This window comes from Streptomyces sp. NPDC002490 (genome assembly GCF_040296045.1).
Taxonomy (GTDB): Bacteria; Actinomycetota; Actinomycetes; order Streptomycetales; family Streptomycetaceae; genus Streptomyces.
The window spans coordinates 1-57671 of record NZ_JBEOWM010000033.1 but is presented as its reverse complement, the minus strand read 5'-3'; the positions used below and the strand labels follow the sequence as shown (position 1 = coordinate 57671).

General features: G+C 74.5%; 44 protein-coding genes and 1 tRNA gene (1 of these 45 running past the window's edge). 24 read left to right on the top strand and 21 right to left on the bottom strand.

The window, feature by feature from the left end:
* Positions 1 to 1256, top strand: the 3' portion of a protein-coding gene (locus ABT092_RS21100; RefSeq protein WP_351246052.1) for an aminotransferase class I/II-fold pyridoxal phosphate-dependent enzyme. 31 nt of this gene lie to the left of the window's left edge; the window shows 1256 of its 1287 coding nt (coding positions 32-1287); its start codon lies off the left edge, out of view; the stop codon is at positions 1254 to 1256.
* A complete protein-coding gene (locus ABT092_RS21095) occupies positions 1253 to 2365 on the top strand; it encodes an MBL fold metallo-hydrolase (RefSeq protein ID WP_351246050.1) in 1113 nt (370 codons plus the stop codon). Before ABT092_RS21100 ends, ABT092_RS21095 begins: the two co-directional genes overlap by 4 nt.
* A gap of 14 nt (positions 2366 to 2379) precedes the next feature.
* On the opposite strand, the gene ABT092_RS21090 is transcribed toward ABT092_RS21095, so the two are convergent.
* Positions 2380 to 3012, bottom strand: coding sequence for a DedA family protein (locus ABT092_RS21090; protein ID WP_351246048.1), 633 nt, complete (start codon positions 3010 to 3012; stop codon positions 2380 to 2382).
* Positions 3009 to 3782 carry an MBL fold metallo-hydrolase gene (locus ABT092_RS21085; protein ID WP_351246046.1) on the bottom strand — a complete coding sequence of 258 codons (774 nt, stop codon included), beginning with the start codon at positions 3780 to 3782 and terminating at the stop codon, positions 3009 to 3011. Before ABT092_RS21085 ends, ABT092_RS21090 begins: the two co-directional genes overlap by 4 nt.
* 83 nt (positions 3783 to 3865) lie before the next feature.
* On the opposite strand from ABT092_RS21085, the gene ABT092_RS21080 reads away from it, so the two are divergent.
* Positions 3866 to 4318 carry a hypothetical protein gene (locus ABT092_RS21080; protein WP_351246044.1) on the top strand — a complete coding sequence of 151 codons (453 nt, stop codon included), beginning with the start codon at positions 3866 to 3868 and terminating at the stop codon, positions 4316 to 4318.
* A 162-nt stretch (positions 4319 to 4480) separates the two neighbouring features.
* Positions 4481 to 6736: a phage holin family protein gene (locus tag ABT092_RS21075; protein ID WP_351246042.1), complete on the top strand. Its 2256-nt coding sequence runs from the start codon at positions 4481 to 4483 to the stop codon at positions 6734 to 6736.
* On the opposite strand, the gene ABT092_RS21070 is transcribed toward ABT092_RS21075, so the two are convergent.
* Complete coding sequence (locus ABT092_RS21070; protein ID WP_351246040.1) at positions 6640 to 7191, bottom strand: hypothetical protein; 552 nt, start codon at positions 7189 to 7191, stop codon at positions 6640 to 6642. The two genes, ABT092_RS21075 and ABT092_RS21070, sit on opposite strands and share 97 nt — an antisense overlap.
* Before the next feature lie 162 nt (positions 7192 to 7353).
* Here ABT092_RS21070 and ABT092_RS21065 point away from each other — a divergent pair, with 162 nt between their 5' ends.
* The 3 genes from ABT092_RS21065 (at position 7354) to ABT092_RS21055 (ending at position 10750) form a co-directional block, all read left to right on the top strand.
* A complete protein-coding gene (locus ABT092_RS21065) occupies positions 7354 to 8415 on the top strand; it encodes an ATP-binding protein (protein WP_351246038.1) in 1062 nt (353 codons plus the stop codon).
* Positions 8412 to 10226: a vWA domain-containing protein gene (locus tag ABT092_RS21060; RefSeq protein ID WP_351246036.1), complete on the top strand. Its 1815-nt coding sequence runs from the start codon at positions 8412 to 8414 to the stop codon at positions 10224 to 10226. The genes ABT092_RS21065 and ABT092_RS21060 overlap by 4 nt, the downstream gene beginning before the upstream one ends.
* Before the next feature lie 98 nt (positions 10227 to 10324).
* Entirely contained in the window at positions 10325 to 10750 is a 426-nt protein-coding gene (locus tag ABT092_RS21055; RefSeq protein WP_351246034.1) for an OsmC family protein, read from the top strand.
* Positions 10751 to 10809: 59 nt separating this feature from the next.
* Here ABT092_RS21055 and ABT092_RS21050 read toward each other — a convergent pair whose 3' ends face one another.
* The 3 genes from ABT092_RS21050 to ABT092_RS21040 form a co-directional block, all read right to left on the bottom strand.
* Positions 10810 to 12438: a flavin-containing monooxygenase gene (locus tag ABT092_RS21050; RefSeq protein ID WP_351246032.1), complete on the bottom strand. Its 1629-nt coding sequence runs from the start codon at positions 12436 to 12438 to the stop codon at positions 10810 to 10812.
* A 154-nt stretch (positions 12439 to 12592) separates the two neighbouring features.
* Positions 12593 to 13069, bottom strand: coding sequence for an ABA4-like family protein (locus tag ABT092_RS21045; protein ID WP_351246030.1), 477 nt, complete (start codon positions 13067 to 13069; stop codon positions 12593 to 12595).
* Positions 13066 to 14037 carry a hypothetical protein gene (locus tag ABT092_RS21040; RefSeq protein ID WP_351246028.1) on the bottom strand — a complete coding sequence of 324 codons (972 nt, stop codon included), beginning with the start codon at positions 14035 to 14037 and terminating at the stop codon, positions 13066 to 13068. The genes ABT092_RS21045 and ABT092_RS21040 overlap by 4 nt, the downstream gene beginning before the upstream one ends.
* Positions 14038 to 14143: 106 nt before the next feature.
* Here ABT092_RS21040 and ABT092_RS21035 point away from each other — a divergent pair, with 106 nt between their 5' ends.
* A complete protein-coding gene (locus ABT092_RS21035; protein ID WP_351246026.1) occupies positions 14144 to 14836 on the top strand; it encodes a MerR family transcriptional regulator in 693 nt (230 codons plus the stop codon).
* Positions 14837 to 14849: 13 nt separating this feature from the next.
* Here ABT092_RS21035 and ABT092_RS21030 read toward each other — a convergent pair whose 3' ends face one another.
* Positions 14850 to 15803 carry a Sco1979 family transcriptional regulator gene (locus tag ABT092_RS21030; RefSeq protein WP_351246025.1) on the bottom strand — a complete coding sequence of 318 codons (954 nt, stop codon included), beginning with the start codon at positions 15801 to 15803 and terminating at the stop codon, positions 14850 to 14852.
* A 228-nt stretch (positions 15804 to 16031) separates the two neighbouring features.
* A complete protein-coding gene (locus ABT092_RS21025; protein ID WP_351246024.1) occupies positions 16032 to 16877 on the bottom strand; it encodes a helix-turn-helix domain-containing protein in 846 nt (281 codons plus the stop codon).
* A 297-nt stretch (positions 16878 to 17174) separates the two neighbouring features.
* On the opposite strand from ABT092_RS21025, the gene ABT092_RS21020 reads away from it, so the two are divergent.
* Positions 17175 to 18083 (top strand): class I SAM-dependent methyltransferase, encoded by a 909-nt coding sequence (locus ABT092_RS21020; RefSeq protein WP_351246023.1) that lies wholly within the window; start codon positions 17175 to 17177, stop codon positions 18081 to 18083.
* Between the two features lie 75 nt (positions 18084 to 18158).
* Here ABT092_RS21020 and ABT092_RS21015 read toward each other — a convergent pair whose 3' ends face one another.
* The 3 genes from ABT092_RS21015 to fdhD form a co-directional block, all read right to left on the bottom strand.
* Positions 18159 to 18995 carry an aldo/keto reductase gene (locus ABT092_RS21015; protein WP_351246021.1) on the bottom strand — a complete coding sequence of 279 codons (837 nt, stop codon included), beginning with the start codon at positions 18993 to 18995 and terminating at the stop codon, positions 18159 to 18161.
* A gap of 114 nt (positions 18996 to 19109) precedes the next feature.
* Positions 19110 to 20942, bottom strand: coding sequence for an AMP-dependent synthetase/ligase (locus tag ABT092_RS21010; protein WP_351246019.1), 1833 nt, complete (start codon positions 20940 to 20942; stop codon positions 19110 to 19112).
* A 276-nt stretch (positions 20943 to 21218) separates the two neighbouring features.
* A complete protein-coding gene (fdhD, locus tag ABT092_RS21005) occupies positions 21219 to 22070 on the bottom strand; it encodes a formate dehydrogenase accessory sulfurtransferase FdhD (RefSeq protein ID WP_351246017.1) in 852 nt (283 codons plus the stop codon).
* Between the two features lie 214 nt (positions 22071 to 22284).
* Between fdhD and ABT092_RS21000 the strand changes: the two genes are divergently transcribed.
* Entirely contained in the window at positions 22285 to 23232 is a 948-nt protein-coding gene (locus ABT092_RS21000; protein ID WP_351246016.1) for a beta-ketoacyl-ACP synthase III, read from the top strand.
* 210 nt (positions 23233 to 23442) lie between these two features.
* A tRNA-Leu gene (locus ABT092_RS20995) sits at positions 23443 to 23530 on the top strand.
* Positions 23531 to 23709: 179 nt separating this feature from the next.
* On the opposite strand, the gene ABT092_RS20990 is transcribed toward ABT092_RS20995, so the two are convergent.
* From ABT092_RS20990 to ABT092_RS20975, 4 genes are all read right to left on the bottom strand, one after another.
* Complete coding sequence (locus ABT092_RS20990) at positions 23710 to 24249, bottom strand: GNAT family N-acetyltransferase (protein ID WP_351246014.1); 540 nt, start codon at positions 24247 to 24249, stop codon at positions 23710 to 23712.
* Positions 24246 to 24938, bottom strand: a complete 693-nt coding sequence (locus ABT092_RS20985; protein WP_351246012.1) for a lasso peptide biosynthesis B2 protein — start codon at positions 24936 to 24938, stop codon at positions 24246 to 24248. The genes ABT092_RS20990 and ABT092_RS20985 overlap by 4 nt, the downstream gene beginning before the upstream one ends.
* Complete coding sequence (locus tag ABT092_RS20980; RefSeq protein WP_351246010.1) at positions 24881 to 26578, bottom strand: albusnodin/ikarugamycin family macrolactam cyclase; 1698 nt, start codon at positions 26576 to 26578, stop codon at positions 24881 to 24883. Before ABT092_RS20980 ends, ABT092_RS20985 begins: the two co-directional genes overlap by 58 nt.
* 69 nt (positions 26579 to 26647) lie before the next feature.
* Positions 26648 to 26959: an albusnodin family lasso peptide gene (locus ABT092_RS20975; protein ID WP_351246008.1), complete on the bottom strand. Its 312-nt coding sequence runs from the start codon at positions 26957 to 26959 to the stop codon at positions 26648 to 26650.
* 155 nt (positions 26960 to 27114) lie between these two features.
* Here ABT092_RS20975 and ABT092_RS20970 point away from each other — a divergent pair, with 155 nt between their 5' ends.
* From ABT092_RS20970 to ABT092_RS20940, 7 genes are all read left to right on the top strand, one after another.
* The gene (locus ABT092_RS20970) at positions 27115 to 28365 is read left to right on the top strand and encodes an NsdA family TPR-like regulatory protein (RefSeq protein ID WP_351246006.1); all 1251 of its coding nucleotides are present in this window, start codon (positions 27115 to 27117) and stop codon (positions 28363 to 28365) included.
* A gap of 14 nt (positions 28366 to 28379) precedes the next feature.
* Positions 28380 to 28739: a hypothetical protein gene (locus ABT092_RS20965; protein WP_351246004.1), complete on the top strand. Its 360-nt coding sequence runs from the start codon at positions 28380 to 28382 to the stop codon at positions 28737 to 28739.
* Positions 28740 to 29297: 558 nt separating this feature from the next.
* Positions 29298 to 30158 (top strand): DUF4132 domain-containing protein, encoded by an 861-nt coding sequence (locus tag ABT092_RS20960; RefSeq protein ID WP_351246002.1) that lies wholly within the window; start codon positions 29298 to 29300, stop codon positions 30156 to 30158.
* Positions 30155 to 35272, top strand: a complete 5118-nt coding sequence (locus ABT092_RS20955) for a hypothetical protein (RefSeq protein ID WP_351246000.1) — start codon at positions 30155 to 30157, stop codon at positions 35270 to 35272. Before ABT092_RS20960 ends, ABT092_RS20955 begins: the two co-directional genes overlap by 4 nt.
* Positions 35269 to 36501: an ATP-binding protein gene (locus ABT092_RS20950; protein ID WP_351245998.1), complete on the top strand. Its 1233-nt coding sequence runs from the start codon at positions 35269 to 35271 to the stop codon at positions 36499 to 36501. Before ABT092_RS20955 ends, ABT092_RS20950 begins: the two co-directional genes overlap by 4 nt.
* Before the next feature lie 3 nt (positions 36502 to 36504).
* The gene (locus ABT092_RS20945) at positions 36505 to 40146 is read left to right on the top strand and encodes a vWA domain-containing protein (protein ID WP_351245996.1); all 3642 of its coding nucleotides are present in this window, start codon (positions 36505 to 36507) and stop codon (positions 40144 to 40146) included.
* Positions 40143 to 41912, top strand: coding sequence for a hypothetical protein (locus tag ABT092_RS20940; RefSeq protein ID WP_351245995.1), 1770 nt, complete (start codon positions 40143 to 40145; stop codon positions 41910 to 41912). Before ABT092_RS20945 ends, ABT092_RS20940 begins: the two co-directional genes overlap by 4 nt.
* Before the next feature lie 185 nt (positions 41913 to 42097).
* Here ABT092_RS20940 and ABT092_RS20935 read toward each other — a convergent pair whose 3' ends face one another.
* On the bottom strand, positions 42098 to 42919 hold the full coding sequence (locus ABT092_RS20935) for a DUF6328 family protein (RefSeq protein WP_351245993.1): 822 nt from the start codon (positions 42917 to 42919) through the stop codon (positions 42098 to 42100).
* A 718-nt stretch (positions 42920 to 43637) separates the two neighbouring features.
* Between ABT092_RS20935 and ABT092_RS20930 the strand changes: the two genes are divergently transcribed.
* From ABT092_RS20930 to ABT092_RS20915, 4 genes are all read left to right on the top strand, one after another.
* Positions 43638 to 44774, top strand: coding sequence for a glycosyltransferase family 4 protein (locus ABT092_RS20930; RefSeq protein WP_351245991.1), 1137 nt, complete (start codon positions 43638 to 43640; stop codon positions 44772 to 44774).
* Positions 44771 to 45616 (top strand): SAM-dependent methyltransferase, encoded by an 846-nt coding sequence (locus ABT092_RS20925; RefSeq protein WP_351245989.1) that lies wholly within the window; start codon positions 44771 to 44773, stop codon positions 45614 to 45616. The genes ABT092_RS20930 and ABT092_RS20925 overlap by 4 nt, the downstream gene beginning before the upstream one ends.
* A 187-nt stretch (positions 45617 to 45803) precedes the next feature.
* Positions 45804 to 49736: a Pls/PosA family non-ribosomal peptide synthetase gene (locus tag ABT092_RS20920; protein ID WP_351245987.1), complete on the top strand. Its 3933-nt coding sequence runs from the start codon at positions 45804 to 45806 to the stop codon at positions 49734 to 49736.
* A gap of 107 nt (positions 49737 to 49843) precedes the next feature.
* On the top strand, positions 49844 to 51103 hold the full coding sequence (locus ABT092_RS20915) for a M1 family metallopeptidase (protein ID WP_351246098.1): 1260 nt from the start codon (positions 49844 to 49846) through the stop codon (positions 51101 to 51103).
* Between the two features lie 40 nt (positions 51104 to 51143).
* Here the strand turns inward: ABT092_RS20915 and ABT092_RS20910 are convergent, their stop codons facing one another.
* Positions 51144 to 51866: a polysaccharide deacetylase family protein gene (locus ABT092_RS20910; protein ID WP_351245985.1), complete on the bottom strand. Its 723-nt coding sequence runs from the start codon at positions 51864 to 51866 to the stop codon at positions 51144 to 51146.
* A gap of 258 nt (positions 51867 to 52124) precedes the next feature.
* Here ABT092_RS20910 and ABT092_RS20905 point away from each other — a divergent pair, with 258 nt between their 5' ends.
* The gene (locus tag ABT092_RS20905; protein ID WP_351245983.1) at positions 52125 to 53558 is read left to right on the top strand and encodes an MFS transporter; all 1434 of its coding nucleotides are present in this window, start codon (positions 52125 to 52127) and stop codon (positions 53556 to 53558) included.
* 8 nt (positions 53559 to 53566) lie between these two features.
* On the opposite strand, the gene ABT092_RS20900 is transcribed toward ABT092_RS20905, so the two are convergent.
* The 4 genes from ABT092_RS20900 to ABT092_RS20885 all read right to left on the bottom strand — a co-directional run bounded on the left by ABT092_RS20900 (position 53567) and on the right by ABT092_RS20885 (position 56406).
* Complete coding sequence (locus tag ABT092_RS20900) at positions 53567 to 53800, bottom strand: hypothetical protein (protein ID WP_351245981.1); 234 nt, start codon at positions 53798 to 53800, stop codon at positions 53567 to 53569.
* Between the two features lie 107 nt (positions 53801 to 53907).
* Positions 53908 to 55095 (bottom strand): MAB_1171c family putative transporter, encoded by a 1188-nt coding sequence (locus ABT092_RS20895; protein WP_351245979.1) that lies wholly within the window; start codon positions 55093 to 55095, stop codon positions 53908 to 53910.
* A 7-nt stretch (positions 55096 to 55102) separates the two neighbouring features.
* Entirely contained in the window at positions 55103 to 55639 is a 537-nt protein-coding gene (locus ABT092_RS20890) for a toxin-antitoxin system, toxin component (RefSeq protein WP_351246096.1), read from the bottom strand.
* 23 nt (positions 55640 to 55662) lie between these two features.
* A complete protein-coding gene (locus ABT092_RS20885) occupies positions 55663 to 56406 on the bottom strand; it encodes a helix-turn-helix transcriptional regulator (RefSeq protein ID WP_351245977.1) in 744 nt (247 codons plus the stop codon).
* A gap of 457 nt (positions 56407 to 56863) precedes the next feature.
* On the opposite strand from ABT092_RS20885, the gene ABT092_RS20880 reads away from it, so the two are divergent.
* Positions 56864 to 57535: an MmyB family transcriptional regulator gene (locus ABT092_RS20880; RefSeq protein ID WP_351245975.1), complete on the top strand. Its 672-nt coding sequence runs from the start codon at positions 56864 to 56866 to the stop codon at positions 57533 to 57535.
* The last annotated feature ends 136 nt before the right edge of the window (positions 57536 to 57671 follow it).

Here is a 57671-nt window from a genome sequence, read left to right as displayed (position 1 = left end):
GCCCGCCCACCGGCCACGGCGCGCTCCGCCACGCCCCGCCCCGGCCCGGCACCGGACGCCCCGAGCCGCCCGGGACCGGCCGGGCCCTGGCCGGGGCCGCGCCCGGCGCCGAACCGCTCGGCGGCGGCCCCGCCCTGCGGGCCGCCGCCTGCGGCTACTGGGCGCGGCGGGGCCTGGCCACCGCCCGGGAACAGGTCGCCGCGGCCCCGGGGGGCGCCCCGCTGCTGCTCGCGCTCGCCGCCGCCCTCGGCGGGGACCTGCTCCTGCCGCGGCCCTGCCCGGCCTGGTGGCTGCCCCAGGCCCCGTTGCTGGGCCGGACCGCGCATCCGGTGGCGACCCCCGCCGAGTGCGGCGGGGTGCCCGACCCGTACGCGCTGTGGGAGACGGTGCGGCGGATCCGGGACGAGGGCGGTGACCCCCGGCTGCTGGTCCTGGCCGTGGTGGACGACCCCACCGGCACCGCGGCCCCGCCCGAACTGCTCCACGAGGCGGTGACGGCCGCCACCGAGGCGGGCCTGCACGTCGTCAGCGACGAGACCTGGCGGGACACCGTCCACCCCGTCCCCGCCGGCCGGGCCCCGGTGCTGGCCGGACCGGCCGGAATGCTGCCCGCGGAGGTGACCGTGCTCACCGACCTGGCCGGAGCGCTGCTGCCCGGCGGCTGGCCGGTGGCCGTGGCCCGGTTCCCGGCCACCGACCGGGGAGCCGTGCTCCACGACGAGGTACTGGACGTCCTCGCCGGCATCGGTGCCGTCCTCGCCGCCCCGGTGGCCGCGGCCGCAGCGCACGCCCTCGCCGAACCCGAGGAGGTGGTCGCCCAGGCCGTCGACGCCGCCCGGGTGCACGGCCGACTGGCCGCCGCCCTGCACGGGGTGCTCCGCACCGCCGGCGCCCTCGCGCTGCCGCCGTGCGGCGGACGGCAGCTGTACGCGGACCTCGGTCCGCTGGGGGAGGCGCTCGCCGCCCGCGGCGTCGGCGACGCCCAGGAGCTGGAGGACCACCTCACCGGGCTGCTGGGCTTCCCGGTCCCCGGCGGCCACCGCTTCGGCGACGACCCCGCCGCGCTCCGGGTCCGCTTGGACACGGCGGCGTTCCTGGGCGCCACCGCCCCCGAGCGGACCGCCTCGCTCACCGCCGCGGACCCGCTGGACGTGCCCGCCGTACGGGACGCGGTGACGATGTTCGCGGCCGTCCTGGACGGCCTCCGCGCCGATGCCCGCCGCGCCGACGCCCAGCGAAGGGAGCGCCCCCGATGACCCGTCACCGCTCCGAGCCCCCGCGCACGGCGACCCCCGGCCCGGGCCGCCCCCCGGCTCCGCCCGGCGCCCACCGGGCCGGTGTCGCCCCGCCGGGCGGGACCACGACGGCGCCGCCCCCGGCCGCCCCCCGGCCCCCGGCCGACGTCCCCGCGTCCACGCCCCGCCGGCTGTGGCCGAAGTCCTTCGCCGATCGGCTCACCTCCCCGCTGCCCGGGCCCGGCGCCCTCGCCCGGCTGGCCCGCGAGGGCGCCCTGCGGCCCCGCCCGGACGGGCTGCGGGACGTCCCCCGACTGCCGTTCGCCCCGGGGCCGCTGCCCCGCGTCGACGCCCGCACCCTCGCCGTCACCTGGGCGGGGCACGCGAGTTGGGTGGTGCGGATCGGCGGACTGACCGTCCTCACCGACCCCGTGTGGTCCCGTCGCATCCTCGGCACCCCCGCCCGGGTCACCCCGGTCGGCGTGGCCTGGGAAGCGCTCCCGCCCGTGGACGCGGTCCTCATCAGCCACAACCACTACGACCACCTGGACGCCCCCACCCTGCGCCGGCTGCCCCGGGACACCCCCGTCCTCGTCCCGGCCGGCCTCGGCCGCTGGTTCCACCGGCGCCGCTTCGAACGGATCACCGAGCTCGACTGGTGGCAGGGCAGCACCCTGGGCGGCGTCCGCTTCGACTTCGTCCCCGCCCACCACTGGTCCAAGCGCACCCTGCTCGACACCTGCCGCAGCCTGTGGGGCGGCTGGGTGCTCACCGACGCCCACGGGCAGCGGCTGTACTTCGCCGGCGACACCGGGTACGGCCACTGGTTCGACCGGATCGGCCGCCGCTACCCGGGCATCGACCTGGCCCTGCTGCCGATCGGCGCCTACGCCCCGCGCTGGTGGCTGAGGGACGTGCACTGCGACCCGGAGGAGGCCGTCCGGGCCGTGCGGGACCTCGGCGCCCGTCGCATGGCCCCCATGCACTGGGGCACCTTCCTGCTCTCCGCCGAACCGGTGCTGGAGCCCCTCCACCGGGTCCGGGCCGCCTGGCGGACCGCCGGACTCGACCGCGCGGACCTGTGGGACCTGCCGGTCGGCGGCTCACGGCTGCTGCCCGCCCCCGCCTGACCGCCCGCCGCCCGTCAGCCCGACGCCCCCGGGGCCCGGTGACCGCGCAGCCGCCGCCACACCGCCGGCACCGCGCTCAGCAGCAGCGTCAGACCCACCGCGGTGGCGACGCCCTCCCAGGGCTCCGCGAACAACGCCCCGCCGAGGATGCCGATCAACTGGTAGGTCACCGCCCAGGCCAGGGCGGCCGGCACGGCGCCCCGGGCGAACCGGTGCACCGGCCACTCGGCCAGCAGACAGGCCAGCATCACCGGAATCCGCCCGGCCGGCACCAGCCGGGACAGCACCAGCACCGCCACCCCGTGGTCCTGGAGCCCCTGCTGGGCCCGGGCCAACCGGTCCGCGGGGGCGTGCGCCCGGATCGCCCCGAGCCAGCGCGAGCCGCCCCGCGACCGGAGCCCCCGCTGCCCCAACCAGTACAGGGTCACGTCCCCGACGAGCGCCGCCAACGAGGCCACCACGAACACCAGGAGCAGGGCGAACGGCGCGGTCTGGTGGAACGCGACCACCGCCGCCGAACTCACCAACGCGCCCGTCGGCACCACCGGCACCAACGCCCCGATCAGCACCAGCAGGAACAGCGACGGATATCCGAGTGCCTGCTGGGTGGACTCGTGCGGCACCGCCGAAGCGGCCAACCAGTTCACCGGCCGACCTCCGGCCGCACGCTCTCGCCGTGCCCCAACAGGTGCACCGCCACGCCCGGCGCCCGTGCCGCGACCGACCGCACGAACTCGTCACCGGGGGAGTGGAACTCGTGCGGGCGCACCCCGTCCATCCCGATCGGCCAGTAGGTGCCGTAGTGCACCGGCACCGCGCTGCGCGGGGCCAGCCGGGCCGCCGCCTCCGCCGCCCGGCCCGCGTCCAGGTGCCCGTGGCCCAGGAACGGGCCCCAGCCGCCGACCGGCAGCAGCGCCACGTCCACCGGCCCCACCTCGGCCGCCATGCCCTCGAACAGCCCGGTGTCCCCCGCGAAGTACGTCCGGGCCTGGCCGCTCACCACGAATCCCAGGGCGGGCGAGCGCCGCGGACCCACCGGCAGCCGCCGCCCGTCGTGCGCCGCGGAGACCGCACGCACCGACAGGTCCCCGTGCACGAGCTCCTCGCCCGGCGCGACCTCGGTGATCCGTGCCCCGGTGAGCCGGCGCAGCGCCGGCACCGCCCGCAGGGCGCCGCGCGGCACCACGACCCGGGTGCCCGAGGGGAGCGCCGCCAACGACGGCACGTGCAGGTGATCGGCGTGCAGATGCGAGACGAGGACCAGGTCGGCCGCCCGCGCGCGCCCCGGTGGCACGGCGCCCCGGCGGCGCCGCAGGTGGGCCAGCCGCCGCGCGAACAGCGGGTCGGTGAGCACCCGGGTCCCCGAATCCTCCACCGTGCAGGTGGCGTGCCCCCACCAGGTGATCTCCACCGGCACCGGTCTTCCTCCTCCACGCGACTCCCCCCGAGCCTACGGGCAGCGGTAGGGTCGACGCCCGAACGATGACGTGAGGGGCTCGCATGGACAGCGACGGCAACGGCGACGGCGGCGTTGACGACGGCGACACGGCCGGCGCGGTACGGGTCGCGGCGATCGCGAGCCTGACCCCGCTGGAGGAACTGGACGCCGACCCGTTCCTGGTGGACTCGCGGAGCCAGTACGCGATGTGCGCCCGCTGGGCCGCCGCACAGGGCTACGTGATCACCCGCGAGCTCCTGGTGCACGCCCTCCGGTTCGACCACCGCGCCCTGTGGACCGACGTCGACGACGGCCAGGTCGACCTGTTCGTGGCGCCCAGCCGCCGGGTGCTGGAGCGCGCCCTGCGCTCCGTGGACGAGTTCACCGCCGAATGCGCCCGGCGCGGGGTGCGGGTGGAGACGGTGGGCTCCGCGGAACCGGCGTACGACGCGGAGATGAAGGCCCGGGTGCACCGCAGGCTGTCGATGCCCACCGCGGGGTACGACGGCCGCTGACCTCCCGCCTCCCCTGCGCCACGGCCCGCTCCGGCGCGTACGGACGTGCGCCCCGGAGCGGACGGCGGGCGCACGGGTGCCCGGGGTGCGCTCCCGACCGGCGACGCCTCCGGGCGCCGGGCGACGTCACCCCGGGGTGTGCGAGGGTGGACGGGGAAGCGGATGCGTGAGGCGGGTGGACGTCGGGTGGCCACGGGACGATGGCGGCGGATCGGCAGTGCCGCATGGCGCTCGGTCACCGTGTGGGCGGTCAGCACGCTCACCATGCTCGTCCTCGCCGGCATCCTGCCCGACTTCCGCCTCCAGTCGGCCGACGGCGACAGCGCCACCCGCATCGCCGTCACCGCAGCCCTCGGCGCCGGAGCGTTCGGCCTGCTCAGCGCACTGGTCTGGCCGCTGCTGGTGCGCGCCCTGCTGCTGGTGCCGGCGTTGGTGCTCGGGCTGCTGGTGTTCTTCCTGAACGGTTCCCTGCTCCTGCTCGCGATGCGCCTCAACCCGGCCGGCCGGGGCGAGGTCGCCCCCGAGACCGCGGTGGTCGTCGCCGCGGTGATGTCCGCCGTGGCCTCGGCGACCGGCGCGGCCCTCGCGGTCCGCGACGACGACGCCTACCGGCGCCGCCTCTCCCGGCTGGCGGCCCGCCGGCGCGCCCGCACCGACAGGTGCCCGGGCACCCCCGGCACCGTGTTCATCCAACTCGACGGCGTGGGCCACGACGTCCTCGTGCACGCCGTCGACCACGGGCTGATGCCCACCGTCGCGGCCTGGCTCGGCGTCCCCGACCCGGCCGACGGGCCCGGGGCCCCGACGGGCACCGCCACCCACGGGCTGATCCCCTGGCGCACCGACTGGTCCAGCCAGACCGGGGCCAGCCAACTCGGCATCCTGCACGGCAGCAACCACGACGTCCCCGCCTTCCGCTGGTACGAGAAGGACACCCGCGAGGTGGTGGTGTGCAACCGCCCCACCAGCGCCGCCGAACTGCAACGGCGCGCCGTCGCACGCACCGGCGGCCCCGGGCTGCTCGCCCTCGACGGGGCCAGCCGGGGCAACCTGTTCAGCGGCGGCGCCGACCAACTCGCCCTGGTGCTCTCGGTCTCCGCCCGACGCGGCCGGGAGAACCGGTCCCGCGCCGGGTACTTCGCGTACTTCAGCGACCCGGCCAACGCGGTCCGCACCGCCCTCTCCTTCGTCGCGGAAGTGTCCCGCGAGATCACCCAGTCCACCCGGTCCCGGCTGCGGCACGACCGCCCGCGGGTGTCCCGCGGCGGCCTCTACCCCCTGGTGCGGGCCTTCGCGACGGTCGTGGAACGCGACGTCGTGGTGGCCGCGGTCCTCGGTGACATGCTCGCCGGCCGCGGCGCCGTCTACGCCGACCTGGTCGCCTACGACGAGGTCGCCCACCACTCCGGCCCCCGCAGCGGCGACACCGAGCGCGTCCTCACCCGGCTGGACCGCTCGCTGGCCCTGCTGGCGGAGGTCGCCGAACACGCACCCCGCCCCTACCGCATCGTGGTCCTCTCCGACCACGGCCAGAGCCCCGGGGAAACGTTCCTCGGCCGCTACGGCCTCAGCCTCGGCAACCTCGTCCGCGCCGGCTGCGGACTACCGGTGCCGCGGCGGGCGCACCGCACCCACAGCGGCGCCGAAGCCCGCGCCGCGGTCCGGGCCGCCCTGCACCGCCCCGTCGAGGAGCCCTCCTCCGTGCCGGACGCCCCGACACCCCGCGCGGAGCCCCTGGTCCTGGCCTCCGGCAACCTCGGCCTGGTGTCCTTCCCCGACGTGCCGCACCGGATGACCCGTCAGGAGATCGACCGCCGCCACCCCGCCCTGCTGTCCACCCTCGCCAATCACCCCGGCATCGGCTTCCTCCTCGTCGCCGACGAGGAGCACGGCGGGGTGGTGCTGGGCCCCCGCGGCCTCGCGGTCCCGCTCACCGAACTCGACCGCACCCCCGGCCCGCTCGCCGACTTCGGTCCGGGCGCCGCCGACGCGGTCCGGCGCACCCACGCCTTCCCGCACGTCGCCGACATCATGGTGAACTCCTGGTACGACCCGCAGAGCGGCGAGGTCCTCGCCTTCGAGGAACAGATCGGCTCGCACGGCGGACTCGGCGGCGACCAGAACCGTCCGTTCCTGCTCCACCCCCTCGACCTGCCCGATCCCCGGACGGACGGCGCGGAACTCGTCGGCGCGGAGCACCTGCACCGGGTGTTCCGCACCTGGCTCGCCGAGACCGAAGGCCCCCAGATACCGCTCACCGCCACCCGTACCGTCCGCACGCCCCCCACCGCCGTCCCCCCGGAGGAGCCCGACCGGGGAGGTCACCCGAGCCGGACGGCCGGCAGCGGCTCCACGTCGAACGGGCGGACGCCCAGGGCCTCCTCGGACCGGGCGCGCACCAGCGGCAGCGCCTCGTAGAGGTCCGCACCGAGGCGGTGCAGGGTGTCGGAGCGGCGCGACTCCCAGACGGGGAACTCCCCCGCGGCGGTGCGCGAGGCGGTCTCCCAGAGCAGCACGTCGCCGTTCTCGCTCCGGGCGAAGACCTCCAGCGAGCCGGGCAGGGCCCAGTGGCCGTCCGGTTCCACCATCCAGTCGAAGCCCTCGCGCTCGCCCTCGCGGTACGCCGCCCGGAAACGCTCCGTGAGCTCCGCGCCACGCCCCTGGCAGCCGTCGGCGTACCCGGCGAGCACCGGCGGAAGGACCAGCCACAGACCGAAGGCGCGCCCCCACCCGGCGCAGCGGACGAACGCGCGGTACGAGGGCGGGAACCCACCACCGTCCGCGAAGCGGTACCCGTCGAGGACGTCGAAGTCGACGTGCCCCAGCGTGGGCGTGCCCCGCACGCGCAGTCCGACCACGGCTCCACCGTCCATGCGGGGAGCCTACCGAGGGCGGCCCGGCCAGGTCCGGTCGGTGGCTTCCGGAGGCCGCGCGAAATGCAGCTGCACCGGCAGGACCCGCCCGGCACACTGGTGGCTCCGGTCGGTGCTCCGCCCGCCGGCCCGCCCCCCGTCCCCACCCGCTGGAGCCGCCGAGTGCAGTCCGCCGTCACCGTCACCCCCTCCCGGATCCCCGAACTGCTGCTGGGCCTCGCGACCGTGCGACCGGTGTTCCTCTGGGGCGCGCCCGGCATCGGAAAGTCCTCCCTGGTACGGCAGTTCGCGGACTCCCTCGGCCTGGAGTGCGTGAGCCTGCTCGGCACCCAGCTCGCCCCCGAGGACCTGATCGGCGTTCCCCAGATCCGTGACGGACGGTCCGTGTTCTGCCCGCCCGAGACCATCGCCCGCGACGAGCCGTACTGCCTCTTCCTCGACGAGCTGAACGCCTCCACGCCCGACGTGCAGAAGGCGTTCTACTCGCTGATCCTCGACCGGCGCATCGGCAGTTACGAACTGCCCGAAGGGTCCCTGGTGATCGGTGCCGGCAACCGGGCCACCGACAACGCGCTCGCCCGCCCGATGGCCTCCGCGCTGCTCAACCGGCTGACCCACGTCCACCTCCGGGCCTCCGCGACCGACTGGCTGACCTGGGCCGCCGGCCACGACATCCACCCCTGGGTCCTCGACCACCTCACCGACCGACCCGACCACCTGTGGTCCACCCCGCCCAAGACCGAGGAGCCGTTCTCCACGCCCCGCTCCTGGCACATGCTCTCCGACGCCCTGCACTCCTTCGGGCCGGGCATCGACGAGGACACCGTGCAGATCGTCGCCCACGGCACGCTCTCCCCGGCGCACGCCGTCGCCTTCTGCGGCTACGTGAAGATCGTGCGGCACGCCTACGGCATCGAGGCCATCATCAAGGGCGACGCCTCCTGGCCCCGCGGCCGGGGCGACCGGGACCTGCTCTACTACCTCGCCGAAGCGTTCCGGGGCCGGCTCATCAAGGAACTGCCCGCCGACCGGGAGCACGTGTCGCCGACGGTCCGCCAGACCGCCTACCGGGCCAAGTCCCTGCTGGTGCAACTCGCGGAGATCTCCGTGGAGGTCGCCCAGACCGTCATCGCCGACGACGCGGCCGGCCAACCGGTACTGCCCGCCTGGTTCCTCATCGAGGCGGTCCGCGACATGCCCCGTCTGGTGGAGGCCCGACGGTGAGCCGCCGCGGCCCGGCCCGCCGGCAACCGAAGACCAGCGACCCGGCTGCCGAGGCGTTCGCCGCCGGGCTGCGCAGCGCCCTCGCCAACCCCGCGCTGGCCGCCCTGGAACCCCGGGTGTGCCGCACCAAGAAGTGCTGCGACTGCCCCCGCGAGGGGCTGTGCCGCATCGACTCCACGGGCGTGCTGCACGTCAACCCCACCCGCCGGGCCGCACCCGACGCCTGGGCCTGGGCGATCGCCCACTGCGTCATCCACCTGGGATTCGGTCACGTCCCGGCGGCGACCGGAGTGCGGATCCAGCCGGACCGGTTCGACACCGCCGCCCGCTGCACCGTGGTCAGCCGCTTCCAGGAGACGTTCCCCTGCGGGCGCGCCCCCGAGGACCTGCCCGCGCACTGGCCCGGCGGCGACGAGGAGCAACTCGCCGCCCGCTGGCGCCGCGACGGTCTGCCGCCCGCCCACGAACGCTGCGGCACCGCAGGCGCTTCCCCCGACCAGATCCTGGTGCCCTGGCCCGAGGAACCGTGCCAGCCGAATCCCCCCGACTGGCGGGAGGCGTTCGCCCGGGAACTCACCCGCGGCGTCTCCCTGGCGATGGACGTGGCCGGCGGACGCCGGACCTCCGCCGACGCCGACGCACCGGCGCTGCACCCCTGGGACCTGGCGCTGAACTGGTTCGTCTCCTCCTACCCCCTGCTCGGCGGGATCGCCGCCGGGATGACCGTCGTCGCCGATGCCGGGGTGGCCCGCAGCCACGACATCGCGATCGCCGCCGTCCATCCGGGGGCGGGCGAGATCTACGTCAACCCCCTCGCCCACCTCACCGAGGAGGAGTGGCGGTTCGTCCTGGCCCACGAGATGCTGCACGCCGCGCTCCGCCACGGCGAACGGCTCGGCGGCCGGGACCCGTACCTCTTCAACGTCGCGGCGGACTACGTCGTCAACGGGTGGCTACACACGATGGACGTCGGCGAGATGCCCGAGGGACTGCTGCACGACGCCGCCCTGGCCGATCTGTCGGTCGAGGAGGTGTACGACCGGATCACGGTCGACCTGCGCCGGATGCGCCGGCTGGGCACCCTGCGCGGCAAGGGGCGCGGCGACATCCTCGGGGAGCCGCCGGCCCGCTCCGCCGGCGTCTACGTCGACCTCGACGAGTTCTACCGCCGCGGCCTGGTCCAGGGCTTCGACCTGCACGGGTACCAGGAACGGGGGCTGTTGCCCGCGGGGCTGGTGGAGGAGATCCGGGCGCTCAGCCACCCGCCGCTGCCCTGGGACGCCCGGTTGGCCCGCTGGTTCGACGCCCAGGTCCCCCGTCCCGAGTCGCTGCGCAGCTTCGCCCGGCCCTCCCGACGACAGGCGTCGACCCCGGACATCCCGCGCGCCGGACGCTGGTTCCCGCCCGAGGAGGTGGCCCGCTGCACCTTCGGCGTGGTCCTGGACACCTCCGGCTCGATGCCGAGGGAACTGCTCGGCAAGGCACTGGGCGCCATCGCCTCCTACGCCGCCGCCCGCGACGTGCCCGCGGCCCGGGTGGTGTTCTGCGACGCCGCCCCCCACGACGCCGGGTACCTCCCCGTCGAGGAGATCGCCGGCCGGGTCCGGGTCACCGGCCGCGGCGGGACCGTGCTCCAGCCCGCGGTCGACCTGCTGGCCCGCGCCGAGGACTTCCCGCCCGGTGCGCCGCTGTTGGTCATCACCGACGGCGACTGCGACGTGCTGCGCATCCGCCGCGAACACGCCTACCTGGTCCCCCAGGGCGCAGGGCTCCCGTTCCACGCCCGGGGGCCGGTGTTCCGGGTGCACTGAGCGGGTGGGCGCGCGCGCCCGCCCCGGAGTGTGATCGGATGGGGGGCGACGGTCCCCGTCGACGGGGACCCGGCCGTACGTCAGGAAAGGGCACTCACGTGGCAACCACGCGCTCCGCGCACACCGTTTGGGAAGGCAACCTCCTCCAGGGCAACGGTGTCGTCACCTTCGACTCCTCCGGCATCGGCGAGCAGCCGGTGTCCTGGCCGTCCCGCGCCGAGCAGGCCAACGGCAAGACCAGCCCCGAGGAACTGATCGCCGCCGCGCACTCCAGCTGCTTCTCGATGGCGCTGTCGCACGGCCTGGCCGGCGCGGGCACCCCGTCGACCAAGCTGGTCACCTCGGCCGACGTGACCTTCCAGCCGGGCGAGGGCATCACCGGCATCCACCTCACCGTCGAGGGCACCGTTCCGGGCGTCGACGAGGAGACCTTCGTCGCCGCCGCCGAGAACGCCAAGGCCAACTGCCCCGTCAGCCAGGCCCTCACCGGCACGACGATCACGCTGTCGGCGAAGCTGGTCTGATCCCGTGGTGGTGCCGTGCCTCCGGTACGGGGCACGGCACCACCCGGGCCCACGGGGGTTCAGGCGAGGGTGAAGCCCGAGTAGCCGTCGCGGGCGACCGCGTCGCAGCGCTCGCGGTAGACGTCGGCTCCGCTGGTGTAGGCGAGGAAGCCGCGGGCCTTCCCGGGGACGTTCGCCCCCGTGTACCAGGACTCCGCGGCCGGGTAGAGGGTGCGGTCCGCGACCTCGGCGGCGTGCCGGACCCAGTCCCGTTCGGCCGCCCCGGTCGCCTCGATCTCGGTCCAGCCGCCGTCCCGCAGGAACCGGACGCAGTCCGTGATCCACTCCACGTGCTGCTCGATGGAGACCGCCATGTTGGTGAGCACCGAGGGGCTGAGCGGCCCGGTCACCGTGAACAGGTTGGGGAATCCGGCCGCGGCGAGCCCCAGATAGGTGAGCGGACCCCGCGCCCACTTCTCGCGCAGGGTCACCCCGTCCCGTCCGACCAGGTCGATGCCGGTCAGGGCGCCCGTCATGGCGTCGAAACCGGTCGCCAGCACCAGGACGTCCGCGGGGAACTCCTCCTCCTCGGTGCGCAGCCCCTTGGCCGTGACCTCCACCAACGGGGTGCGCCGCAGGTCGACCAGGCGCACGTGCGGCTGGTTGAACGTCGTGTAGTAGCCGGTGTCCAGACAGGGCCGCTTGGTGCCGAAGGGGTAGGTGCGCGGCGAGAGCAGTTCGGCGGTGGCCGGGTCGGTGACGGTTGCACGGATCTTGCCGCGGACGAACTCGGCGACTGTCTCGTTCGCCGTCCGGTCCACCAACAGGTCGGTGTACGAGCGCAACAGGGCGCTGAGGACGCCCTCGGACCAGGCGGCCTCGTACCGTTCGACGCGCTCCGCCGCCGACGCCTCCAGCGCCGACCGGGTGGGCATCGGGAGCACCGAGCCGCCCTTGCTGCGGCGCTGTGCGTCCCGGAACGCCGGGTACTCCGCCTTGCGCGCGGTGACCTCGGGTCCGCTCAGCGGCCGGTTGAGGGCGGGGAGTGCGTAGACCGGGGTGCGTTGGAACACGGTCAGGGCGGCGGCCCGGCGGGCGATCAGCGGAATGCACTGCACCCCCGAGGAACCGGTGCCGATGACCGCGACCCGGCGGTCGTCGAGGTCCGCACCGGTGCGCGGCCAGCGCGCGGTGTGGTGCACGGGGCCCGCGAAGGCGTCGAGTCCCGGCACCTCCGGGTCCTTGGGCACGGTGGAACAACCCGAGGCCATGATCAGGAACCGGGTGGTGACCCGCTCGCCGGTGTCCGTCGACACCTCCCACCAGCGGTGGCGCTCGTCGTAGACGGCGCGGGTGACGCGGGTGCCCAGGGTGAGGTGCGGGCGCAGCCCGAACCGGTCGGCCACATGGCGCAGGTAGCGCAGGATCTCGGGCTGGGTGGCGTACCTCTCGGACCAGACCCACTCCTGGTCCAGTTCGGGGGAGAAGGAGTAGGAGTACGTCATCGACTCGATGTCGCACCGGGCCCCGGGGTAGCGGTTCCAGTACCAGGTGCCGCCGACGTCGTCCCCCGCTTCGAACACCCGCGTCCGCAGCCCCAGTTCCCGCAGCCTGAGCAATTGGTACAGCCCGGACATCCCGGCCCCGACGACGACGGCGTCGGTGTGCGGGGCGGGCGCGTCGGGGATGCGGGCTGCGGCGGCGGGCATGGGGGCTCCTGGGCAGGGTGGATCGCCGCGGAACCGCCATTCCGCGCACGGGGACGCGTCGATGCTGCTCCAGTGGTGGCAGGGTGCGCCACCGGCCGGCAGGGAACGGCCGGATTGCCCACCCCGCATTGGCCGGTTCTCGCGTCTTCTCGGGCTAGGTCGCCACGGAGTGCCGGGTCGGCGGCGTGCCGGGGGTTCCGGTCCCGTCCCGTCGCCGGCGGCCGAGCGCCGCTCGCAGGAGCAGGAAGAGCAGGAGGGCGAAGGGCGACAGCAGGATCGTCAGGACCAGCAGCGGGCTGGTCACCAGGGGGTTGAGCCGCAAGCGGCGGGCCTCCAGGAAGATCCACTGTCCGATGAGCAGGTCCCAGGCGATGATCTGGGCCCAGACGGCCCCCGCGCCGCCGGCCAGCGCGGTCAGTCGGTGCATGCCCTCCAGGGTGGGCGAACTGACGAGGGCCCAGAGCTCGGGCCAGGCCGCAAGGGCGAGCGCCGTGTAGACGGCGAGCACCGGCAGCGCGGTCCACGGCGAGGACGCGATCCGCACCGTCACGCTCCAACGGGGGGCGAGGACCATGAGGGCCCAGACGGGCGCGGCGCACCAGAACGCGAGGTCGAAGAGGAGTCCGGTCATGCGGAGGCCGCCTCGTGCCGTTGCGCGGCGGCGGGGTCCGGCGGGGAGCCGGCCCCTGCCCGCAGCGCGACCAGGCCGGCGAGCAGGGTGCCCGCGACCAGGGCGGCACCGAGGGCGAGGGTGACGGCGTCGGGGCGCAGCAGCGGTTGTCCGCGCAGGGCCTGCCAGGTCACCAGGGCCAGCAGCCCCGCGTAGCCGCCCGAAGCGGTGAGCACGAGGCGTACCCGAACCGTCTCCGTGCCGAGCCGGGGCAGGTGCGGGGCGAGTGCGGCGAGGACGAGCAGCAGCAGGGGCAGCAGCTGGAGGGCGTGCATGCCGACGAAGTGGGGGATGCGCAGGTCGCCGCCGGTGGTGGACCACCCGGTGAGCGGCATCGAGGGGCCGCCGTCGGGCACGCCCACGCTGTGCGCGCCGACCACGTCCAACGGGCCGTCGCCCATCGAGGCCCGCTGGGCGGCGGTGGGTTGGGCCATTAGGAATCCCACTCCCGCGCCGGCCAGTGCGATCACCGAGCCGAGGCGCAGCGCCCAGGCGGAGGCGCGGTCGGCGAGCCGGGAACGGAACAGCAGGACGGCGATGACCAGGGCGGCCGTCCACAGCACCGCGACGCTGAGGCCCATGACGTCGTAGAGGGCGGAGTCGAAGGCGGTCTCGTGGTTGAAGTGGCTGCGCCGGCCGCGGAGCACCTGGCCGATGATGAGGACCATTTCGACGGTGCCGGTGAGGGCGATGACCGTGCCGGCCCACCAAGCCGCCCTGCGGGCGCGGGTGACGAGCGAGAGCATCCAGGCCAACGACAGCGCGTACGCCAGCAACGAGACCGAGAACTTGAAGGGCTTGAACCAGATGGGCGAGCCCACCAGGGTGCGGTCGTCGAGGAGCAGGCCCACCGCGGAGAGCAGGCCCGTCGCGACCATCAGGGCGGCGAAGAGCATCAACGGTCGATGCCAGGAACGCCAGGAAGACATGGAGACCCCCGTTCCATTTATGGATAGCAGTACTATCTGCTTTCTGTTGTGCACTATCTAGGATGGGGACCGGTAGACGCAAGGGCGAGGAAGGGCGAGCGGGGTCGTGCGCATCGGCGAGTTGAGCCGCAGCACCGGGGTCCCGGTGCCGACGATCAAGTACTACCTGCGGGAGGGGCTGCTGCCGGCCGGTGAGCTGACCCACCGCAACCAGGCGACCTACGGCGAGTCCCACCAGCACCGACTACGGCTGATCCGGGCCCTGCTGGACGTCGGGGGCCTGCGGGTCGCCGTGATCCGGGAGGTGCTGGCCGCGGTCGACGACTCCGGCCGCTCGCTGCACAGCGTGCTGGGCGCCGCCTCCGACGTGCTGATCCGCCCGACGCCGGCGCAGGGGTCCGCGGAGACGGAGCCCGAGCGGGACGAGGTGCTGACGGCGGCTCGTGCCCGGGCGCTCGAACTGATCGCCCGTCGGGGCTGGCGGGTGCAGCAGACCTGTCCGGGCGTCGAGGCGCTGGCCGTGGCGCTCGCGGCGCTGGACGGGGTGGGACTCGACGGGTTCGCGGTGGTGCTCGACGACTACGCCGAGGCCGCGGAGGCGGTGGCGCGGGCGGACCTCGACTTCGTGTCGGGCCGGCGCACCCTCGACGAGGTGGTGGAGGGCGTCATCGTCGGGACGGTGGTGGGGGAGGCCATGTTCGCCGCACTGCGGCACCTCGCCCAGGTGGACCGTTCGGCCCGGATGCACGGGGCGGGAGCCGCCGGGCCGAGCACGGAGCCGGCGGTCGACGGGGGCTGAACCCGCCCGGGCCCTACCCGGGGTGGTGCCGCGCGGCGCCGGCCTCGCACCGCTCGGCCGCACCGAGCGCCTCGACCGGGAAGGCGTCCTCGTCCTTGACCAGGGACCGGTAGTGGTCGCGGGCGTCCCGCAGGATCTCCCGGGTGCGGTCCGTGGAGGCGGCCTGCGCCGACATGTGGTCGAGGACCTCCAGGTGGTTGGCCACCTCGATGGGGGAGTCCAGGTACAGCGCCCCGGTCAGGAACTCGCAGTAGACCATGTCCGGCAACTCCGGCTGGGTGAACCGGAACAGCGAGAACGGCCCGTACGTCCCCGGATGGGGTCCCTCCGCGAACTCCGCCACCTGGAGCGTGAGCCGGGGCGCGTGGGCGGCGGTGACCAGCCGGTCCATCTGCTCGGCCATCACCTCGGCGCTCGCGACCGGGCGGCGGAGCACCGTCTCGTCCATGATGATCCACAGGTGTGGGGCCTCGGGCTTGGCCAACAGCTGTTGCCGGTCGAGGCGCAGGGCGACGTGGCGCTCCACCTCTTCGGGGTGGGAGTGGCCGATGGTGCCCGCGGTCATCACCTCGCGGGCGTAGCGATCGGTCTGGAGGATGCCCGGCACGAAGTGCGGTTCGTACGACCGGATGAGCCGGGCCTCCGCCTCCAGGCTCACGTACAGGCTGAACCACTCGGGCAGCACGTCGTGGTACCGCTGCCACCACCCCGGCCGGTTGGCGTCCTCGACCAGGGAGAGGAAGGCGTCCGTCTCCTCGGTGGACGCTCCGTACAGCGGCAGCAGGATGTGGACGTACGGCACCTTCAGCGCCACCTCGGCGGTCTCCATCCGCCGGACGGTGGCCGCGGTGACCCGCAGTTCGCCCGCGGCCTGCTCGCGGCTCAGGCCCTTGGCCTCCCGCAGATCCTTCAGCCGCTTGCCGAGGACGACCTGTCCCACGGTCGGCGCGGCACGCCGTTCGCTCATGTCACGCCTCCCCACCTGCCGAACACGTGAGCAGTGTGTCATGTCGCCGCTACGGGGCGGGGCCGCTCCGCCGTTCGCAGAGGAAGTTACGTTCCGGTCACGGGTTCGGTGCGGGGTGGGAACCGGGCGTTAGGGGAAGAGAACCGGCGGCGCCGGAGGCTCCTTCGTGGTGGATGTCACACGGGGTTCCTCGGGCGGCGAGCAGGGGCCCGTGATGGTGACGCTCCGTCAGAATTCCAGTGACCGAAGGTAGTCGGCGGTGCTCCGATCTGCGGGGACGAAGGTCTCGATGGCGAGCTCCGCGACGGTCACGTCCATCGGGGTGTTGAAGGTGGCGATGGACGACACGAACGAGAGCAGGCGGCCCTCGTGCTCCAACTGCATCGGCAGCGCGAAGTACGGTGCCCCGGAGTTCTCCGTCGCCTTCCTACCCGGGTCGAGCACCGGATAGGCCGCGACCTCCTCGTACAGTTCCCGGGCCGCGGGCGAACGGTCGAGCGCGATCTGGCGGGCCATCTGCTCCAGCAGGTGCCCCCGCCACTCGGCCAGGTTCCGGATGCGCCGCGCGAGGCCCTCCGGGTGCAAGGTCAGCCGCATCGCGTTCATCGGCGGGGCCAACAGGTGTTCGGGGACCCCCGCCAGCAGCATCGTGATGCCCCGGTTCGCCGCGACCACCCGGTACGTCCCGTCGACCACCAGCGCCGGATACGGTTCGTAGCCGCGCAGCAACTGTTCCAGGGCCTCGCGCAGCTCGCCCAGCGCCGGGTCGTCCATCGACGTCTCCGGGAACCGGGGCGCATAACCGGCGGCCAACAACAGGGCGTTGCGCTCGCGCACGGGGACGTCCAGGTGATCGGCGAGCCGGAGGATCAACTCCTCGCTGGGACGGGACCGCCCCGTCTCCACGAAGCTGATGTGCCGCGCCGACGAGTCCGCACGCAAGGCCAGTTCGAGCTGGCTGAGCCGCCGTCGCTCGCGCCAGTCGCGCAGCAGCGGTCCGACGCTCCGCGCCCCCTCGGGGAGGGCGGCGCTCCTGCGGGCGGGTCGGTGGACGGCCGCGGCCGGGGTGCTCATGCCCCCGACCGTAATCGACCCGTGCGTCCGGTGTGGAACCCCCGGAGCGCCCGCCGGGCCCCGTCCCGCCGTCGCGCCCCGCACGCGGCGGGAACAACCGGGGTGAAAGGGGGCGAGTCGGTTGCGTCCGGTTCCGGTGCCCCGCCCCGCCTGGCGTGAATCCGCCAGGCGTGACCGTAGGGCGTCGACCGTCCGGTTTGCCGGACCGGCAACGCCACTGGCCCCCGACACCCGGGCCGCGCACCCTGACCGGAGCGGCGCCACCCGGCGCGCCGCCCCGCACACGGAAGGCGACCCATGGCGCACACCCCGCACCAGCACGGCCCGCAGGCCCCCCACGGACACCACCACGGGTCGGGTCAGCACGCCATGGACTGGACCGAGATGGGCCCCTACCTCGAACAGGAGGGCGAAGTGATGGCGCCGCTGTACCGGGACGTCGCCCACTGGCTCGCCGCCTCCCACCCGGCCCCCGGGCGGATCCTCGACGTGGGCAGCGGCCCCGGAGTCGTCTCCTGCCTGCTCGCCGAGGCGTTCCGGGAGGCCGAGGTCACCGCCGTGGACCCCGAGGAGTACCTCCTCGGCCGGGCCGGTGAACGGGCCGCCCGCGCCGGAGTGGCCGACCGGGTCCGCACCCAGCGGGCCGAACTCCCGGACGGACTCGACGCCCTGGACCCCGCCGACCTGGTGTGGCTCGGCAACTCCCTGCACCACGTGGGGGACCAACGGGCCGCGCTCACCGCCGTCGCCCGGCGGGTCGCCCCCGGCGGGGTCGTCGCCCTCCTGGAGGGCGGCCTGCCCACCCGCGTGCTGCCCCGTGACATCGGCTTCGGCCGCCCGGGCCTCCAGGCCCGGATCGACGCCGCCGAACAGGACCGCTTCACGGCGATGCGCACCGAATTGCCCGGCACCGTGCGCGAGACCGAGGACTGGCCCGCCCTGCTGGCCGCGGCCGGGCTGCGACCCACCGGGAGCAAGACCTTCCTGCTGGACCGCACCGCGCCGCTGACCGACCACGAACGCGACTACGTCATCGCCGCCGTCGGCCGCCGCTGGGGGGCGCTCGGCGAGGTCCTCGACCCGGCCGACCTCGCCGCTCTGGACCGGCTCCTCGACCCCGAGGCCGCCGACGGGCTCGCCCGACGCCCCGACGTCTTCCTGCTCACGGCGCGGACCGTGCACACGGCCGTCGCCGACCCGGCCTGAGCGGGGGCCGGAGCCACGGGCCCACCGCGGCTCCGGCCACCCGGGGCGGGTCCGCCGGTCAGGTCACGGTGAAGGTCAGGTCACGTTGAAGCCGGCCGGGTCCGGGCCCAGCCGGTGGTTCTCGTTCAGGGCACTGATCGCGGCGAGGTCCTCGGTGTCCAGTTCGAAGCCGTACACATCGATGTTCTCGACGATCCGGGACGGCGTCACCGACTTCGGGATCACCACGTTCCCCAGCTGGACGTGCCAGCGCAGCACCACCTGCGCCGGCGTGCGCCCGTGCTTCTGCGCGATGGCCACGATCGCCGGCACCTCCAGCAGGCCCTTGCCCTGGCCGAGCGGCGACCACGCCTCCGTCGCGATGCCCTGCTGGGCGTGGAACGCGCGCGCCTCCCGCTGCTGGAGCCGGGGATGCAACTCGATCTGGTTGACGGCCGGGATGATCGACGTGGCCTCGATCAACCGCTCCAGGTGCTCCGGGAGGAAGTTCGACACCCCGATGGACGTGGCGCGCCCCTCCGCGTGGATCTTCTCGAACGCCCGGTAGGTGTCGACCGCCTTGCCCAGCGCCGGCACGGGCCAGTGGATCAGGTACAGGTCCACGCGGTCCAGGCCCAACCGGGCGAGGGAGGCGTCGAAGGCGCGCATCGTGGCGTCGTACCCCTGGTCGCCGTTCCACAGCTTGGTGGTGACGAACAGCTCCTCGCGGGGCAGGCCCGAGGCCGCGAGCGCCCGCCCGGTGCCCGTCTCGTTCTCGTAGATGGCGGCGGTGTCCACGCTGCGGTAGCCGGCCTCCAGGGCCGTGGCCACGGCCCGCTCCGCCTCGGCGTCCGGGACCTGCCAGACGCCGAACCCCAGCTGGGGCATCTCGACGCCGTTGTTCAGGATGACCGGGGGGACCTTGCTGCTCACGGGAATACGATCCTTCGCGTCGTGGGGTCAAGCCGCTGGAGTGCACACGGAGCACACCTCCATCGTGAACGATCGGGTGCGCCCGCGCATTCCGTCCCGCGTGCGACGCGCCCCTCACACCCGGTACAGCGCTGCCACCTCCGTCGCATAGGTCCGCTCGATCTCCTCGCGCCTGAGCTTGCCGGAGGGCGTCAGCAGACCGTGCTCCTCCGTGAACCGGTGCGCGAGGATGCGGAAGGTGCGGATCGACTCGGCCCGGGACACCACGGTGTTCGCGGTGACCACCGCCCGCCGCACCTCCGCCTCCAACTCCGGGTCCCGCACCAACCGGGCCACACCGGGCGCCTCCTGGCCCCGCATGTGCAACCAGTGCGCCACGGCCTCGGCGTCCAGGGTGATCAGCGCCGCCACGTACGGGCGGTCGTTCCCCACCACCAGGCACTGCGCCACCAGCGGATGGCTGCGCACCCGCTCCTCCAACCGGGCCGGGGACACGCTCGTGCCGCCCGAGGTCACCAGGAGGTCCTTCTTCCGGCCCGTGATCGTCAGATGGCCCTCCACGTCGAGCACCCCGAGGTCCCCGGTGGCCAGCCAGCCCTCGTGCAGCACCGCATCGGTGGCCTTCGCGTCGTCCAGGTAGCCGGCGAAGACGTGCGGGCCGTGCAACCAGACCTCACCGTCCGCCGCGATGTGCACGCTCGTGCCGGGGATCGGCGGCCCCACCGTCCCGCAGCGCACCCGCCCGAACTGGTTGCCGGTGGCCGCCCCGGCCGTCTCCGTCAGCCCGTACCCCTCGTACACGGCGATGCCGGCGCCGGTGAAGAACAACCCGAGCGCACGACCCATCGGCGACCCCCCGGACATCGCGCACCGGGCCCGGTCACCCAGCGTCCGACGCAGCCGGGCGTACACCAGCCGGTCGTACATCCGGTGCCGTGCCCGCAGGGTCGCGGACGGGCCGGGGCCGGTACCGAATGCCCGGTCCTCCAGGGCCTCCGCGTACTGCACGGCCGTCTCCACCGCCTTCTCGAAGACGCTTCCCCTACCCTCCCGCTCGGCCTGCCGCCGTGCCGCGTCGAGCACCCGCTCCAACAGGTGCGGCACCACCAGCAACAGCGTCGGCCGGAAGGTGCCCAGCCCCGCTTCCAGGGCCGTGGCGGTCAACTCCGGCTGGTGCCCCAGCCGCAGCTTCCAACGGACCGCCGCGACCTGCGCCGTCCTGGCGAAGACATGGGCCAGGGGGAGGAACAGCAGGGTCGAAGCGGTCTCGCCGCGCCGCGGACGGAAGGCATCGCGCCACCGGTGGTAGAGCGTGTCCGCCTCGAACATCAGGTTCCCGTGGGTGAGCACGCAGCCCCGCGGTCGACCCGTGGCGCCCGAGGTGTACACGACCGTCGCCACCGACCCGGGGCCCACCCGCCCGCGCTCCCGGTGGACCAGTTCCTCCTCGACGTGCCGCCCCGCCTCGGTGAGCTCCCACTGTGCGCCCGCGTCGAGCTGCCACAACCGCCGCAATCCGGGCAAGCGGTCGATCACGGTGGCCACGGTCATCGCGTGGTCCTCGTGCTCCACCACCGCGGCGCTCACCTGCGCCTCGTGCAGCACCCACAGCACCTGCTCCGCCGAGGAGGTCGGATAGACCGGGACCACCTCCGCGCCGAGGGTCCACAGCGCGAAGTCGAACAGCGTCCACTCGTAGCGGGTCCGCGACATGATCGCGACCCGGCTCCCGGCGCGCACCCCCTGCGCGAACAACCCCTTGGCCAGCGCCCACACCTCGTCCCGGAACTCCGCCGCGGTGACGTCGCGCCAGACGCCCGGCGCCACCTCGCGGGCCAGGACGACCCGCCGGGGGTCGAGCCGGGCGTGCTCGTAGACGGTGCCCGCGAGCCCGCCCGCGAGCGACTGCGGGACGTGCGACAACGGTGGGCTGGTGAACTCGCGCAAATGTGCTCCTCGTGCCGGCTCTCCCACGGCGCCGCAGACCGTACCCCACCCGGTCGCGCGGCGGGAGGGGAACGACGAACCCCCGTGGTGGGGGCAACCGGACGACCGTCCGGTTGCCCCCACCACGGGGAACCTCCACCCGGCATCCTCGCCACCGCGCGGCCCGGACACCGCGATCTGCACCGAATCGCCACCGGCTCCGCCGGATCACCACGGCCTCCACGCGGGCCGCCCGTACCGGGCGCGCGGTACCGTCCGGATCCCGCGCCGACCCCCTCAGCGCCCCGCGGCCCCCGGGCCGTCCAGGACCAGCCGGTGGTCGTGGCTGTAGACGTTCATCGACGCCCCGCGCAGGAAGCCGACCAGGGTGACCCCCGTCTCGACCGCGAGGTCCACCGCCAGGGACGAGGGCGCGGAGACCGCGGCGAGCACCGGCACGCCCGCCATCACCGCCTTCTGCACCAACTCGAACGAGGCCCGCCCCGACACCAGCAGCACCCCCCGCGACAAGGGCAGGGCGCCGGACTGCAAGGCCCGCCCCACGACCTTGTCGACGGCGTTGTGCCGCCCCACGTCCTCCTGGACGTCCAGGAGGTCCCCGCCCTCGTCGAACAGGGCCGCCGCGTGCAGACCCCCCGTCCGGTCGAAGACCCGCTGGGCGTCGCGCAACCGCTCCGGCAACGCCGACAGCACCTCGGGCGCCAGTCGCACCGGCGGCTCGTCCGCCACCGGCCACCGCGTCCGCGTCCGCACCGCGTCCAGGCTCGCCTTGCCGCACAGCCCGCAGGACGACGTGGTGTAGACGTTCCGCTCCAGCCGGATGTCCGGCACCGGCACCCCGGGGGCGAGCCGGACGTCCACCACGTTGTACGCGTTGCCGTCGTCGGGGGCGGCGCCCGCGCAGTACGCGATGGTCCGCACCTCGTCCGCGGCGGCGAGCACCCCCTCGCTCACCAGGAACCCGGCGGCGAGCGCGAAGTCCGCGCCCGGGGTGCGCATGGTGATGGCCAGCGCCTTCCCGTTCAGTCGGATCTCCAGCGGCTCCTCGGCGACCAGGCTGTCCGGGCGGTGGTCCGCCCGCCCGTCCCGCACCCGGAGCACCCGTCGGCGCTCGGTGACGCGTCCCATGTGTGTCCGTCCCGATCCTGTCCGTAGCGGCCGGTGGGCGCCGGTGGGCGCACCGGCCGCCCATTCTCGCGCACCACACACTCGGCGGGCCTGGGCGCATGACCGGAGCCAACAACGCCCACGCTCGAATCCTGTCGCTTTAGTCGTCCGCCTACTGACGAGTCGGTCAGCAGACTGGCAAATCCGTGATCTCACCGGAACCCGAGGGGGACCCTTGCACGGCACGCGCATCGCGGCGCTCGGCCACTACCAACCGTCCGGTGTCCTCACCAACGAGGACCTGGCCGGGATGGTGGACACCAGCGACGAGTGGATCACGTCACGAGTCGGCATCCGCACCCGGCACATCGCCGGGCCCGAGGAGCCGGTGGACGAGTTGGCCGCGCACGCCGGAGCCAAGGCCCTGGCCACGGCCGGGATCACCCCTGCGGACATCGACCTGGTGGTGGTCGCCACCTCCACCGCGATCGACCGCTCCCCGAGCACGGCGGCCCGGGTCGCCGCCCGCCTGGGCATGCCCGGCCCGGCGGTCCTCGACCTCAACGTCGTCTGCGCCGGGTTCACCCACGCCCTGGCCACCGCCGACCACACCCTGCGGGCCGGCGCCGCGACCCGGGCACTGGTCATCGGCGCCGACAAGATGACCCAGATCGCCGACTGGACCGACCGCACCACCTGCGTCCTGGTCGGCGACGGGGCCGGCGCCGCCGTGGTGGAGACCTGCGCCCCCGGGGAGGAACCGGGCATCGGGCCGGTGCTGTGGGGCTCGGTCCCGGAGATGGGTCACGCGGTGCGGATCGAGGGCACCCCGCCGGTCTTCGCCCAGGAGGGGCAGAGCGTCTACCGCTGGGCCACCACCCGGCTCCCTCCGCTGGCCCGCCAGGCGTGCGAACGCGCGGGCGTTACCCCCGCGGACCTGGCCGCGGTCGTCCTCCACCAGGCGAACCTGCGGATCATCGAGCCGTTGGCCGAGCGGATCGGCGCGGTGAACGCGGTGGTCGCCCGCGACGTGGTCGACTCCGGCAACACCTCGGCGGCCAGCATCCCGCTGGCCTTCGCCAAGCTCGTCGAACGCGGCGAGATCCCCTCCGGGGCCCCCGTCCTCCTCTTCGGCTTCGGCGGCAACCTGTCCTACGGCGGCCAGGTCGTCCGCTGCCCCTGAGCCCCGCCACCCCCACCGGACGCGCCGCCGGAACCGGGCGGCCCCGCCCCCGCAGAGCTGCCCGTTTCCCGCGCGCGTCACCCTGTGCCAGCGGTTGTCGACGGACCGTCACCCACCCCGCCGGCCTGCGGATACGTGGGTGAAAGGCACTCGGAAACCTTGGTATTGTTGTCCATGTCGCCGCGGGGAAGCCCGCGAAACACCACACCGGTCCGGGTGGCGGAATGGCAGACGCGCTAGCTTGAGGTGCTAGTGCCCTTTATCGGGCGTGGGGGTTCAAGTCCCCCCTCGGACACCAGCAGAGACCTCAGTTGACCTGGGGTTTTTCTGTTTCTCCGGCTGTGGCGTGCCCAAGCACGCGACCAACGGTCGAGCGAATACGGGCACGTCGGAAGAGAGCGCCTGAGACGGGCGCACAGGGGCGTAGCGACGTTGGCCCGGGCCCCGTGGGACAGGCACGCCAGGGCCCGGGGAATATCAACTCGCGGTGACTTCCTCAGCAACCGCGTCCATCAGGAGTTCATCGCAGGGGCGACCGCGCCAGTAGCCGGATTGCCGGAGGCGGCCAGCGGGTTTGAACCCTGCCTTCTCGTACGCGGCGATCCCCGCCGTGTTCGGCTCCAGCACCTTCAGCCAGACCATCCGCAGGGCGGCGTACTCGAACGCCCACCGCAGAGTCAGGGCCGTTGCCTCTGTGGCCAGCCCTTGGCCCCGGGCTTCCGGCGCGAGCAGGATGACGTACTCGGCGGTCCGCACGGCTGAGTCGATCTGGAGCGTCGTGAGACCGACCGGAGTGCGCTCCTCGGCCGTGATCACCTCGAACTGGGGGAAGTCCCGGTTCCGTCCGGCTGCTTCCCATCCGCCGGCGCGGACCTCCCAGGACTGGGGGACCTGCGTCCCGAAGCCCAGGATCGTGCCGGGGTCGTTCTCCCAGCGGTGGTAGTCGGGCAGGTGGTCGCGGTCCGGCATGGCCAGGCTGATGCGCTTGCCCGGAAGCAGGATGTGCGGGTCGGTCATCGATACCTCTTCGACGTTGACTCTGTCCCGTTGATGGGCGAGTAGTCCCCAGTCTGGTCCGGTTCTTCGACAGGCTGGCCGTGAACGTCACAGATCCACGCGTGCATACGAATCGGATCGGTGGCGACGCCGTGCCGCCAGGCTCCTCCACGACCGCCAGCCGCCAGCAGGAGCGCGGCTGTCGTGGACTCCTCCAGGCACGCGACACGGGCGGGGAACAGGGGCGCGGCCCAGCGGACCGACCGGACTGCCAGGCTGACGTGCGCCCGGGTCGGGCGAGGGAGATTGCGGCCCGCTTCCGCCAGTCGTACCAGGCGACCGAAGCACATGCGCCCTCGTCCCAGATGACGCGTGGCGAGGGTGCCCGCGAGAAGCACGCTCGCCGCGATGCGCCACGCCCACGGGGGTGGTGCCGGAGCGTCCAGCCGGGCGGATGACTCACTCGTTCCCCATGAGGTTTCCGAGGGGCGGACCGTGACGGGGGCGGGTGCGTCGCTGTGTTCCAGGCAGTCGAGCCAGCGTGAGAGGGAATCGCCGGTAAGGACCACGGTTGTTCCGGTCTGGTAGTTGACGACTACGCCCGCCGCTTCGGTCAGTGCGGTACGGGTGTGACGGCTCGGAACGGGGACGTTCACGGTCTCTCCTCCCAGCGGACTCGTTCGACCGCGGTGTCGTTGACACGTAGCCATAGCTCGGTGCCGAGCAGTGGTTCGAGTAGTCCCCAGGGAACGTCTACTCCGAGCACGGCGCGTCGGAGAAGCGAGCGGAGGGCTGCCGGGCGTACAAGTCCGAGGTCCGCCAGGTGCCCGTCAGCCAGCTCCAGGACGTTCTCCTGGTTAGCGCGTAGGCCGTGGTGGTGATCCACCGCGAACAGCCCTTTGGCGCCGCGCTGCACGACCTCCCCGGGCAGGAGGCCCACGACCGCATCGGCAAGCAGCGGCTTGTATCGGCGGGCCGACCATCGATCCGAGGCGGGGGCCGACATCACTGCTTCCAGGACCCTGGCATCCGTGTACGGGTTGTGCATCTCGATGCTGTAGGCGGCGGCAAGCTGGTTCTCCGTCGCTGCGGTACGGCCGACGTACCGTGCTTCGGCGAGAAGGTGGCGGTCGGCGTAGCCCAAGCCGTCAACGCCGGTCTCCGGTGAGATGACCGACTCTGCCAGGGCGGTCGCCTGGCGGGTGAACCAGGGCTTCGGGAACGCTGCGCCTACCAGCCGATCGGGCGCGGTCCAGGCCGCTGTCACGGCGGGCCAGGGGCTCGAACGGTAGAGGCGGCCCCACGTCTGAGCATCACGTGCCAGGCGGATCAGACGGCCGGAGCGGGCAAGGTCTGCCAGGTGGACCGGAGGCGGCATGAACAGGGTGTCGCCGCCATCCCCGGTCAGGTGCACGGAGGCCCCCTCCTCCGACAGTAGGGCGAACTCGTGGCAGAGCTGCGCGATGGTCACGGCGGACGGTGCCGGCTCGTCGGTCAGAACCAAGGCGTCCAGGTCGGTGAACGGAAGGTGCTCGCGACCCAGGGCCATGAATCGATGGCGGATAGAAGGGAACGCACGGGCGACGGTGCGCGCGTGGTCCACGTCTCCGCCCGACTCACGGCCCTTGGGATGGAAGGTGACTCCCAGGACTGGCCCGCACTGCGCGGCATGGGCGGCGAGAGTGCTGGAGTCCAGACCACCGGACAGGTCGGAGGAGACTTCCCGCCCGCTCACCCGGAGCAGCACGCCGTTCGACAGGTCGAGCCGCAGCCTGTCCACTGCCTCCGACCAGGTGGAGGAGCTCGGGCGCCAGTACGGCACGGAGAACGGCGCCCCGTCATGTGGAGCCGTCCACCGGTGGCCCGGCGGTATCTGCGCCACCCCGGTCCACGCCGACCGCCCCGGGACGCAAGCGGTCGGGTGGATGAGGTGGGCTGCCAGCCAAGCCGTGTCCGGCCGACTCCCCAGTAGGGAGGCGAGAGCCAAGGAACTGGACGCCCAGACGGGTGCGCCATCGACTTCCGCCACGTACAGGGGGCAGGAGCCTGCCGGGTCGGCCCACAGGGTGAACGATCCCGCGCCGTCGTCCAGGGCAAGGGCGTAGGAGCCGGACCAGGCCGAGGCCGCCGCGTCGAATTCTCGCAAGTCCGTGGAACGGGCCAATAGTTCCAGTTCCGGGTTCGTGGCTCCGCACGGGCCGAACACCGCGAGCTTCCGCCCGCCCTCGCTCTCCGCCCGGCGCACCGCGGTGCCCACGGTCCAAGCGTCCGGCTCCTGCCATGGGGCATCAGCGCCCACGGGTCTCGGGGCCGTGCCATAGGGGGCGAGTGCCCCGCCGAACCAGCGCATGCCGTCACCATCCTTCTGGGAGCGGGAAGGGGCACGGCGGCACCCCCGCAGGAATGCCGCCGCCGGGCGTCAGGCCCCGTAGGGCGAGCGCTTGTTCTCTACGCTGGAGTTGGTGTTGCCTTTCGTCAGGCGAGTCGCGTCCTCCAGGGGCACGACCTCCTCCTCCGGCTCGGTGTCGAGCTGAGAGCGGTTCTCCATGACGTTCACCTCCGTCCGAAATTCGCTGTGTTGAGGCACGGTGACGCCGAGGAGGAACAGAGCCAGGACGTGGTCCAGCCTCCCGGTGGCGGTCAGCGTCGATCCGATGGGGTCGTGCCCTTCCCCTCGATGTCGGTCCCTGGCCCGGTCGGACCCGGGATCGTCGTCGTTCTCCGCTGCCATGTCCGCGCTCCTGCGCAGGTTCACCACCGTGCCCGTTCGCGACAACCCCAAGAAAAACGGAAGGAGTCCAAGCGCTCCACGGCATCAATGCGGCAGTCTTGATGCACCTCCGTGCACGGAGGCGCATCACGTTCAGCTCAAGGGAAGGGGCCGTCGTGGGACTGGCTGAACGGCGCAAGGCCCTGGGCTACAGTCAGGAGAAGTTGGCCGAGTTGCTCGGGGTGGACCGCACCACGGTCGGGCGCTGGGAGAGCGGCAGGACCAAACCCCAGCCACCGCAGCGACGGGGTTTGGCCATCGCCCTCGAAGTCACTCTCGCCGAGCTTGACGCCCTCCTGACGCAGCCACGAGCCAGCCAGGAGACCACGGGGCACCAGTCCAGTGACCATCGAGGTGCGGGAGACCCCGACGAAATGATCCGCCGTGAATTCCTCCGCATCCTCACCGTCAGCGGAGCCCTCACCGCCCTGCCGTTGGAGGAGGCGGAAGCACTCGCTGACGGAGTGCGCAGGGGCGCACCCGCCGACTTCGCGAGGATGAACAGCCACCTGTGGCAGGTTTACCAGCTAGCCCGTTCCAAAGGCTCCGTCCACCCCGTCGTTCGCGATCAGCTCTCGACACTGAACGAAGCCCTGGCCGACACCCGAGGCAACTCCCGCCCCCTCCTCAACGCGGCAGCCGACCTCTTCCAGCTCGCCGGAGAAGTCGCCTTCGATGCCAACCGATACTCCGACGCAGCGGCGTCCTACTCCCTGGCGGCTTCCGTCAGCAAGGACGCCCTGGCCTTCGACCCGTGGGCATGCGCCCTCGTCCGGCACGCCTACGTGGACGTGTACGAACACCGGTACGAGCAGGCGGCGCAGATCCTCGGAGCGGCGGCAAGACTGGCCCGGCGAGGAGACCGCAGCCTCGCCACCCGCCATTGGGTCGCCGCTGTGCAGGCCGAGGCGTACGCCGGCATGGGCGACCTGGCCTCGTGCGAGCGGGCGCTGGACGAGGCCGAGCGGGTGTTGGAGCTGGGCACGGAAAGCACCAACGGGGGCTGGTTGCGCTTCGACGGCACACGGTTGGCCGAGGAACGGGGAGCGCGCTACGTACAGCTCGGCCGCCTCGACCTGGCAGAGGAGACCTTGAAGCAGGCATTGGCCCAGACCGCCCTTGCTTCCGGGCAGTCGTACCGGCGCAGGGGCGCCGTGCTGGCCGACCTCGCCGCCGTCGGGGCGAAGCGGCGTGACCCTGAGCAGGTCGTCGCGTACGGACGGGAAGCCGTCCGATTGGCCCAAGCATCCTCGTCCGGCTACGTCGCCCGTAGACTCCAAGCCCTGTGCGATGAGTTCAGCGCCCTGAGTAGAGACCGCCGGGTAGCGGAGTTGGGGGCGGAGATCGCCGCGTTGAGCACGCCGTGACGAGAGGGGTTGGCATGTCGCAGGTCGAAGGCGCACGAGTGTTCCGGGAAGCCTGGATCGAAGGAGTGCACCGTCACTTCCCGGGGGAGCCGAAGCCCGGGTACGTCACCCCCTGGAAGGAAACGCCGCAGTGGGAGCGTGAGGCCGCAGGTGCCGTCTACGAACAGGTCCGCCAGTTCATCGAGGTCAGCGGTGGTCACACCGCCAAGCTGTCCCGGGAGCAGAAGGGCCGGTTCGTGGCGGTGTGCTGGACGGCGCAGATGTTCAAGCACTTCGAGAACCCCAAGCCGGGGTACGTGGCCGACTGGTCTGACCTTCCGGCATGGCAGCAGGAGACCGACGCCGATATCTTCGAGGTCATCGAGAAGTCCTGATTAGGGCCAGGGCCCGAGGATCGGTCACCTGACCAACGCATGACCAACAGGGACCCCAGAGGGCCCGAAACAGCAGGACCCGAAACAGCAGGAAAGGAACAGGAGAAAAGCCCGCCGAAACCAGCCTGTCGGCGGGCGCCTCCCCAGGTCAGATCAGTTGGTAGCTGATGCCCGAGAGGAGAGTTCGCGTCCCCTCTCGGATCTCGGCAGGGACCCCGGTCGGCCTGGGGGCCTTCGCGTTTCGGGCAGCGGTGCGACCGACCGCGCGATCGGTGTCGGAGCGGGATTCCCGCGCGGATCGGGACGGCGGGGCGGGCCGGTCGGCGCAGCACCGGTCGCCGCCGTCGACGCGACGGCCCCGTAGCGCGCTCCGGGCCGCCCCCGGCGGGCGGCGGCCAACGCGGCGGCGCCGGCCCGACGACCAGGGCGGACCGCTCCGAAGGCGTTGTCACAGGGTGCGCCTAGAGTCTCTTCCACTCGTCACGGCGCGTTGCCGTGGACGGGTCTCATCAACGTGCCGTCGGTCCGGCGGCGTCGAGAACCACAGGGGAACAGCGCATGGGGTGGGTATCGGCGGGTGACTACGAGGTCGCCCTGGAGGCGGGCACGGTGGTCTGCCGCAACGGGAAGGGCCGGCGGTTGAAGTCCGTTCCGGCCAAGCTCAAGGACGATCCGGCGGTCGTCGGGCTTCGGCAACTGACCGAGTGGTTGGAGCGGCACGAGCGCCGGTGCCTGACCGACGTCGAGCAGTGGATGGTGCGTTCGCTGCCCGTCCCCGCGGCCGTCTTGGCCCGGGTCTGGCCCGATCCGGCGTGGCAGGCGGCCCTGCGGGACGCGGTGGTCGTCGGTGCGGACGGCGGGGTCGCCGGGTTCCTGCGCGACGTCGACCCCGAGCGCGGCCTCGGCCTGGTCGACCTGGACGGCGACACGGTCCGCATTACCCCGGACGTCGTCCGCCTGCCCCACCCCGTCCTCCTCGACGACCTCGACGAACTGCGGGAGTTCGCGGTCGAACTGGAGGTGCGCCAGAACGTGGAGCAACTGTTCCGCGAGGTGTGGCGTCGCCCGCCGGGCTTCGCCCCGGACACCACTTCCGTGGAGACCTACGCCGGCGGAGCGTTCAAGGAACTGCGCTTCCTGCACGGCCGCGTCACCCAGCTCGGCTACCGGTCGCGCGGCGGGTACGCGGTCTGCCCGGTCGTCGAGGACGGGGTCACCGTCGAGGCGCGCATCTGGATCGGCGAGCACGACGGATACGACGCCCACGACACCGAGACCGGTCCCCTGGGCTGGACCGACCCCGCGGGGCGCACGCTGACGGCCGCCGAGGTCGGTCCCGTGGCGTGGTCCGAGGGCATGCGCATGGCGGCGGCGCTCTACGCCGGTCGCGACGTGGAGGACGAGGAGCGGGCGGCATGAGCACGACGACGAACACGCACACCCCCACGGACACGGAGTCCGGCTCCGGCCCGGCCGACGCGAGCCGCGTGGCGGCCCTGCTGGACGCGGGCGCGGTGCTCCCCGCCGGCACCAGCGACCGGGACGACGCCGACGCCCTGACCGCCCGCACCTACACCCACACCGCGCTCGGCGACCGCCCCGTGGTCCGACTGGTGCCCGGCACCCTCGGCGAGGCCGAGGACTTGGCGCTGGAGTTCCTGGGACTCGCCCGGTCCGCCGAGGCCCCCGTCGTGGGCCAGGTGCGCCGCGAGACGCTGGGCTTCCCCGCCTGGGCCCTGGTCAACGACCCGGCCAACGGGCACCACGCGCTGGCCCTGGTCAAGGACATCGAGCGGCTGGGCCGGCAGGCCAAGAGCCGCGCCGGCGCGGCCAAGGAGGGCTTCGACGCCCTCGGCACCCGGCTCGGTCGGGCCGTCCCGCACTTCCTCCCCACCTACTACGAGCAGGTGGCGCGCCTCTTCCTGGAGGTCGAGAACACCTCCTACGCCGCGTCCTTCTTCGGCAAGGCCCGCGAGGCCGAGCGGGTGCACGGGCTGGTCGTGGACGAGGACCGGCAGCGGGCCGTCTTCCTGGAGTTCGCCTTCGCCGGGGCCCTGACCGTCAAGGCGCTGCGGCAGTACGTCCGGGACCTGGTGGCCCGGCTCGCACCGGCGGACGCCTGGGCCCAGTTCCGCCGCCTGCTGGTCGAGCGCTGCGCCGCCGGCATGCCGCCGTACGCGGCGCTGCCCCAGGACGTGCGCGCGCTGGTCAAGGAAGCCGGGCTGGACCGCGAGAGGGCCGAACGCGAGCTGGTGGGCGATCTGATCGGCTCGCCGGGCGTGGTCCGCGCCCCCGCCTCGTTCTGGACGGCCTACGGTTCCGCGCTCGTCGCCCTCGCCCGGCAGGACGAGGCCGTGCGCACCCGGCTCCTCGGCTTCTTCCCGGAGAACTTCGGCCAGAGCGGCCAGGACCGGGACGGCGAACGCAGCTGGCTGGCCCTGCTGGCGGAGACCGGCGCCGAGGAGCTGTTGACCGCCCGTCCGGACGCCTCCGACACCGCCGGCGATCCCTCCGTCTCCGCGGCGGAGTGGCTCGGCCGTTGGGAGGCGCACCGCCGGCGCAACCGGGCCATCTGCGGCCGCAGCCCGGAGACCCTCGAACTCGTCGCGCGGATGGCCGACCGGCTGCGCGCCGAGGGACGGCCGGTGGAACTGTTCCAGGGCCGTTGGCGGCGCACCGCGGACCTGGACCTCCTCGACCTCTGCCTGGCCTCGGACGTCCCGGTCGTCGACCCGGGCGAAACGGATGCGGACACGCCCTCGGAGGTCCCGCTCGGCACCTGGCTCACCGACACCGCGCCCGGCGCGCGCGACCTCGCCGCCGTCGCCGGACGGCCGGTCTTCCGTGCCCTGCTGAGCCGGACCGTCGGCGGATTCGGCGGCGGGCGCGCCCAGCAGCTGGGCACCGCCGCGATGGCGGGGCTGGCGGTGCATCCGGTGCTCTCCGGGGTCCTCAGGGAGTGGCTGACCGCCCGGGCCGAGGAGTACGCGAACGCCCGCGGGCTGCCCCGGCTGCGCACCACCTTCAACCGGATCTCGGCGTTCCGTGCGGTGATCGCGGACGTCGCCCCCGAGGCGGTGCGGCTCCTCGCGGAACACGAGGTGGTGCCGCTGCTCGCCGCCACCCTGCGCACCGGCCTCCTCGACGAACTGGGCTGGTCCGCGCTCGACGAGACCTACGCCGAACTGGCCGCCGAGGTCGCCGCCACACGTCAGCGGTCAGGCAGGTCGGAGGGCGTCATCGTCACCGGCGCCTGGCCCGCGCTGATCCTGACCACCCGCGAACGGGCCGTCGTGGTCGGCCCCGAGGGCGTCCTGTTGGAGCACGCCCTGCGGCTGCCCGGCACGGTCGACCGGTGGCGTGCGGTCGCCTTCCGCTACGTCGACGGCGAGTTGCTCGTCATCTGGTGGGAGGACGGCAAGCAGCGCGGCTACTGGTCGCACCGTCCCGCCGAGGTGTTCGCCGTCGGCGGCGAGCAGGTACCCCGCTGGGGCAACTCCGGTGCCTCCGACCAGGTCTGCCTGCCGCTTCCCGGCGGCGGCCGGGCCACCGGCGGCAAGGCCCTGCACGCCGGCGACACCTCGCTGCCGCCGCAGCGCGCCATCATCTCCGACGGCACCGGGCACTGGCGGGCGGGCCGTCAGGGCACCCGACGGGTCTGGCTGGAGTACGACCCGGCCAGCGGCACCCACGGCCGTTCCTCCCTGCCCGCCTTCCTCCGCTCCGGGGTGCAGGACGGCACCCGGCTGCTCACCGAGCACTGCCAGGTGCTGCCCCTCCAACCCGGCCTGGAGACCACGCCGTTCGGCACGGACGGCACGGTCCTCGGCCGCTGGGTCCGCCGCACGGTCACCGAACCGGGCGCACCCGCCCCCGGGGGCGGGCACCGGATCGTCGCGGGCACGCCCGACGGCCACACGGCCGCGCTGCCCGACGGCGGTTCCTCGGTGCCGCTCGGCGCCCTCGCCCTGCCCGGCGGCTCGCGGCCCGTCATGGCCCTCGGCCGGCGCTCCGTCGAAGCGCACCCGGCGGACACCGACGGCGCCGGCGGCAGCCTGTGGTACGTGACCATCGACTCCTCCGGCCAGGGCGCCGCGGCGGGCACCCCCTACGTACCGCCGGTCGCCTACTGGCACGCCCTGCGCCCGAGGGACGAGCGCGGTTCGGCCGCGCTGCGGCAGCTGACGGACTCCCGGGCGGAGGAACTCGTCGAGGTGGTCGCCGCTGCCCTCGCCCGGCACCTGGAGGCGTTCCGGGCCGTCGAGGAGTACACCGGGCCCACCTCGCGGGAGCTGACCGAGGAGGCCGTCGCCAAGGTGCTCCCCGAGGTGTCGGACGCCCGGCTGCGCAGCGGCGTCACCGCGCTGGTGTGCGACGCGGTGCAGCAGGCCACCACGCTCGCCCGGTACCTGGCACCGCCGGAGCCGGTGCGGCCGGTCACCCCCCAGGCCACCGCGCGCACCCAGGGCATGTTCTTCGACCGCGCACCCGAGCACGCCGACGACCTGACCCTCTCGCAGGCCACCGCCTGGGGCTCGGACCGCCCGTACCGCGGCTGGTGGGGCTCCGGGCCGCAGTGGACGCTGGTCCGGCAACTGCTCGCCGTCAACCACGTCCTCGGCGGCGGTCCGGCGTTCGGCCCGCCCGTGCCGGCCAAGGAGCCGTTCACCCCGGTGGACGGCTGGCAGCGGGACGAGTACACCGTCCCCGCCCAGTGCCCGGACTGGACGCGGCTGCTCGACGTGCTGCCCGAACTCGCCTACCGGGCCGCCTCGGCGGCCACCGCCCCGGAGCACCGGGCCGGGCTCCTGGTCCTGCTGGACGTCCTCGCCGAAGGACCGTTGGCCGATCCGGCGGGTACCGTCCGCCGGGTGCGGCTCACCGAGGCGTCCCCCGCCGGTACGCCCGCCGGGAACCGCCGGAAGGCCCCGTCCCGTCTCGGCCAGGTGTTCCGCAACGGGGACCGCACCGTCGTGGTCATCGCCGACGGAGGCTGGAACTCCCGGCAGGAGACCTTGCGCTGGCTGGCCCTGGACCACGACCCCAGCGGCGCCTTCGGACCCGTTGCCGGCTTCGCCCTGGAGGGCGAGCACGTCCACCGGCAGGGCATCGCCGGGGACCGCCTGACCCGGCTCACCGCCCTGGTCCGGGAGCGGGGGCCCGCGCCCTGGCGCCCGGAGGCGGCCGAGGCGTTCCACACGGCCACCGGCATCGGCCCGCTCCAGTCCACCGCCCTGCTGTCGGCCGCCGTCCCCGAATCCGGTGCCGGAACGTTGGCGACGCTCGACGTGAAGGCGCGCGCCTTCGGGGGCGCCCAGGCGCAACTGGACGCCCTGCCCCGAGCCGACCACCAGGCGGTGCAGCGGGCGCTGCTGCCGGCGGACCCGGCCGAGCTGTGGTCCACGGGTCCGCAGGTCGACGCCGCCGTCGAGGTCTGGCGGGAGCGCCTGGGCTCGCTGGTCCGCGTCCCCGAGGAACTGGACCTCGACCTGTCCGGCACCACTGCGGGCGCCGTCGACCTGGTCCTCAACGCGGACTCCCGGACCTGGCTGGGCCGGGGCACCCGGATCGAGGGCGGCACCGGAGGACCGGGGCTGCGAAGGGTGAGCGCGTACGGCTCGCTCTCCTCCGCGCTGACCGCGCTGCGGACCCTCGCCTATGTGCTGCCGTACCGGCACCCCCTGCGGACGGGCCTGGTCACCGGCCTCGCGGCCGTGCGCCGCACCCTCGCCGACCCGGACCTGGTGCTGGACCTCCAACTGGACTGGACCGAGGAGGGCGGCCCGGTCGGTCCCGTGATCCGCGCCGCCCACCAGCTGCCGGAGACCGGGGGCGCGGGGGCCGACGGGCTGGTCCGGGCCGGCGCCGCGCTGCTCCTCGCGTCCGACGAGGGGGGCCGGGAGAAGCTGCTGATCCGCCCGGCCGGCCTGGAGGGCCCCGAGGACCCGGCCTTCGGCCTGGTCGAGGGCACCGTCCAGCGGTACCGGCTGGACGCGGTCCGCGCCCTGCGCGCGTTGCTGGCGAAGGACGCCGACGCCATGGTCTCGGCGGGCGCCCCCGACGGCGCCCCGCACCACCCGGCCCAGGACCCGACCCGTACGGTCCCGGACCTGGTGGCCGAGGCCGCCGCGACGCTCGGCCTGAGCGCCGACGCCGCCTCCCTGTACCTGATGCTGCTCGCCCTGCCCGACCCGACGGACCGCAACTGCGTCCGCTGGACCGGGTGGGGGCCGGCACGGGTCAAGCGGGCCCGGGCGGAACTCGCCGCCACCGACCTCGTGGTGGAGGCCAAGCGCTCCCGCGCCGGCCGCTCCCTGTTCCTGCCCTGCGGCTGGCTGGAACGCGGGGCCCCCGGCCTGCCGCTGGAGACCTGGAAGGAAGGGCTGTACCCGGTGGCGGGGTCCGTCCGGGTCCTGCCCCAGCTCCCGGTGCCCGAGCTGTTCGCCGCGGCGTGGACCCGGGTCCGCAGCGGCGACGCCCCCGCCTTCGAAGAACTGGACACCCGCGCACCCCGGAAGGGCCGCCGCCGATGACGAGCGACACGCACACCACCGTCACCCCCGCCACGGGCGGGGTCCCGGACCCGACGGAGCCCCCCCTCGCCCCCGGCGGCGGGGAGAACCGCCAGGTCGTCCCGCCCGAGGACCGGCACGCCACCGAACTGGCCTTCCTCGCCGCCCACGACCCGGGGCCGCGCCCGCCCGGTTGGCTGCTCACCCCGCGCGCCGTCGTCACCTTCGTGATGGGCAGCGCGGACGAGGCGCTGGGCCTGCCGAAGGGCGCGCGGCCCGGCGCCGGGGTGCCGCGCCGTCTGGTGATCGAGCAGAAGTTCGTCGGCGAACGCGCCCTGGTCGAGCGGTGCGTGGTCACCCTCGCCGGGGAGCGCGGGCTGCTGCTGGTGGGCGAACCCGGCACCGCCAAGTCCCTGCTCTCCGAGCTGCTGTCGGCGGCCGTCTGCGGGACCAGCGCGCTCACCGTGCAGGGCACCGCGGGCACCACCGAGGACCAGCTCAAGTACGGCTGGAACTACGCGCTGCTGCTCGCCCAGGGCCCCACCCCCCAGGCACTGGTGCCCTCCCCGGTGCTCACCGCCATGACCCGGGGCGCCGTCGCCCGCGTCGAAGAGGTCACCCGCTGTCTGCCCGAGGTGCAGGACGCGCTGGTGTCGCTGCTCTCCGAACGGCGGATCGCGGTGCCCGAACTCGCGGGCGGCGAGGGCTCCGCACTGCACGCGGCCCCCGGGTTCACCCTCATCGCCACCGCCAACCTGCGGGACCGGGGCGTCTCGGAGATGTCGGCCGCGCTGAAGCGGCGCTTCAACTTCGAGACCGTGGGCCCGATCGGGGACCTGGACGCCGAGACCGCGCTCGTCCGGCGCCAGTCGCGGGCCGCCGTCGAACGCGCCGGCACCGCCTACCAGGTGGACGATACGGTCCTGGAGGCCCTCGTCACCGCCTTCCGGGACCTGCGCGAGGGCCGCTCCGCGGAGGGCTGGGAGGTCGAGCGCCCCTCCACGGTGATGAGCACCGCGGAGGCCGTCTCCGTCGCCGGTGCGCTCGGCCTGGCCGCCTCCTACTTCCCCGGCGACCGGGACGTGCTCGCGCTGCTCCCCGGCCATCTGCTCGGAGTCGTGCGCAAGGACGACCCCGCCGACGCCGCACGGCTGCTGGGCTACTGGGACGGTCCGGTGCGCAGGCGCGCCGAGCAGGGTTCGGCCACCTGGCGCGCCCTGTGGGAGCTGCGCGCGGTGCTGGAGGGCTGACGGATGAGCCATTCGACCACCCCCGGTCCGGGGCCGGCCACCACTCCGGAGGGCGCGGTGGCCGCCCTCGCGGCCACCGGCCCGGGGCTGCCGTACCTGATCGGGGTGCGCCACCACGCACCCTCGCTCGCCGCCGCCCTCCCGGCCCTGTTGGACGCGGCGGCCCCCGAGGTCCTGCTCGTCGAACTGCCCGCCGACTTCCAACCCTGGTTGGGTTGGCTCGCCCACGAGGAGACCGAGGCCCCGGTCGCGCTGGCCGCGGTCGCCGGGGACGGGACGGGGGCGGCCGGCGAACGGGGGCCCGCCTTCTACCCGTTCGCCGACTTCTCGCCCGAACTGGTCGCCCTGCGGTGGGCGGCCCGCAACGGGGTCCCGGCCGTGGCCTGCGACCTGCCGCTGGCCGACCGGGCCTGGGCGCGGGGCGGGCCGGACGCCGCCCCCGTCCCCGCGCCCCCGCCCACGGCGGGGGAGGCGCACGGGCTCTCCGCGGCCCTCGGGTCCCGGCTCACCGGCCGGGACGGCGACGACCTGTGGGACCGGCTGGTGGAGGCCCCCGCACCCGGTTCGACACCCGAGGCGCTCCGTCGGGCCGCCCTGCTCACCGGCTGGGCGCTCCGGTACGAGGCCGAGGCGCGGGGCGGGGTGGACGGCACGGACCTGGCGCGCGAGGCGTGCATGCGCGGACACCTCTCCGAGGCCCTGGCGAGGGGGCGGCGGCCCGCCGTGGTGGTGGGCGCCTTCCACACCCCGGCACTGCTGCCGCCGGCCTGCGTGCCGGTCCCGCCGGGGCCGGTCGAGGAGGGCCGGGCGGAGCCCGCCGCCGACGGGACGACGTGCACGGTCTCGCTGATCCCGTACACCTACCCGCTCCTCGACTCACGGTCCGGGTACCCGTCCGGCATCCGGGACCCGGAGTGGCAGCACACCGTCCTGGAGGCGGCCGGTGACCCGGCGGCGCTCCACGAGGCGCTGGTCCGCACCGCGGTACGGATCTGCGCGGACCTGCGCGAACACGGCCACCCCTACGGCCCGGCGGACGGCCGGGAGCTCGTCCGGGTCGCCGCGGACCTGGCCCGGCTGCGTGACCTGTCCGCCCCCGGCCGCGGCGAACTCCTGGAGGCCGTGCAGACGGTCCTCGGCCGCGGCGAGACCCACGGCACGGGCCGGGCCGTCGCCCGGACCCTCGAACGCGTACTGGTCGGAGCCCGCACCGGACGGCCCGCCCCCGCCGCTCCGCGCGGCGGACTGGGGCCCGTGGTGGAGGCCGAGACCGCAGCGCTCTCGCTCCCCGGCCCCGGGGATGCGCACGAGAAGGCACCGCGCGATCTCCGGCTCGACCCGGCCCGGTCCGGCCTCGACGGACGGCGTGAACTGCTGCTGCGCAGACTGACGGTGTGCGGCATCCCCTACGCGCAGGAACAGCAGGTGACGGGTGCTGCGGGTGCGGAGGGGCTGACGACCCGTTGGCAGGTGCGGTGGACTCCGGCGACGGCCGCGATGCTCACCGCGGCCGGCGTCCGCGGTGTCACCCCGGCCCAGGCGGCCGAGGGGGTGCTCCGACAACGGCACGCGGCCGAGCGCGCGGCGGGCGGCCCCACGGCCGCCCAGGTCGTGCGGGGCCTGACGGAGGCAGCCGAGTGCGGGCTGCCCGCCCTGTCCGGCGAACGGCTCACGGAACTCGCGGTCGTGCTCCCGGCCGCCGGGACCCTTCCCGAACTCCTCGCCGGGCTCGACCTCCTGGACCGCATCGCGGCAGGCCACCTGCCGGGCTGCCCCGCGAACCCCGGTGCCCCGCCGGTCGATGACGCGCCCCGGGCCCCGGAGGCCACCGCTCCCGCCGGTGCCGTCGAGGTGGCGCACGCGGTGGAGCTCCTGACGGCGGCGGCGGTCCGGCAGGTCGACGGCCTGGCCGGCTCCGACGAGCCGGAGGACGCCCGCGCCCTGCTGGAACTGGCCCAGCGCGCCGACCGGGTGGGCGGCATCCGCCTCGCGGACGCCCTGGTGCGGCTGGTCGCGAACGGCACCCCGCTGATCGCCGCCGCGGCCGGAGCCGTCCGGGTGCTCACCGGCCACGAGGAGGCCGGGGCGTTCGGCGTCCGCATCGCCTCCTGGGTGGACGGAGCCGTGGACGCTGCTTCCCGGGCCGCGCTCACCGCCCGCCTCACCGGAGTGCTGACGGCGGCGGGTCCGCTGCTGACCGTCGGCGTCGGTGCCCTGGACCCGTTGCTGCACCGCGTCGTCGAGGTGGACGACGCCGCGTTCCTGACCCGGCTGCCCGCCCTGCGCGGCGGCTTCGAGACGCTGAGCCCCGCCGCCCGGGAGCGGCTGTTGGACACCGTCGAGGAGCGGCTGGGCGAGCGGGTGGACGGCCCCGACGCCGAGGACCCGGCCGAACTGGCCCGCCGCACGGCGGCCGACCTCGCGGCCCGTGCCCTCCTGGCCGACCTCGGTCTGCCCGTACCGCGCTCGGCACACGAGGACCGGCCGTCGGCGGAGCACCCCGAGGCGCACCCGGCGACGTCCACCGCCGCCCTCGGGCGCACCCTCGCACCCGCCGAACGGTGGCGGCTGGTGCTCGGCCGGCGTCCCGACCGGCTGCCGTCCGGTGCCGCCCGCCTGGCGACCGCCCTGGACGAGCTGTACGGGGCGGGACACGGCGAGGGCTCCCGCGGCGGCACCACCGGCCCGGGCCGTGGTGGTCGCGAGACGTCCTTCCCCGGCGTGCGCGAGTGGTCCGAGGAACTGGCCGCGCTGTTCGGCCCCGGCATCCGCGAGGAGGTCCTCGCCGCCGCTGCCGCGACCGGCCGACCGGACGTCCTCGCCGAGCTCGACCCGGCCGCCGCCACCCCTTCCGTGGAACTGCTCCGGACGGTCCTGCGGTACGCCGGCGGCCTCCCCGAGGCGCGCCTGGCCGAGCTGCGCCCGCTGGTCCGCCGCCTGGTCGACGAACTGACCCGGCAGCTCACCACCCGGCTGCGGCCCGCCCTGACCGGCACCATGCTGGCCCGGCCCACCCGCCGCCCCGGCGGTCGGCTGGACCTGCCGCGCACCGTGCGCGCCAATCTGGCCGCCGCCCGCCGGACGGCCGACGGAACGGTCCGGGTGATACCGGAGAAGCCGGTGTTCCGCAGCCGCGCCCGCCGGTCCGCCGACTGGCGTCTGATCCTGGTCACCGACGTCTCCGGCTCCATGGAGGCGTCCACGATCTGGTCCGCGCTGACCGCGTCCGTGCTGGCCGGGGTGCCGACCCTGAGCACCCACTTCCTGGCCTTCTCCACCGAGGTCATCGACCTCACCGGTCATGTGCACGATCCTCTCGCCCTCCTGCTGGAGGTGAGCGTGGGCGGGGGCACGCACATCGCCGCCGGGCTGCGACACGCGCGCAGCCTCGTCACGGTGCCCGCCCGCACCCTCGTCGTCGTCATCAGCGACTTCGAGGAGGGCGCTCCGCTCGGCGGACTGCTGGCCGAGGTACGGACCCTGGTGGCCACCGGCTGCCACCTCCTCGGGTGCGCCAGCCTCGACGACGAGGGCCGGCCCCGCTACTCGACGGGAACCGCCGGGCAACTCGTCGCCGCCGGCATGCCCGTGGCCGCGCTCAGCCCGCTCGAACTGGCCCGCTGGATAGGGGAGAAGACCGCATGACCACCGCCCCACTGCCCCCGGTCGCGCCGGAGGTCACGGCCACCCTGGTGGAGGCCCTCTCCCCCCGGCTGCGCAAGCGGCTGGACGCGGCGGTCGCCAAGCTCGGCGCCCGGCCGACCCACCGTGACGGGGAGACGGTGACGATCGCGGTCGACGACGAGACCGAACTGCGCCTGCACGCACCGGGCGGTGCGGTGGTGTCGGCGGACGCCATCCGCTGCGGCTGCCTCCTCGCCCCGGCCTGCGTCCACCGTGCCGCCGCCGCCTGTGCCGCTCCCGCGGCGGAGCCCGCCCCCGCTGCGGAACCCGAGCCGGCCCCGCACCCCGGCCGGGACGACCCCGACGCCCTCTCCGTCCTCCCGCCCGAGACCGCGAGCCCGGCCGAGCGCGCCGCGGCCGAGGCCCTGTGGTCGGCGGGTGCCGCGGTGCTGGAGGCCGGGGTCGACGGGGCCGGCGCCGTCGCCCAGGCAGCGCTCCTGCGCGCCGCGCACACCGCACGGCTGCGGTCCCTGCCGCGCCCCGCGGGCGCCGCGCTCTCCGTCGTCACCCTGCTGCGCGCGGCCCGGGCCGGGGACCCGTCCTACCGCACCGCCGACCTCGTCGCTGCTCTGGCCGAACTCCTGGGCACCGCGCACCGGGTGGGGAGGACGTCCGGGCCGGAGCTGGCCGCCGTCCGGGGCCGGGCGCGCCGCCCGTACCGCCCGGACGGCTCGCTGCGCCTGTACGGGCTGTTCACCGAACCCGTGGTCACCGACTCGGGGCACGGAGGCGTCCGCACCTGGGTCGCGGGACCGGACGGTCGGCTCTGGTCGGTCGGTGACGTGGCACCCGGCGGCGCGGGGCGGGCCCTGGGCGTGGCCGACCGTGCCGTGCGCCTCGGGGACAGCGCGCTCACCCACCGGGAGTTGGGCCGGGCCGGCCTGGCCGTTTCGGGGGCGACGGTCTCCCCGGACGGCCGGTTGGGCGCCGGGAAGGGCGTCAAGGCCGTCACCGCCCGGGGCGCGGCGTGGACGGAGCCGCCGCTCGCCGCCCTGTGGGAGACGCCGCCGTCCCGTCAGGTCGTCAGGGCCCTGCGGTCCGCCTCCCGCGATGCGGACCCGGACGGCGCCGGCGACCTGCTCTTCCTGGACGTCGAACTGCTCGGCGCGGTGGGGGAGTCGGGCGGCACCTGTCTGCTCGCGCGGTGTGACGGGGGCGTTCGCGTCCGCCTCGCGGTCGCCGACGACGACCCCGCGTTGGCCCACCGGGACAATCTGATGCTGCTGGCCTCGGCACCGGGGACCCGGCTGCGGATCATCGGGCGCCTGGTGCCCGCCCTCCACCCCAGGCTCACCCTCCTCGCCTGCGCGCACCCCACCGGTCAGGGCACCGTCGACCTCGGGTTCGACCGTCTGCGCCGCGCCGACCTCCCCGTCCCGGGAGCCCGGGTACACCCGGCTCCGCACGAGCCCGAGGGCTCCGGCGGGCAGGCGCCCCTGCACCTTCTGGAGCGCCGCGTCGAGCAGGCGGTTTTGGCGGGCCGCGCCGCCCTCGGCATGCTCGGCGACGTTTCCGCCGAGAGCCACCGCCTCCGCCGGGCGGGCCTTCCCACGGCTGCCGGCCTCCTCACCGCCCTGTGCGCCTCGGCCGCCCGTAGGGCACGCGACCCCTTCGGCCGGCTGTTGCCCGCCGACGCCGACGGCTTCGCGCTCCACTGGCTCTCGGCCGCCCGTTACGCGTCCGCCGTGTCGGAGTCCCTGTGCGTGGCGGCCTGGGAGACGGGATGACCCCGGGCACCGGCGGGGCCTCGGAGGCCCGGGTCCTTCCCCGAACGGGCCCGCACGCACGAACCCCGCCCGGACGCCGTGGAACCGGCGGGGCGGGGGGCGACGGTGAGCCGTTGCGGCTCGTGAGGGGGGTGGCACCGTCCGGACCGGAAGTCAGGTCGGCTCAGGGGCGGTACTCGCGGGTGCTAGGAGCTGCGCCGGTCGCGCAGTCTGGCCCGGAGCGGCATGCAGAACCAGAAGCCGGTCATCCAGAGGAGGATCGCAGCGGAGAGGTAGGCGGCGAAGGTGATGTGCATGACCACGCTGAGCACCAGCAGCACGGAGCAGGTCAGCGCGAGCATCATCAGCACCAGCCCCCACAGGGCGAGCTTGCTGGAGACGTTCACCAGCCGGCGCTTGCGCCGGGGGTCGGTGACCATCCGGTGGAACGGCGCGGGTGCGGTGAGCAGGCCGAAGGAGGCCAGTGCGAGCACCAGCGCGGAGACGTAGATCGCCCGGTCCGAGGTGCCGAACTCGGCGAACCGCGGAGTGACGGAGATGGCCATCAGGAAGCCGAGGAGGAACTGGAGGGCGGTCTGGGCGACCCGGACCTCCTGGAGGATCTCGGCGTACGCCTGGGTGCTGGTCTCGGTGACGGGCGCGGGCTCCGGAGCGGCGGGCGCCGGGACGTTCGCGGCCCCGGGGTGCACCAGCTGGCCGTTGCCCGGTGCCGTGGCGTGCGTCGGGCTGCCGTAGCCGTTCCCGTTCCAGGAGCGCGACCAGTGGTCGGGCTGCGGCGGCACCTCGTCCAACTGCCAGCGCGGTTCGTCCCGGGTGCTGTTGGTAGCGTTCGCCCAGTGGGTCTTCACCGGTTTTCGGAAGGCGAGCGCGCCGCCCGCCGCCGCGCCGCGGATCGTCCCGGGTGAGACGGCGACTCCGCTGCGGCCGCTGCCGATTCTCGGCGCGCTGTCGTCGTTGCCGCCCTCTCGTCTCCTGCTGCGTTTCTTGCTGCTGCTCTTGTCGGACATCTAGCCGAACCTCCCGTTGTCGTGGGGGCCCGAGGCGGTTAACGCCCCTCGCCATGTCTAGTAGTACGTCGATTTGTTCACCTACAGTTCACCTAGAATCTGCTTTGACTTAAAGTAGCCAAAATTTGACTGAACTTTGAACATGGTGAGCGGAACATTCCGTTCCGGAATGAGGCAGGTGTGACAACCGATGCGTTCCGGCCAATACCCGGACGCATGAGGCGGACGTCGCCCGACCCGGGGCCGCGCCCCGGTGCGCGCCGGGTACCGGGGGCCCGGTGCATCGGACGGCCGGCGTTCCCCCCGATGCATCCCGGCCACGCCCGGGCCGCCCGCCCGCCTCGTTGCGGCGGGGACATCACGCCCGCTGAACAAATCCGTGACGGGCCGCGTACCCAAGGTGGAGCCCCGGCAGATGGACCGACATGCCGTAAAAGGGAGGGTCCTTGTTCCGCTTCACCGTCCATGGCCATCCGATGGCCGCCCACCACTCCCGAGGGGCGGGTCCCGATCGTGCCGCGCCCCACGGGTCGTACCGTGCGCCGGCGCGGAAGGGGTGCGGCCCGTGAACGCGCCCCCCGCGCCCGCTTCCGCGCACCGTCCGCCCTCCGCCCGGGGTGCCGCAGGCCGCTGCGGGAGCGCCCCGCAGCCCTCGGCCGAACCGCCCCCCGCCCCCGGCCCGCCACCGGCACCGGCACCGGGCCGGGGGGCTCCGGCCGTGCTCCAGGGGTCCCTCACCCCGGTGGACCTGCGCCCCGCCGATGTGCGCCCGGTGCACTTCGTGATGCCCGGCACGGTGGACGACCCGGACGCGTACAGCGGCGGCGCCACCTACGACCGCCGGGTGGGGCTGGACCTGTCGGGCTTCGGCTGGGTCGTCCGGGCCCACACCCTGCCCGGCGACTGGCCGAAGCCCGATCCCCTGGCCGCCGCCCAGTTGGCGCACCTGCTCGCCGGCCTGCCCGACGACAGCGTCGTCCTCATCGACGGACTGGTGGCCGGCGGGGTCCCCGAGGTCGTCGTCCCGGAGGCCAAGCGGTTGCGGCTCGCGGTGCTGGTGCACCTCCCGTTGGCGGACGGGGCGGGACTCGATCCCGATGCGGTCACCGAACTCGACGCCCTGGAGCGCACCGTGCTGCGCGCCGTCTCCGCGGTCGTCGCCACCAGCGACTGGGCCGCCCAACGGCTGGTCAACCACCACGGCCTGGCCCGGCGTCGGGTGCACGTCGCCGCCCCCGGTGCGGACATCGGGCCCCTGGCCACCGGGACCGACGGCGTCTCGCGCTTACTGTGCGTCGCCGCCGTCACGCCCCGCAAGGGGCAGCACCGGCTGGTCCGGGCCCTGGCGAGCGTGGCGGACCTGCCCTGGAGTTGCGTCTGCGTCGGCAGCCTGGACCGGGACCCCGAGTACGTGGCCAAACTCGCCGCCCTCATCGACCGGCACGGCCTGGGCGACCGGATACGGCTCGCCGGACCGCAGTCGGGTGCGGAACTCCACGCCAGCTACGCCAGCACGGACCTGATGGTGCTGGCCTCGCGCGCCGAGACCTACGGCATGGCGGTGACGGAGGCCCTGGCCCGCGGCATCCCCGTGCTCGTCAACGACGTGGGCGGCCTGCCCGAGGCGGTCGGCAGGGCGCCGGACGGTTCGCTGCCCGGGGTGCTGCTGCCGCCCGACGACCCCGGGGCGCTCGGCGCGGCGGTGCGCCGGTGGTTCGACGAGCACGACGAACGGCAACGGCTGAAGACCGCCGCCCGGTGGCGGCGGACGTCCCTCGACGGCTGGGCCACCACGGCGCGTAGTGTTTCCGGAGTCCTCGAACAACTCCGTCGCGACAGTTGGAGCGCTCTGTGACCCAGTCGGCCGCCGACGCGACCGCATTCACCCCCGAGTGGCTCGCCCTGCGCGAACCCGCCGACGCAGTGGCCCGTTCGGCCGCCCTGCTCGGTTCGCTCGGGGCCTGGCTCGCCCGGCGCCCCGCGCCCGGCGGGCGGCTGGTGGTGCACGACCCGGCCTGCGCGACCGGGGCGATGGCCCGGTGGCTGGCGCCCCGGCTGTCCGGCGCCCAGCACTGGGTGGTGCACGACGCCGACGCCTCCTTCGCCCGGCTGGCCCTGGACCGGATGCCCCCGGCCGCGGCGGACGGCTCCCCGGTGACCGCGGCGTGCCGGGAGGGCGGACTGGCGGAGCTGACGGCGTCCGCCCTCGCCGGGGCGTCGCTGGTGACCTCGTCCACGTCCCTGGACCTCCTCACCGGCGAGGAGGTGGCGGCGCTCGCCGCGGCCTGCGCCGGGGCGGAATGCCCTGCGCTGCTCCCGTTGTCGGCGGTCGGACGGGTGGACCTGCGTCCCGCCCGCCCCGCCGATGCGGAGGTCACCGAGGCGTTCAACGCCGGTCAGCGCAGCCGCGGGTTGCTCGGCCCGGACGCGGTGGCCGTGGCCACCGAGGAGTTCGGTAGCCGTGGCATGGCGGTCTGCACCCATGCCAGCCCCTGGCGGCTCAGGCCCGCCGCCGAACTCACCGGTGCCTGGCTGCGGGGGTGGGTGGGGGGCGCTCAGGCCCAACGGCCCGACCGCGCCTCCGCGTGGGACGACTACCTGACCCACCGCCTGGACGACAGCGTGACCGGCGCGTTGTGGGTCACCGTGCACCACGTGGACATCCTGGCGCTGCCCGCCGGGCGGGCGGCCGGCTGACCGGGTGCGGGTGCCCCCGTTCCCCGGGGGCACCGGGGCGTTCCCTCCGCCGGGTGCCCGCTCGTGGAGAGGTTTCCCCCGCGGCGCCGTAGGCTGATCCCGGCCATTCGGTGCAAACCGGATGTATCGGGCGAGGTCGTGTGTCGACGGTCCGGGCCACCCGGCGGGAACGAGACACGAGGACCCGATGGCAGCCACCACTCCGGCCACCGCCCCCCAGGACGACGGGCGCCTCACGCCCCCCGGCCCCCCGGCCCCGTCACCGTGCACGGTCCGCCCGGTCGGTCCCCTCGCCGTCCTCACCTCCGGTCCGGCCGCCCCGCCCCGCACCCTGATCGACGTGTTCGCCGCCTCGGTACGGCGTCACCCGGACGCACCCGCCCTCGACGACGGCACCACCCGACTGAGCTACCGGGCCCTGGCCGTCGAGGTCGACCGCGTCCGCCACCGCCTCGCCCGGCACGGAGTGCACCCCGGCGACCGGGTGGGCCTGCGCGTCCCCTCCGGCACCAACGACCTGTACGCGGCGGTCCTCGGCGTCCTCGCCGCCGGGGCCGCCTACGTACCGGTCGACGCGGAGGACCCCGAGGGGCACGCCGCCCGGGTCTTCCGTGAGGCCGGAGTCCGCACCGTGATCGGCCCGGGGCACCACCTCCCCGACGTCGCCGTCGACCGCCCGGGACCAGACGACCGCCGCCCCGGCCGGCCGGAACCCGACCACGACGCCTGGGTCATCTTCACCTCCGGCTCGACCGGCACCCCCAAGGGCGTGGCCGTCACCCACCGGGCCGCCGCCGCCTTCGTGGACGCCGAGGCGGCCCTGTTCCTCCGGGAACGCCCCCTCGGCCCCGGCGACCGGGTCATGGCCGGGCTCTCCGTCGCCTTCGACGCCTCCTGCGAGGAGATGTGGCTGGCCTGGCGGCACGGCGCCTGCCTGGTCCCGGCCTCCCGCGACCGGGTGCGCAGCGGCGCCGACCTGGGACCCTGGCTCCTCGCCCGGGGCATCACCGCCGTCTCGACCGTCCCCACCCTCGCCGCCCTGTGGCCACCGGCCGCCCTGGCCCGGGTACGGCTGTTGATCCTCGGCGGGGAGGCGTGCCCCCGGGAACTGGCCCGCCGACTGGCGGCCGAGGGCCGCGAGGTGTGGAACACCTACGGCCCCACCGAAACCACCGTCGTCGCCTGCGCGGCACCGCTCACCGGCACCGGGCCCGTCCGGATCGGCCTGCCGCTGAAGGGGTGGGAACTCGCCGTCGTCGACGAAGCCGAACACCCCGTGCCCCTGGGCGGCACCGGACGACTCGTCATCGGCGGCACCGGCCTCGCCCGCTACCTCGACCCCGTGCAGGACGCCGAACGCTACGCCCCGCTCGACGCCCTCGGCTGGCCCCGCGCCTACCGCAGCGGCGACCTCGTCCGGGCCGACCCGGCCGGCCTGGTCTTCCTCGGCCGCGCCGACGACCAGGTCAAACTCGGGGGCCGTCGGATCGAACTCGGCGAAGTGGACACCGCGCTCACCGCCCTGCCGGGGGTCGCCGCCGCCGCGACGGCGGTGCGCACCACCCCCGACGGCACCCGTCTGCTCGTCGGCTACCTCGTCACCGGCCCCGACTGGGACCGCGCCGCGGCGCTCGAACGACTGCGCGCCGCGCTGCCCGCCGCCCTGGTGCCGCTGCTCGTGGTCCTGCCCGAACTGCCCGTCCGCACCTCCGGCAAGGTCGACCGGGACGCCCTGCCGTGGCCGCCCCCGCCCGTCCCGGCCCCCGGCGCCACCCCCCTCACCGGCACCGAGGCGTGGCTCGCCGACCAGTGGCGCGACACCCTCGGGGTGCCCGTCACCGACCCGCGGGACGACTTCTTCACCCTCGGCGGCACCAGCCTCGCCGCCGCCCGGTTGCTCACCCGGCTCCGGGTGCGGCACCCGGACGCCGCCGTCCTCGACGTCTACCAACGGCCCGTCCTGCAGGACCTCGCCCGCCACCTGGAGCGCACCCGCCCCGGCCCCACCGCGGCCCGGACCGTCACCCCGGTGCCCCGCCGCGCCGGCGCCCTCCAACTCCTGCTGCTGGTACTCCTGTTCACCCTGACCGGGCTGCGTTGGGCGGTGGCCCTGCTCGCCCTGGGAAACGTCCTCACCCGCCTGGGCCCCTACCCCTGGGCACCCACCGCCCCCTGGTGGCCGGTGATCGCCGGAGCCGTGCTGTTCTTCACCCCGCCCGGCCGGATCGCCCTCGCCGCGGGCGGCGCCCGGCTGCTGCTGCACGGGGTACGACCCGGCACCCACCCCCGCGGAGGCGCCGTCCACCTGCGCCTGTGGACCGCCGAACGCCTCGCCGAGCACAGCGGTGCCACCGCCCTCACCGGTGCCTGGCTCCAGCGGTACGCCCGCGCCCTCGGCGCCCGCATCGGAGCCGACGCCGACCTGCACTCCCTGCCCCCGGTCACCGGACTGCTCCGGCTCGGCCGCGGCTGCGCGGTGGAGTCCGAGGTCGACCTGAGCGGCCACTGGCTCGACGGCGACCGCCTGCACCTCGGGCCCGTGCGGATCGACGCCGGCGCCGTGGTCGGCACCCGCAGCCTGCTGTTCCCCGGCGCCCGGATCGGCAAGCGCGCCGAGGTCGCCCCCGGCTCCGTCGTCACCGGCCGGGTCCCGGCCGGACAACGCTGGGCCGGCGCCCCCGCCGTCAAACGCGGTCGGGCCAAACGCGACTGGCCCCGGCGCAGACCGCCCCGCTCACCGCTGTGGCGCGCCGCCCACGGCGCCACCGGTAGCGCACTGCTCCTGTTCCCGCTGCTGCCCGCGCTGCCCGCCCTCTGGGTGGCGGGCGTCTTCGTGGACCCCGCCGCCCCGCTCCCGGACGCCCTGCGCGCCGTGCTCCTCGCCCTGGTCCCGGCCACCCTCGCCTACGGTCTCGGCCAGATGCTGCTCCTGGTCACCGCCGTCCGGCTGCTCGGGCTCGGCCTGCGCACCGGCGTCCACCCGGCGCACAGCCGCATCGGCTGGCAGGCGTGGACGGTCACCCAACTGATGGACCTCGCCCGCACCGCCCTGTTCCCGCTCTACGCCGGGCTCGTCACCCCGGTGTGGCTGCGGCTGCTGGGCATGCGGGTCGGCCGGGGCGCCGAGGTGTCCACCGTCCTCGCCCTGCCCAGCCTCACCACCGTCGGCGACGGCGCGTTCCTCGCCGACGACACCCTCGCCGCCCCCTTCCGGCTGGGCGGCGGCTGGGTCCGCATCGGCCGGGCCCGGATCGGTCGCCGCGCCTTCCTCGGCAACTCGGGGATGACCGCACCCGGCCGCCGGGTCCCGGACGGCGGCCTCGTGGGCGTGCTCTCCGCGACCCCCAAGAAGGCCAAGAAGGGCAGTTCCTACCTCGGCTCGCCCCCGGTCCGACTGCCGCGCGCCACCACCCCGGCCGACCGCGGCCGCACCTACGAGCCGACCCCGGCCCTGCGGTGCGCCCGCGCCCTGGTCGAACTGTGCCGCCTGGTGCCCGTCCTGTGCTCCGCCGCGTGCGTGGTGCTCACCCTCGCCGGACTGAGCGCCCTCGCCGCCGCCCTGGGCCCCTGGGCCGCCGCACTCGGCGGCCTGCTGCTGCTCGCCGCCGGAGCCCTCGCCTGCGCGATCGCGATCCTCGCCAAATGGCTGCTGGTCAAGCGGCACCGCAGCGCACGGCACCCGCTGTGGAGCGGCTACGTCTGGCGCAACGAACTCGCCGACACCTTCGTGGAGGTGCTCGCCGTGCCCTGGCTCGTCGGCTCGGTGCCCGGCACGCCCCTGCTCGCCTGGTGGCTGCGCGCTCTGGGCGCCCGGATCGGCCGGGGCACCTGGTGCGAGAGCTACTGGCTGCCCGAACCGGACCTGGTGACCCTCGGCCCCGCGGTCACGGTGGGCCGCGGCTGCGTCCTCCAGACCCACCTCTTCCACGACCGGGTGCTGCGCACGGACCGGGTCGAACTGCGCACCGGGGCCACCCTGGGGCCGAACGGGATCGTCCTGCCCGGCGCCACCGTCGGGGCCGGCACCACCCTGGGGCCCGGCTCCCTGGTCATGGCGGGCGAGTCGGTGCCCGCCGGGACCCGCTGGCTGGGGAACCCGATCGAAGCGTGGCGGCCCTGAACGGCCCCCCGCCCCGGCACCGACCCCCCGTCGAGGACCCCCCGGCGGGGTCCCCGCCCACCGGCCCGGACCCCTACTTCCCGGAGCACGGCGACCCCCGCTACCGGGTGCACCGCTACGAGATCGCCCTCGACTACCGCCCCGGCCCCAACCGGCTGGGCGGCTCCGCCCGGATCAGCGCCACCGCGGGAGCCGTGCCCCTCGCCGAACTCCAGCTGAACCTGGGCGACTTCCGCATCGGACGGGTCCGCGTCGACGACCGGCAGCCGCGCTGGAGCCACCGGGGCGGTCGGCTCCGACTACGGCCCGCCAAGCCCCTGCGGGCCGGGGCCGCGTTCACCGTCGAGGTCCAGTGGTCGGGCAACCCGAAGCCGGTGCGCAGCCCGTGGGGCGGGCTCGGCTGGGAGGAGTCCACGGACGGCGCACTCGTCGCCAGCCAACCCGTCGGCGCCCCCTCCTGGTTCCCGTGCAACGACCGCCCCGCCGACAAGGCGTCCTACCAGGTGTCCGTGACCACCCCGTCCCCCTACACGGTGGTCATGGGCGGGCGGCTGCTCACCCGCACCGTCCGGGCCAGCACCACCACCTGGGTCCACGAACAGTCCGCGCCGACCTCCAGCTACCTGGTCGGTCTCGCCATCGGACGGTTCCGCACCGTCCGACTGACCGGAGCGACGGACGACGACGTGCCCCAGAGCGCCCATCTGCCGCCCCGCCTGCTGCCCGCCTTCCGCCACGACTTCGCCCGACAGCCCCGCATCATGCGCCTGTTCGAGGAACTCTTCGGCCCCTACCCGTTCGACGGGTACACCGTGGTCGTCGCCGACGAGGAACTGGACGTGCCCGTCGAGGCCCAGGGCATGTCGCTGTTCGGAATGAACCACCTGGACGGCGCCCGGGGCGCGGAGCGGTTGGTCGCCCACGAACTCGCCCACCAGTGGTTCGGCAACAGCGTCGGCATCGCCGACTGGCGTCACATCTGGCTCAACGAGGGGCTCGCCAAGTACGCCGAGTGGCTCTGGTCGGAGCGCTCCGGAGGCCGCTCCACCGTCCAACTCGCCCGCACCGCCCACCGGATGCTCGCGGCTCGCCCCCAGGACCTGCTGCTCGCCGACCCCGGACGCCGCAACATGTTCGACGACCGGCTGTACGAGCGCGGTGGACTCGCGGTGCACGCCCTGCGCCGGGACCTGGGGGACGAGGACTTCTTCCGGATGCTGCGGAGCTGGGCCACCCGGCACCGGGGCGGCTCGGTGGGCACCGCGACCTTCGCCGCGCACGCGGCCCGGCACGCGGGCCGCCCGCTGGACGAACTCTTCGCCGCCTGGGTGCACGGCAGGGCCCTGCCCCCACTGCCGGACGGTTGACCGTCGTCGCCCCGGCCGCCGGAGCGCCGCTCCGGCGGCCTCAGCAGGTCTGCTTGCCGAAGGAGTAGCCCCGCGCCTTCAGGGTCTTGAGGATCTTCGGCAGCGCCGCCACCGTCTGGCTGCGGTCTCCGCCGGCGTCGTGCATCAGCACCACGGAACCGTCGCGCACGCCGTTCAGCACCCGCGACTCGATGGCGGCCCGACCGGGCCGGGCCCAGTCGCGGGTGTCCACCGTCCACAGCCGCAGTCCCTTGCGCAGGGCCGCCGCCCGCTCGCGCACCTTCTGGTCGACCGCTCCGTAGGGCGGGCGCAGACAGGTCGGCGTCGTTCCGGTCCCGTTGCGTATCGCGGTGTCGGTGCGCGTCACCTCGGACTTGAAGGTCGGCCAGTCCACCCGACGCAGGTCCACGTGCGACCAGGTGTGGTTCTGGACGCTGTGGCCCTCCCGGTGTGCTCGACGGGTGTCCCAGGGGCGGGCCGCGGCGTTCCCCCCGGTCTGGTAGAACGTGGCCTTGGCCCCGTGCTGCTTCAGCAGGTCCAGCACCTTGGGGGTGTGGGCGCCCGGTCCGTCGTCGAAGGTCAGGTACACCACCTTGCGCGGCGCCGCCACGGCGGTGGCGTCCACGGCGACCAGGACGGATCCGGTCAGGGCTCCGATCACGACGGCCGTGACCAGTCGGGTGCGGGCCCGCCGAAGGGCCCCGGCCGATGCGTGGCCGTCCCGCTCCGTCCCCGTGAACCGTTCGATCGTGCGCGTTCCCATCGAAGTGCCTCCCCGCGATGACGAGTTACGGAAGCCGCCCACGGATCGATCCAAAAGGAAGAGGAGTTGATCAGCTTCCGATTCGAAGTCACCACTGCCCGGCATGAGTTCAGACACCCGCACCGGGCGGGCGGTTGCACACCACGGCGAACCCGTCCGACCGCGACCGCGAGACGCCACCGCCGGGCACCGCGGGCCCGCGGCACCGACCGAAAATGCGGTGGCCCCGGGCCGGGCGCACACCTAGCTTGGGTACTCGTGACCCATGATCCGCAGCGCCCGCCGAGCGGCCCGGCCGCGGGCCCCTCCGACACCCCTCCCGCCCCCGGGACGCCCCCCGCGACCGGCGAGGGGCTCTTCTCGAAGAGGTACGCGGCGGCCACCACCTCCTTCGCCGCGGTGATGTTCCTGACCGGCTTGGCCGCGCTGGCCGTGCTGCCCACCCTGCCCACCGCGGCCGAAGCCCTCGACGGGGTCCACCTCTTCCCCCTGGTGGCGGGGTGCTTCGTGGCCGCGAGCCTGTTCGGCGGGGTCCTCGGCGGCCATTGGGCGGACTGCTCGGGCGCCCACCGCCCGCTGGCCGTGGGGATGCTGCTCGCCGTGGCCACCCTGGTGGTCTCGGGGGCCAGCCAGTCGATCTGGCACCTGGCCGCGGGCCGGTTCCTGGACGGGCTGGCCGCCGGCATGGTGGCCGTGTCGATCAACACCGCGATCGGCCAGTCCTATCCGTCGGCCCTGCGCTCCCGCGCCCTGGCCCTGATGAGCACCTGCTGGATCGTCCCCTCGCTGCTGGGCCCGCCGCTCGCCGGCGTGGTCGCCGAGGTGTGGTCCTGGCGAACGGTGTTCCTCGGGCTCGCGGTGCTCACCCTGATCCCCGCCCTGGCCGTGGTCGCGGTGTTGCGCGGCGACTCCTGGGCGCTCGCCGTGCCCGAGCCGAAGGACGCCCCGCGCCCCGCGCTGCTGACCGCCGCCGCGGTCAGCCTGGGCGCCGCGGTCGCCCAGTACGGCGTATCCGGCGGGGGAGCGGGACACCTGGCGTTCGCGGTGGCCGGTCTGGCCCTGCTCGCCGCCTTCGCGCCCCGGCTGCTGCCGCCCGGTACCCTGCGGGCCGCACGGCGCCTTCCGGTCACGGTGCTGTCGCGGGGCCTGTCCTCCGGGGTGTTCTTCACGCTGGAGGCCCTCGTCCCGCTGCTGCTCGTCACCGAACGGGACGTGTCACCCCTGCTGGTCGGCCTGGTCTTCACCGGTGCCGCGATCGCCTGGGCCGCCTCCTCCTGGGTCCAGGGCCATCTGCTGGAGAGCCGTCCGCGTCACCAACTGGTCCGGGCAGGCGCCGCGCTCATGGCGGGGGCGATCCTGGTCGCGGCGGTCGGCACCTCTCCCGCGCTGCCCCCGTTCGTGGCGGCGTCGGCCATGGTCCTGGCGGCCCTCGGGATGGGGATGCTGGTCCCCTCGCTGACCGTGCTCTCCCTCGAACACAGCCCCGAGGGGCGGCAGGGCTACGCCAGCGGTGCCATGCAGACCGCACAGAACCTCGGTCAGGTGACGGTGCTGGGCGCGGGCTCCGGCGTCCTCCACCTCTGCCTCGCCCGGGGCACCGGGGAGACCGTCGGCTACGTCACGGCCTTCCTGCTGCTCCTCGTCCCGTGCACCCTCACGGTGCTGCTGGCCACGCGGACCCGACGCCCCTGAAGGAGCGGTCACCGGTCGAAGGCGCAGGCTCCGCGCAGCAGCGCGAAGAACTCCTCCTCGTTCCCCGCGAGTCCGGCGCCGGCGAGCGCCCGCTCGGCCTCGTCGAGCACGCCCTCCGGAACGAGCGCCGGGTGGGCCGGGGCGGGCGGGGAGGTGTCGAGGGCGGCCCGCACGGTGTGCAGCAGCCGCAGGTACGCCTGGACCGCGTCACGTTCACGGTCGGTCGGCACGCTGGTGGGCATCGGTCGTCCCCCTGCTCGGGATCGGGTGCGATCGCTGGTGGTGCGCCTCCAGCTTGCCCGCCGCCACTGACGATCCGTCCGCTCCGGGCGCCCCGCGTCCCGGTGAATCAGCCTTCCGGGCGGGAGCCGACCGTGCGGGCCGCCGCGACCACGGGGGAGTGGCGCAGGGCATGCGACATGCGCACCAGGTTCCGCGGGACGTCGTGGGCCGGCAGCGGGGGGTGCGGCCGGACGGGGCCGTCCAGGGCCGTGCCCTCGGGGTCGGCGGCCCGGGCGCGCACCGCCGCGGTCACCATCACCGCGTCGGCGACGGCGTGCGCCTGGTCGGGGCCGCTGCCTCCGCTGACGGCTGCGGCGTAGGCGCGGGAGCGCACCCGGTCGTCGAAGTACGGGTAGAGGCACAGCATGCCGTCGTGGATGTCGGACTCGCGTTGGATGACGAGGAGCTCGGCGGAGGGCCACCACGACAGGCGTTGCGGTTGGTCCCCGCGGGGCGAGAGCCCACGCAGCTCGTGCCAGAGCGGCCCCAGCTGTCGGTACGTCGACCAGATCGTGAGGCGGTGCCGCAGCCCCTGGAAGGCCAGCGGCAGGCAGAAACCGAAGGCCGTGAACACGGCCGCCACCGAGGCCAGCAGCGGGGCGGTGTGGGTGCTGAGCCAGTCGAGGTCGTCCCGTCCGGCCCAGCGGGCGAACACCGCGGTGAACTTGGCCGCGGCGTAGGACAGGTTGAACAAGTAGCCGACCGCGATGGAGACGAGACCGATCCGCAGCAGCCCGCCGACCTGGACCGACCAGCGCAGGCACAGCCAGGCCATCGCGACGCCGGCGATGGTCAATCCGGTCAGGTACAGCACGATCATCTCGCGCATGTACGGGGTGGTGGCGTAATGGGTGTCCAGGTCGCGCAGCCGCTCCACGGGGGCGTCGCCGAGGGCGAACAGCACGATCAACGCGAGGCTCACCGCTCCGTATCCGGCCACCCACCGCCGCGAGGTGCGGCGGGTGACCTCGGCCGGGCCGCCCCGCCAGTTGACCATCAGCACCACGCAGGAGGCGCTGAACGCGGAGAGCAGGACGTACACCAGCGGCCCCGAGACGTTCGGCACCCCCGTGAGCCGGTTGACCCGGGCGATCGTCGGCGGGGCGGAGAAGAAGAACACCGCCGTGCCGAGGGCGAGCAGCGCGCAGACCGACCGCAACAGCGGATCGGGCCAGTTGCGGACCAGGGCGGGGAGCTTGAGGGCGAGGGCGAAACCGGTCGCCAGTGCGGGAATGTAGTAGTCGGACCCGTTCACGCCCGCCCTAGCCCTGCGGGCGGCGGTAGCCGAGGGACGCCTCGATCCGGGCGGCGAGCCCGTCCCGGGGGGCGTGCCCCGGGACCGACGTGCCGCCGAGCCAGGGCCGGCACTTGCTGGCGAGCAGCAGGCCGAAGCTCTCGGCCTCCTCCTCTTCGGCGGCGTGCGAGCGGCTGCGGGCGGCGATCTTGCGGACGGTGTCGCCCAGGTTCACCCCGTCGGCCAGGAGCCGTGCGGCCACGCCCGTTCCCGCGGGGTCGACGTGGCGACTGCTGTGGCCGGCCGTCATGTGCCACAGTTCGTGGCCGAGGATCACCAACTGGTGGTCCGGGGCGGTCCGTTCCTCGATGACGATGAGGTCCTGGTCGGCCATGTCCAGCCACAGGCCGCTGGCGGTGCCCGGCGGGAAGGCCGCCATGCGGTGGTTGACGGGGCGCCCGCGCCGTCTGGCCATGGCCTCGCACAGGGCGGTGAGCAGGTCGCCGGGTCCGCCGGGGACCTCGGGCGGCAGACCGGCGATCAGCTCGCCGCACAGCCTGCGCATGTCCTTGCTGACCCGGGTGCGCATCAGGGCTCCGTGGGGCCGTGGGGCGGCTTCACGCTCTCCAGCAGCATGTCCAGCCACTCCGTGACCTTGTCGCGGTGCTTGTCGGTGGGGAGTTGGGCGGCCCGCCAGGCGATGCCGCGCACGCCGTGGTTCTGGAGGAGGCGCTCCAACGCGTCGTCCATGCTGGTGGATCCGGTGGGTTCGTCGGAAGGGCCGCGCGCGGCGCCGCCGTGGCCGGTGGCCGTTACCGCCTGTCGGTCGCGGGTGCTCCGCTCCTGGGCGGCCGCCCGCTGGAGCAACTCCTGCTCGGTGAGCTGGAGGGCGAAGACGAGGGCGTCCGAGTCCTCCGCGGACAGGAACCCCGCATGGACGCCGAAGAACCGTTGGATGGCCGCACAGTGCTCCAGGGTGGGCCGTCGGTCACCGTTGATCAGGGCTCCGGCCTGTTGCCGGGACATGCCGGCACCGTCGGCGATCTCCTGCTGGGTGTAGCGGCGCCCGTTCGGCTTGAGGCGGGTGCGGCGCAGCAGGTCGAACCGCTGGAGGAAGCGGACCTGGAGGTCCGGCTCTCCTCCCGACCGCCCGGACAACAGGTCCTTGACGACGGTGTCGGGCACCCCCGAGGCGACCGAGAGTCTGGTCACGTCGAACACCTCGGCGGGAGGCACGCCGAGCCGGTTGGCGAGACCGCGGACCCGGGTGAGCACACCCGGCAGTGAGCCCGAGGCGGTGACGCCACCCGGTACCGAGAAGCCATCCGTCACCGAAGGTCTCCTAGCACCGACAGGTCGAACAGGGTCGACATCCCTCTACAGCACGTCCGTGCCCCTGCCGAACCCGAGTGCGGCTTCCGCGCCCCGTCGATCGGACGCTCCGGTCTCCCGGGGCCTCCGGTGACGCCGGACGGGGCGTCATCCGCAACGTACGGGCCCGTGGTGACGGGTCCGGGAACGCCGATGTCCGGCTTGTGCAATGGACATCACCAGAGGTTAACCGCCCGAAGGGCGGGGGTGCCAGGCCGCGCCACATCTGTGGCGAGAATCAGCCGTCAACCGACCGTAAATGCCACGATAGTTGACACGACTCCGGGCGGGGTAGCACGATCATCACGCGGTGTTGAGGGGCCCACGCCCCCGGAACGGTCCTCGACGGTCCTTCCGGCGAACGCCGTGCCGCACGACCAGCGCTCGCCGTCAGAGCCGTAAGAGGGGTGACCACCCGGTGGCATTCGAGGCAGAGGGGCGCCGGCGAACGGCTCGGGGGAACACGCGGACCGAGCCGGAGAGCCGGGCCTACCTCCAGGACTACGCCGTACTGCTGGACGCCGTCTCCTTCCCGTCCCTCGTCGTCGACCACCGCTGGAACGTGGTCCACGCCAACGACGCGTTCGACGCGCTCTTCGGGGCGGTGTCGCCCCACCCGACGGCCGACCCCCGGGACAACCTCCTCCGGTTCGTCCTCTTCCACCCCGAGGCGGGCTCCGTCCTCGCGGACCGCGAGGCCAGCTGGTGCCTGCCCATGCTCGCGCACTTCGCGGAGGCGTTGGAGCGGCACCCGGACGACGAGGAGCTCCGGGCCGTCCGCCGCTCCATCGCCGAGGACCCGATCATGGACGCCGCCTACCGCGAGGGGCTGCCCCGCTGGATCAGCGCGGTCGGCGCGGAGGCGGTCGCCCACGACGGCGCGCTCCGTCCGCTGACCCACCCCGACCCCCGCTGGGGCCGCACCCACTGCCGGGTGGTCGGCGAGACCCCCCGAACGCTCCAGTCCATGGGCCTGTCCCGGTTGACGCTGGTCCTGCGCGAGCCGCGCCGGGCAGAACCCCGTCCGGTGCGCCGCGGCGCGGCCCGCCGAGGGCCCCGACACCTGAGGGCCGTCCCCGCGGACGGCTGAACCGACCCGGGAGGGCGGCCGTCGCGACCGGTCAGGGGGCCGCGCCGGGCCGCCCTCCCCTTCCCCGCCGCCGGCCGGGACCCGATGCGGGTCCCGGCCCGCGGGCGGGGCCCGGCGGCCGCGCGGCGCCGCCGGG

Coding starts and splice junctions, on each gene's coding strand:
- ABT092_RS21095 (WP_351246050.1), top strand. CDS start 1,253: ATGACCCGTCACCGCTCCGAGCCCCCGCGCACGGCGACCCCCGGCCCG.
- ABT092_RS21080 (WP_351246044.1), top strand. CDS start 3,866: ATGGACAGCGACGGCAACGGCGACGGCGGCGTTGACGACGGCGACACG.
- ABT092_RS21075 (WP_351246042.1), top strand. CDS start 4,481: ATGCGTGAGGCGGGTGGACGTCGGGTGGCCACGGGACGATGGCGGCGG.
- ABT092_RS21070 (WP_351246040.1), bottom strand. CDS start 7,191: ATGGACGGTGGAGCCGTGGTCGGACTGCGCGTGCGGGGCACGCCCACG.
- ABT092_RS21050 (WP_351246032.1), bottom strand. CDS start 12,438: ATGCCCGCCGCCGCAGCCCGCATCCCCGACGCGCCCGCCCCGCACACC.
- ABT092_RS21045 (WP_351246030.1), bottom strand. CDS start 13,069: ATGACCGGACTCCTCTTCGACCTCGCGTTCTGGTGCGCCGCGCCCGTC.
- ABT092_RS21040 (WP_351246028.1), bottom strand. CDS start 14,037: ATGTCTTCCTGGCGTTCCTGGCATCGACCGTTGATGCTCTTCGCCGCC.
- ABT092_RS21030 (WP_351246025.1), bottom strand. CDS start 15,803: ATGAGCGAACGGCGTGCCGCGCCGACCGTGGGACAGGTCGTCCTCGGC.
- ABT092_RS21025 (WP_351246024.1), bottom strand. CDS start 16,877: ATGAGCACCCCGGCCGCGGCCGTCCACCGACCCGCCCGCAGGAGCGCC.
- ABT092_RS21020 (WP_351246023.1), top strand. CDS start 17,175: ATGGCGCACACCCCGCACCAGCACGGCCCGCAGGCCCCCCACGGACAC.
- fdhD (WP_351246017.1), bottom strand. CDS start 22,070: ATGGGACGCGTCACCGAGCGCCGACGGGTGCTCCGGGTGCGGGACGGG.
- ABT092_RS20990 (WP_351246014.1), bottom strand. CDS start 24,249: ATGACCGACCCGCACATCCTGCTTCCGGGCAAGCGCATCAGCCTGGCC.
- ABT092_RS20985 (WP_351246012.1), bottom strand. CDS start 24,938: ATGGCTACGTGTCAACGACACCGCGGTCGAACGAGTCCGCTGGGAGGA.
- ABT092_RS20980 (WP_351246010.1), bottom strand. CDS start 26,578: ATGCGCTGGTTCGGCGGGGCACTCGCCCCCTATGGCACGGCCCCGAGA.
- ABT092_RS20975 (WP_351246008.1), bottom strand. CDS start 26,959: ATGGCAGCGGAGAACGACGACGATCCCGGGTCCGACCGGGCCAGGGAC.
- ABT092_RS20965 (WP_351246004.1), top strand. CDS start 28,380: ATGTCGCAGGTCGAAGGCGCACGAGTGTTCCGGGAAGCCTGGATCGAA.
- ABT092_RS20960 (WP_351246002.1), top strand. CDS start 29,298: ATGGGGTGGGTATCGGCGGGTGACTACGAGGTCGCCCTGGAGGCGGGC.
- ABT092_RS20955 (WP_351246000.1), top strand. CDS start 30,155: ATGAGCACGACGACGAACACGCACACCCCCACGGACACGGAGTCCGGC.
- ABT092_RS20950 (WP_351245998.1), top strand. CDS start 35,269: ATGACGAGCGACACGCACACCACCGTCACCCCCGCCACGGGCGGGGTC.
- ABT092_RS20945 (WP_351245996.1), top strand. CDS start 36,505: ATGAGCCATTCGACCACCCCCGGTCCGGGGCCGGCCACCACTCCGGAG.
- ABT092_RS20940 (WP_351245995.1), top strand. CDS start 40,143: ATGACCACCGCCCCACTGCCCCCGGTCGCGCCGGAGGTCACGGCCACC.
- ABT092_RS20935 (WP_351245993.1), bottom strand. CDS start 42,919: ATGTCCGACAAGAGCAGCAGCAAGAAACGCAGCAGGAGACGAGAGGGC.
- ABT092_RS20920 (WP_351245987.1), top strand. CDS start 45,804: ATGGCAGCCACCACTCCGGCCACCGCCCCCCAGGACGACGGGCGCCTC.
- ABT092_RS20910 (WP_351245985.1), bottom strand. CDS start 51,866: ATGGGAACGCGCACGATCGAACGGTTCACGGGGACGGAGCGGGACGGC.
- ABT092_RS20900 (WP_351245981.1), bottom strand. CDS start 53,800: ATGCCCACCAGCGTGCCGACCGACCGTGAACGTGACGCGGTCCAGGCG.
- ABT092_RS20890 (WP_351246096.1), bottom strand. CDS start 55,639: ATGCGCAGGCTGTGCGGCGAGCTGATCGCCGGTCTGCCGCCCGAGGTC.